The sequence below is a fragment of the Vibrio sp. 661 genome (genome assembly GCF_033339315.1).
GTDB lineage: Bacteria > Pseudomonadota > Gammaproteobacteria > Enterobacterales > Vibrionaceae > Vibrio > Vibrio alginolyticus.
This window is the reverse complement of record NZ_JAWOUJ010000002.1, coordinates 432,524-490,194: the sequence shown is the minus strand read 5'-3', so window position 1 is coordinate 490,194 and position 57,671 is coordinate 432,524. Positions and strand designations below refer to the sequence as shown.

43 protein-coding genes and 1 pseudogene (1 of these 44 cut by a window edge) are annotated in these 57,671 nt (G+C 43.4%); 7 read left to right on the top strand and 37 right to left on the bottom strand.

Annotation, left to right across the window (positions count from 1 at the left end; translation table 11 throughout):
- From mnhG to R7P69_RS06345, 9 genes are all read right to left on the bottom strand, one after another.
- Window positions 1-27, bottom strand: the 5' end (the start) of a protein-coding gene (gene mnhG / locus R7P69_RS06385; protein WP_238952716.1) for a monovalent cation/H(+) antiporter subunit G. 267 nt of this gene lie to the left of the window's left edge; the window shows 27 of its 294 coding nt (coding positions 1-27); its start codon is at window positions 25-27; its stop codon lies off the left edge, out of view.
- Window positions 27-305 carry a cation:proton antiporter gene (locus tag R7P69_RS06380; RefSeq protein WP_005373317.1) on the bottom strand — a complete coding sequence of 93 codons (279 nt, stop codon included), beginning with the start codon at window positions 303-305 and terminating at the stop codon, window positions 27-29. The genes mnhG and R7P69_RS06380 overlap by 1 nt, the downstream gene beginning before the upstream one ends.
- Window positions 298-774 carry a Na+/H+ antiporter subunit E gene (locus R7P69_RS06375; RefSeq protein ID WP_005373320.1) on the bottom strand — a complete coding sequence of 159 codons (477 nt, stop codon included), beginning with the start codon at window positions 772-774 and terminating at the stop codon, window positions 298-300. Before R7P69_RS06375 ends, R7P69_RS06380 begins: the two co-directional genes overlap by 8 nt.
- Complete coding sequence (locus tag R7P69_RS06370; RefSeq protein ID WP_053349220.1) at window positions 771-2,267, bottom strand: Na+/H+ antiporter subunit D; 1,497 nt, start codon at window positions 2,265-2,267, stop codon at window positions 771-773. Before R7P69_RS06370 ends, R7P69_RS06375 begins: the two co-directional genes overlap by 4 nt.
- A complete protein-coding gene (locus R7P69_RS06365; protein WP_017633704.1) occupies window positions 2,264-2,617 on the bottom strand; it encodes a Na+/H+ antiporter subunit C in 354 nt (117 codons plus the stop codon). Before R7P69_RS06365 ends, R7P69_RS06370 begins: the two co-directional genes overlap by 4 nt.
- Entirely contained in the window at window positions 2,617-5,286 is a 2,670-nt protein-coding gene (gene mbhE / locus R7P69_RS06360) for a hydrogen gas-evolving membrane-bound hydrogenase subunit E (RefSeq protein WP_238952717.1), read from the bottom strand. The genes R7P69_RS06365 and mbhE overlap by 1 nt, the downstream gene beginning before the upstream one ends.
- A 164-nt stretch (window positions 5,287-5,450) precedes the next feature.
- Entirely contained in the window at window positions 5,451-5,642 is a 192-nt protein-coding gene (locus tag R7P69_RS06355; protein ID WP_005373328.1) for a hypothetical protein, read from the bottom strand.
- 109 nt (window positions 5,643-5,751) lie between these two features.
- Window positions 5,752-6,687 carry a universal stress protein gene (locus R7P69_RS06350; RefSeq protein ID WP_005373330.1) on the bottom strand — a complete coding sequence of 312 codons (936 nt, stop codon included), beginning with the start codon at window positions 6,685-6,687 and terminating at the stop codon, window positions 5,752-5,754.
- 393 nt (window positions 6,688-7,080) lie between these two features.
- Window positions 7,081-7,800: an SDR family oxidoreductase gene (locus R7P69_RS06345; protein ID WP_064354683.1), complete on the bottom strand. Its 720-nt coding sequence runs from the start codon at window positions 7,798-7,800 to the stop codon at window positions 7,081-7,083.
- 135 nt (window positions 7,801-7,935) lie between these two features.
- On the opposite strand from R7P69_RS06345, the gene R7P69_RS06340 reads away from it, so the two are divergent.
- On the top strand, window positions 7,936-8,844 hold the full coding sequence (locus R7P69_RS06340; protein ID WP_158155879.1) for a LysR family transcriptional regulator: 909 nt from the start codon (window positions 7,936-7,938) through the stop codon (window positions 8,842-8,844).
- Window positions 8,845-8,934: 90 nt separating this feature from the next.
- Here the strand turns inward: R7P69_RS06340 and R7P69_RS06335 are convergent, their stop codons facing one another.
- On the bottom strand, window positions 8,935-9,708 hold the full coding sequence (locus tag R7P69_RS06335) for an AraC family transcriptional regulator (RefSeq protein ID WP_017820362.1): 774 nt from the start codon (window positions 9,706-9,708) through the stop codon (window positions 8,935-8,937).
- Between the two features lie 99 nt (window positions 9,709-9,807).
- Here R7P69_RS06335 and R7P69_RS06330 point away from each other — a divergent pair, with 99 nt between their 5' ends.
- Window positions 9,808-10,944 carry a multidrug effflux MFS transporter gene (locus tag R7P69_RS06330; RefSeq protein ID WP_238952718.1) on the top strand — a complete coding sequence of 379 codons (1,137 nt, stop codon included), beginning with the start codon at window positions 9,808-9,810 and terminating at the stop codon, window positions 10,942-10,944.
- Window positions 10,945-11,058: 114 nt separating this feature from the next.
- Here the strand turns inward: R7P69_RS06330 and R7P69_RS06325 are convergent, their stop codons facing one another.
- The 10 genes and pseudogenes from R7P69_RS06325 to R7P69_RS06280 form a co-directional block, all read right to left on the bottom strand.
- The gene (locus R7P69_RS06325; RefSeq protein WP_005373341.1) at window positions 11,059-11,469 is read right to left on the bottom strand and encodes a hypothetical protein; all 411 of its coding nucleotides are present in this window, start codon (window positions 11,467-11,469) and stop codon (window positions 11,059-11,061) included.
- A 203-nt stretch (window positions 11,470-11,672) separates the two neighbouring features.
- Complete coding sequence (locus tag R7P69_RS06320) at window positions 11,673-12,203, bottom strand: hypothetical protein (RefSeq protein ID WP_238952719.1); 531 nt, start codon at window positions 12,201-12,203, stop codon at window positions 11,673-11,675.
- A gap of 94 nt (window positions 12,204-12,297) precedes the next feature.
- The gene (locus tag R7P69_RS06315) at window positions 12,298-12,909 is read right to left on the bottom strand and encodes a hypothetical protein (protein ID WP_053307572.1); all 612 of its coding nucleotides are present in this window, start codon (window positions 12,907-12,909) and stop codon (window positions 12,298-12,300) included.
- Window positions 12,902-15,121: a hypothetical protein gene (locus tag R7P69_RS06310; protein WP_238952720.1), complete on the bottom strand. Its 2,220-nt coding sequence runs from the start codon at window positions 15,119-15,121 to the stop codon at window positions 12,902-12,904. The genes R7P69_RS06315 and R7P69_RS06310 overlap by 8 nt, the downstream gene beginning before the upstream one ends.
- Window positions 15,122-16,143: 1,022 nt before the next feature.
- A pseudogene (locus R7P69_RS25375) lies at window positions 16,144-16,591 on the bottom strand (DUF4150 domain-containing protein); the annotation flags it as partial.
- Between the two features lie 147 nt (window positions 16,592-16,738).
- Window positions 16,739-17,530: a type IVB secretion system protein IcmH/DotU gene (icmH, locus tag R7P69_RS06300; protein ID WP_005373354.1), complete on the bottom strand. Its 792-nt coding sequence runs from the start codon at window positions 17,528-17,530 to the stop codon at window positions 16,739-16,741.
- Complete coding sequence (gene tssK, locus R7P69_RS06295; protein WP_005373357.1) at window positions 17,527-18,852, bottom strand: type VI secretion system baseplate subunit TssK; 1,326 nt, start codon at window positions 18,850-18,852, stop codon at window positions 17,527-17,529. The genes icmH and tssK overlap by 4 nt, the downstream gene beginning before the upstream one ends.
- Window positions 18,853-18,863: 11 nt before the next feature.
- Complete coding sequence (gene tssJ / locus R7P69_RS06290; protein WP_005386118.1) at window positions 18,864-19,364, bottom strand: type VI secretion system lipoprotein TssJ; 501 nt, start codon at window positions 19,362-19,364, stop codon at window positions 18,864-18,866.
- Entirely contained in the window at window positions 19,357-20,850 is a 1,494-nt protein-coding gene (locus R7P69_RS06285; protein ID WP_238952721.1) for a type VI secretion system-associated FHA domain protein, read from the bottom strand. The genes tssJ and R7P69_RS06285 overlap by 8 nt, the downstream gene beginning before the upstream one ends.
- Before the next feature lie 9 nt (window positions 20,851-20,859).
- Window positions 20,860-21,459: a hypothetical protein gene (locus R7P69_RS06280; protein WP_017633753.1), complete on the bottom strand. Its 600-nt coding sequence runs from the start codon at window positions 21,457-21,459 to the stop codon at window positions 20,860-20,862.
- Between the two features lie 503 nt (window positions 21,460-21,962).
- Between R7P69_RS06280 and R7P69_RS06275 the strand changes: the two genes are divergently transcribed.
- From R7P69_RS06275 to R7P69_RS06265, 3 genes are read left to right on the top strand one after another with little or no spacing between them, the layout of a single operon-like run.
- Window positions 21,963-23,276: a type VI secretion system ImpA family N-terminal domain-containing protein gene (locus R7P69_RS06275; protein ID WP_213971994.1), complete on the top strand. Its 1,314-nt coding sequence runs from the start codon at window positions 21,963-21,965 to the stop codon at window positions 23,274-23,276.
- Between the two features lie 27 nt (window positions 23,277-23,303).
- Window positions 23,304-26,693 carry a type VI secretion system membrane subunit TssM gene (gene tssM, locus R7P69_RS06270; protein WP_238952722.1) on the top strand — a complete coding sequence of 1,130 codons (3,390 nt, stop codon included), beginning with the start codon at window positions 23,304-23,306 and terminating at the stop codon, window positions 26,691-26,693.
- 31 nt (window positions 26,694-26,724) lie between these two features.
- Complete coding sequence (locus R7P69_RS06265) at window positions 26,725-27,177, top strand: Lrp/AsnC family transcriptional regulator (protein WP_005373369.1); 453 nt, start codon at window positions 26,725-26,727, stop codon at window positions 27,175-27,177.
- Window positions 27,178-27,231: 54 nt separating this feature from the next.
- On the opposite strand, the gene tssG is transcribed toward R7P69_RS06265, so the two are convergent.
- The 13 genes from tssG to R7P69_RS06200 all read right to left on the bottom strand — a co-directional run bounded on the left by tssG (window position 27,232) and on the right by R7P69_RS06200 (window position 42,752).
- The gene (gene tssG / locus R7P69_RS06260; protein ID WP_017820372.1) at window positions 27,232-28,230 is read right to left on the bottom strand and encodes a type VI secretion system baseplate subunit TssG; all 999 of its coding nucleotides are present in this window, start codon (window positions 28,228-28,230) and stop codon (window positions 27,232-27,234) included.
- Complete coding sequence (gene tssF / locus R7P69_RS06255) at window positions 28,227-29,975, bottom strand: type VI secretion system baseplate subunit TssF (RefSeq protein WP_017633756.1); 1,749 nt, start codon at window positions 29,973-29,975, stop codon at window positions 28,227-28,229. Before tssF ends, tssG begins: the two co-directional genes overlap by 4 nt.
- A 10-nt stretch (window positions 29,976-29,985) precedes the next feature.
- Window positions 29,986-30,396 (bottom strand): type VI secretion system baseplate subunit TssE, encoded by a 411-nt coding sequence (gene tssE / locus R7P69_RS06250; RefSeq protein WP_005373376.1) that lies wholly within the window; start codon window positions 30,394-30,396, stop codon window positions 29,986-29,988.
- Between the two features lie 61 nt (window positions 30,397-30,457).
- Entirely contained in the window at window positions 30,458-31,933 is a 1,476-nt protein-coding gene (gene tssC, locus R7P69_RS06245) for a type VI secretion system contractile sheath large subunit (RefSeq protein WP_005373378.1), read from the bottom strand.
- A gap of 8 nt (window positions 31,934-31,941) precedes the next feature.
- A complete protein-coding gene (gene tssB, locus R7P69_RS06240) occupies window positions 31,942-32,448 on the bottom strand; it encodes a type VI secretion system contractile sheath small subunit (RefSeq protein WP_005373381.1) in 507 nt (168 codons plus the stop codon).
- Between the two features lie 26 nt (window positions 32,449-32,474).
- Window positions 32,475-34,049, bottom strand: a complete 1,575-nt coding sequence (gene tssA / locus R7P69_RS06235; RefSeq protein ID WP_149192103.1) for a type VI secretion system protein TssA — start codon at window positions 34,047-34,049, stop codon at window positions 32,475-32,477.
- The gene (locus R7P69_RS06230) at window positions 34,036-36,036 is read right to left on the bottom strand and encodes a serine/threonine protein kinase (protein WP_017633758.1); all 2,001 of its coding nucleotides are present in this window, start codon (window positions 36,034-36,036) and stop codon (window positions 34,036-34,038) included. The genes tssA and R7P69_RS06230 overlap by 14 nt, the downstream gene beginning before the upstream one ends.
- Window positions 36,037-36,273: 237 nt before the next feature.
- Window positions 36,274-37,218, bottom strand: a complete 945-nt coding sequence (locus R7P69_RS06225; protein WP_017633759.1) for a hypothetical protein — start codon at window positions 37,216-37,218, stop codon at window positions 36,274-36,276.
- Complete coding sequence (locus tag R7P69_RS06220) at window positions 37,211-38,203, bottom strand: DUF2169 domain-containing protein (protein WP_238952723.1); 993 nt, start codon at window positions 38,201-38,203, stop codon at window positions 37,211-37,213. The genes R7P69_RS06225 and R7P69_RS06220 overlap by 8 nt, the downstream gene beginning before the upstream one ends.
- Entirely contained in the window at window positions 38,184-39,503 is a 1,320-nt protein-coding gene (locus tag R7P69_RS06215; protein ID WP_238952724.1) for a hypothetical protein, read from the bottom strand. The genes R7P69_RS06220 and R7P69_RS06215 overlap by 20 nt, the downstream gene beginning before the upstream one ends.
- A gap of 94 nt (window positions 39,504-39,597) precedes the next feature.
- Window positions 39,598-40,080: a hypothetical protein gene (locus tag R7P69_RS06210; protein WP_130546348.1), complete on the bottom strand. Its 483-nt coding sequence runs from the start codon at window positions 40,078-40,080 to the stop codon at window positions 39,598-39,600.
- 2 nt (window positions 40,081-40,082) lie between these two features.
- Window positions 40,083-42,161 (bottom strand): type VI secretion system tip protein VgrG, encoded by a 2,079-nt coding sequence (gene tssI, locus R7P69_RS06205; RefSeq protein WP_005373412.1) that lies wholly within the window; start codon window positions 42,159-42,161, stop codon window positions 40,083-40,085.
- Window positions 42,162-42,233: 72 nt separating this feature from the next.
- Window positions 42,234-42,752 carry an Hcp family type VI secretion system effector gene (locus R7P69_RS06200; RefSeq protein ID WP_005373415.1) on the bottom strand — a complete coding sequence of 173 codons (519 nt, stop codon included), beginning with the start codon at window positions 42,750-42,752 and terminating at the stop codon, window positions 42,234-42,236.
- Window positions 42,753-43,208: 456 nt separating this feature from the next.
- Here R7P69_RS06200 and tssH point away from each other — a divergent pair, with 456 nt between their 5' ends.
- Window positions 43,209-45,887 carry a type VI secretion system ATPase TssH gene (gene tssH / locus R7P69_RS06195; RefSeq protein ID WP_158159506.1) on the top strand — a complete coding sequence of 893 codons (2,679 nt, stop codon included), beginning with the start codon at window positions 43,209-43,211 and terminating at the stop codon, window positions 45,885-45,887.
- Window positions 45,874-47,505 (top strand): sigma-54-dependent Fis family transcriptional regulator, encoded by a 1,632-nt coding sequence (locus R7P69_RS06190; protein ID WP_238952725.1) that lies wholly within the window; start codon window positions 45,874-45,876, stop codon window positions 47,503-47,505. The genes tssH and R7P69_RS06190 overlap by 14 nt, the downstream gene beginning before the upstream one ends.
- 73 nt (window positions 47,506-47,578) lie before the next feature.
- Here the strand turns inward: R7P69_RS06190 and R7P69_RS06185 are convergent, their stop codons facing one another.
- From R7P69_RS06185 to R7P69_RS06170, 4 genes are all read right to left on the bottom strand, one after another.
- The gene (locus R7P69_RS06185; RefSeq protein WP_318121513.1) at window positions 47,579-52,270 is read right to left on the bottom strand and encodes an OmpA family protein; all 4,692 of its coding nucleotides are present in this window, start codon (window positions 52,268-52,270) and stop codon (window positions 47,579-47,581) included.
- Window positions 52,263-53,498, bottom strand: coding sequence for a TolB family protein (locus R7P69_RS06180; protein ID WP_042522645.1), 1,236 nt, complete (start codon window positions 53,496-53,498; stop codon window positions 52,263-52,265). Before R7P69_RS06180 ends, R7P69_RS06185 begins: the two co-directional genes overlap by 8 nt.
- Before the next feature lies 1 nt (window position 53,499).
- Window positions 53,500-55,218, bottom strand: coding sequence for a hypothetical protein (locus R7P69_RS06175; RefSeq protein ID WP_238952727.1), 1,719 nt, complete (start codon window positions 55,216-55,218; stop codon window positions 53,500-53,502).
- 767 nt (window positions 55,219-55,985) lie between these two features.
- Window positions 55,986-57,671: tandem large repeat (locus R7P69_RS06170; protein WP_318121504.1), on the bottom strand; the 1,686-nt coding region annotated here is incomplete at its 5' end.

Sequence of the window (57,671 nt, the reverse complement as noted above, 5' to 3'; positions counted from 1 at the left end):
TAAAAATAGTCCAATCAACACGTCCATTATTCTTTCTCCTTTCTTTTAACGATCAAACGTGCAAATGCGATCGTGCCGAGAAATGCAACCAAACCTAATGTAATGGCGATATCTAACAGAGCGTCCTCACCGCTGTCTAAGGTGTAAACCGTAATAAATCCGATAGTGATAAATGAAATCAGATCTAACGCCACCACTCGATCAGCTAGCGTTGGTCCTAGAATTAAACGAGCAAAAGCCATAACAAAGCTGAGTAGTAGCCCAGAATAGGCAAAAGTGACCGTTATTTGCAGCCAACTATCCACGCGTCACCTCCAAAATTCGATGCTCTAACCCATCTTTAATTCCGCGAATAACCTCTTCATGTTCAGGTGCAAACATGGCATGAACGATAAGATACTTTTTATCAGCCGTAACATCCAAACTAAGCGTGCCCGGTGTTAAAGAAACCATGTTCGCCAGTAATGTGATTTCTAGATCAGAATCGACCTCCAGAGGGACATAAACGATATCAGGCTGACTCAAATGAGTAGGTGTCACGACGTCCCACACCACTTTCGCAACCGATATAACCATTTCATAAGCGAAGTACACCAATAACTTCAATGCAGATGCAAAACGTTGAAAATAGCTCGTTTTCAATCCAAATGGTTGACTCAACCTTAAAGCAAAAAAGCCGACCGTAAATCCGACAACAAAATTCAGACTCGAATAGCTGCCATTAAGCATCATCCACGCTAACGCTAAGAAAAAATTGAGGAATAGATAGATCATGCATTTCCTCCTAACACCACTCTGATGTATTCAGTCGGATTTAACAGTTGTTCTGCAGCTTGAACGGAAAATTGATAAAAAGGCTCCGCCACTAAGCCAATGATTAGCGTCAACGTTGTCAATACAATAATTGGAACGCAGTACAACCAATGTACTTTGGCCTGCAGAGTCTGTTCTGGCTTCTCTCTAAATGGCTTTTTCCAAAATGCCTCACTCCAAATTTTCGTCATCGAGTAGACAGTAAGCAACCCCACCAATAACGCGGTACCTGCTAACCAGTAATACTCAGCCTGTATGCTCGACTTGATGACCAATAGCTTTCCCCAGAAACCCGATAGCGGTGGGAAACCGGCCAGAGAAAACGCAGGGACAAGAAACAAGAACGCTAACCAAGGCATAGCTTTGTATACCCCACCCAAATGTTCAAGTTGACTAGAGCCATATTTGCGCTCGATGAATCCACCTATTAAGAACAAATTCGCTTTTACAATGATGTGATGAACAATGTAGAAAATGGCACCGGCTAAAGCTAAGGGAGTGTAAATAGCCAACCCCATGATCATATAGCCTATTTGGCTAATAATATGAAAAGAAAGAATTTTCTTAATGTCGAATTGGCTAGCCGCTCCTAAAACGCCCGTTAACATGGTTAGCCCTGCGACCCAAATTAACGTCGGTTGCCAACCACTCTCGGCGAGCGGAAATACCAAGGTAAAGACTCTTATCAACGCGTATACACCGACTTTAGTAAGCAACGCGGCAAACAGTGCCACCACACCGCTTGGTAACGTGTGATAAGAAGCTGGCAACCAAGCAAATAAAGGAAAGAGTGCCGCTTTAATAGAAAAGGCAAACAAAAATAGCGCGGACAGCATCATGTTGATGCTCAATTCATTTTCCCCTACTTTGGTGTAGAGATCGGCCAAGTTCAAGGTGCCCGTTGCGCCATACAATAAACCGATAGCAAGCAAAAATACCAGCGTCGAAATCAGGTTCAACATCACGTACTTTACTGCACCATCAACTTGAGTTTTCGTTGCATCTAACACCATTAAACCAAATGATGAAATGAGCATGACCTCAAACCAAACATACAGATTAAAAATATCTCCAGTCAGGAAAGCACCATAAACGCCAGCAAGCAACACGTGCATTAACGCATGGTAATTGCTATAGGAGGGCTTTCGGTGAAGGTCCGCCATCGCGTAGAAAACACATATCGCACCAATCACCGCCGTTATCATCACCATAGCAACGCTGAGGTAATCTGCGACAAACACGATACCAAATGGCGCACTCCACTGACCAAAAGCAACGGCTTGAATACCATTACTTATGATGTTTTCTGTGAGAAAGCCCGCAACGAAAAGGTTCGAAATCGCACTTACACCGCTCAACCACTCAACACTTTTTGTTGAGCGACGGACGAAGAAGATAGTCAACGCCGTACTCAGCGAGAGAACAACCGGTAACGTAAGCAAAATCGAACTCATTGACCCTCCTCAGAACGTTGCATTTCATCGACGTTTGCAGTTCCAGTGTCTTTATAAGCTCGATAGAACAGCATTAAAGCAAAAATAAGTAGTCCAAAACCGATGACTATCGCAGTTAAGATAAGCGCTTGAGGTAAAGGATTTGCCGCGCTATCTGGTGGTAAAAGAGCATTATCGCCAATCAATGGCGGCTCTCCGGGCGTCAGCCTTCCAGCGGTAAAAATAGCAAGGTTAACCGCACTACTGAGTAACATGATGCCGAACAAAAGGCGCAAGATATGCTTTTCAAGCATTAAATAAACACCTGCTGCGACAAATACTCCAACGACAACACTCCAGACTATTTCCATCACTCTAGCTCCTCATTAATACGAAGCAGCATACCCATCACGCCACCTATAACGGCAAGGTAAACACCAACATCAAAAACCAATGGCGTCCCTAGTGGTATCACGTCTTTCCACCACAGTCCGGTCAAAAACGGTTTATCAAACGCAAAGCTCAAAGCACCAGAAACTAAGCTCAATGCGATGCCAGATAACGCAATGAGAAACGGTTTGAAATACAACCTAGAACGAACGTATTTCGGTGATTCCGCGAACATGAGAAGTGATAAACCAATAACGGCAATCAACGCACCAATAAAGCCACCACCCGGTTCGTTATGACCACGTAACAACAGATACACTGAAAATACGAGCATGAGTGCCGAAACAATGTGTGCCGTGGTTGCAAAAATTAATGATTGGATACGATTTTGCTTTTTCGCTCTTGTCTTAAGCAAACTCACTGCAGCAATCCCTGCAATAACAACGACAACAACTTCTCCCAATGTATCAAATGCGCGAAAGTCGACCAGAATAACGTTAACAATGTTTCGCCCATGTCCACCCGGGACACTGTTTTCTGCAAAGAAATCTGACACCGAAGAGTCCATCGGCTGAGACGTGATTCCTAACAAAAGTAAAGTAACCGAAACACCTATCACACCTGCTATGCAAATATTCGCTACTTTACGTTTTATTGAATGCTTGGGCACGGTGGTTAGACGTGGCATATGACGCATTAACAATGCAAGAAAGACCACCATTAATGTTTCCACTAACAGTAAAGTCTTCGCAACGTCCGGGGCGCTATAAATCATAAAAACAAGCGTGGTCATGAAGCCAATCATACCAAGCGCAGAAATCGCAAGAAGTCTTGCGTGGGACAACGTACATACGAGCGCAGCACCAATCAACAATAAGGCAATACCAATCTCATAGAAAGTGACACTTGAAAGTTCGCCAACCAAAGGCAGAGGAATAAGCGCTACCTGACTCAGTAACGCAACGGCAAGTACCGTGAAAAATAATAGGACATAGCGACTCAATTTCTTTTGCTGTAACCGCGCCGTTTGCCACTTCGCCACTGTCATCATGCCATCTAATAGTCGTTCAAAAATATTCTCCGCTTTGGGGACGAATAGATGTAGCCGCTGAAAAAATGCAGACACAGTAGGATAAACACGGTACACCACATACCCCAACGCTAGCGTAATAACGCTTAACACTAACGGTACATTCACGCCATGCCATAGTGATGTCTCTTTAAGAGCTGCTGTGGGCAGAATGTCAGCAGAGCCCGGAAAAATAATATTGCGATCTAACCAATTCAAACCGAATAACGGAACTAGGAGGCTGCCAACTGCCAAGAGCAAAGGCGAGATCCACATGGCTTTTTTTGTCTCAACTGGCTTAGTTTCAATCGGCACGAGATCACGGCGAGCAAAGAATGGTCTCGCAATAAGCATAATGGTTAGCGCGACCATCAGTATATTCACGATTAAAAGTATAAAGGCGATCCAGTTATTGAGCTCTACTGCGGACTTGTACATGTATTCTTTGCTCAAAAAGCCTAACAACGGCGGGAACCCCGCTTTAGACAATGCAGCCAAACTCCCCGCAACCATGCTGATGACGAGAACTGACTTCAGGCCGTACAATTGATCAATATCTCGTGTTCCTGTCGCTTTGTCGATATTACCCACCACCATAAACAGCGCAGCTTTATAGAAAGAGTGAGCGAGAATAAACATCAATACTGCACTAACGGCCAAATCTGTGCCCATACCTAGTAATAATGTTAATTTACCCAAAGCAACATTCGTGCTGTAGGCTAGCATCAGCTTCAAGTCAGTTTGTTTTAATGCGACAAATGTGCACCAAATGGCCGTGATACTCCCAGTGATGACTAAAGCATAAAACCAGATCTCGCTGTGGGCATAAACTGGCGATAAACGTGCTAATAGGTAAATGCCTGCCTTTACCATTGTTGCCGAGTGTAAATACGCACTGACCGGAGTGGGAGCTGCCATCGCGTTAGGTAGCCAAAAATGAAACGGGAATTGCGCAGATTTAGTAAATGCACCGAGTAGTATGAGCACTAGAGATGGGATAAACCATTCATGCTGCGCAATAGTGTCTGCCTGCTCGATAATGGTATTTAGCTCATAACTCCCTGCCATTGCTCCCAGCAAGATAAGACCAGCTAGCAACGCTAGTCCACCAGCACCAGTAACAATCAGCGACTGCAAGGCGTTTTTCCGAGACGTTTTATTTTCGTGATTAAACCCGATCAGTAAGTAAGAAGTGATGGTGGTGAGTTCCCAGAAAACAAATAACAACAGAATGTTATCGCTCATCACAATCCCTAGCATGGCAAGCATGAATAGGGTTAGATACAAATGAAAGGAAAACCGGTTATCACTTTCTCGTAAATAAGCCAAAGCGTAGATTTGAATCAGTGCGCCAATCCCACTGATCAGTCCCGCAAAAAGAAATGAAAGACCATCTAATCTAAAGCTAAGGTTGATATCGAGGCTTGGTATCCATTCCGCATTCCAGCTCACGCCTGCAGGAGTATAGATATAGAAGAGAAAAGAGAAGATTAAAACTGGCAGCGCAGGGAAAATCAGTAAGACCAACTGATTATCTAGGTTTTTCGGCAGGTTTTCTTTACCCGTTATGTTATTCAACATCGCAGCCCATTCGTTATTATAAGAAGGTACGCCCTATTCGGCGCAAATGACAAACTCCACTGTATTGTTTTAGCCCAAGCGCTTCAAAAACGATCATGAAACCAAGGGAAAAGTAGCAAACAGTAATCACTGAGTGCTACTTAGAGGAACGCCGATACAAACCGCTATTTGCTGTCTGCTACGGCATAAGAACGTAGGTCACTACTTACGTGTTCTTGGCTGAATGTATATGGATTATCGTCATCAGCTAACTCGAATGCATCGTAGGTGCAGTCACCGATATCATTTCTCGGACAAACATAAACATTCGAACGTTCTATCATTTCTGTGTGGCATTTCGGGCATAGGTTTTTCATGTCACTCTCCTCTGATAACTTATTGATACATTGATAATTCCATGTTCTAGAGATCCATCTCCCTCCTTTACCTAAAACATCACTTAAACCCAACTTTGTTACACCCCAATTACTGAATCGGTGAGACAAAGCCATCGGGCTTAAGAGCGACCAAACTACAGTTAATCGATTGCAAAATATTTTCAGCCGTATTACCAATGACATAGCCAGATATACCAGTTCTCGCTAAGGTTCCCATTACCAGCACGTCTACCTCAATACTCTCTACGTAATCTGGAATCTTTTCGTCGGGTTTTCCATGCAGGTGGTGAATCACAATTTCACCTGTAATCCCAGACTCCTCCAACAGCTGTTGCAGAGCTTGTTTATGATCGGCTTTTGCTTTGTCGAGTTCATGTTTCAACTCAGCATCATCGACTTGAATCCAAGCGTTACCATTAAGGTAGTTTTCTAAGTAATACTCCCAGCAAGAAATCACGTGTAAACGACTATCGCAGGTGTCGGCTATCGAACGCGATAATTCGAGTAAACGCACGGCTAATGAGTGCTGTTCATCGCTTGCCGTTAATGGGTCGATAGCCACAGCAACACGGCGCTTATCTCTTGGCTTATCAATTGGTCGGTGCAACCAAAGCGGACAAGGGCATTTTCGTAACAGAGTCATATCAATAGCTTTGAAACCCTCAGCACCTTCACCGAGCGGTTCAGCTTCTTTGATGATGAGATCTTTGTTATCAGCTAATGCTTCTTGAATAATACAGACAGCGGGCTTTTCACTGCTTTTCACAGTAAGAGGAAATGCGAGATCCTCTTCAGAGAGTCCCAGCTTCTGTCTGTATTCGTGAATACTTTGTTTGAGGGAGTCTTGCAGCGATTGCTCATAACTTTGCTGATACTGGATCATGTCTGTTGGGAAATCAGGACACGCTATTAGCCCTGAGACAGGCACTTTGTTGCTAGATGCAATCCTCATCGCTTGTTCGAGGGCGTCACTATGGCCTGGCAATCCTTGTGTTGCAAAAAGTATGTTTGCGAATCGTTTCATACACACCTCCTTGTTTGGTTAAATATTAACCATCCACAAAGTATAATACCTAACGGATAATTGTAACGGCTTGTGACGTTGATGAAATCAATTCTCATTAAGAGACGGATATTGCTTCATTTTGTTTTACGTCACACTCTCCTTTCTTCACAACTATCGCCTTCGACCTAAATAAATTCCGCTACCTAAAATTGAGACCAAATAAAAACCCAAATTACTCAAAGTTTTTTCTCACCTTGAGTAACTTGGGTATAAGCAATAACACACTTATTGTCCGGATTTAAATGGATGACCTAAATTTTCACGCAACTTAGTTTAAAGATGCCATCTCAATCACGAATCGATATGCAAAGTTTTACGGCTTTAGTGACCTAAAATCGCCGTAACTCAATGTTAAGGTTGTTGTTTTGTCGGTGCCAAAGCAATTTCACGAACACATACACCTTGCGGTTGCTGATAAGCAAACAGCACTGCTCGTGCAATGTCGTCTGCTGCCAACACGCCGCCCATATCCACCTTCCAGGCGTCATAACCATCTTTAATATCTTGAGACGTTGTATGTGAAAGTAATTCCGTTTCCACTGCACCAGGTGCAATCGTCGTAACGCGAACATTCGATGACGCAACTTCTTCACGTACGTTTTCAGAAATAGCATGAACCGCAAATTTGGTACCGCAATAAGCAGCATGATCAGGGAATGTTTTCTTGCCCGCGATAGAGCTGATGTTAATGATCGTACCACTGTTACGTGCTTTCATCGGTGCTAGGACGGACTGCATGCCATTGAGCAAACCAATTACGTTCACATCAAACATGCGCTTCCACTCCGATGCTTCCTGAGTATCTATCTGACCTAGAAGCATAACGCCTGCGTTATTTACAAGTGCATCTACCGGACCATACAACGATTCAGCTTTCTCAATTGCAGCCTCAAAAGAAGCTTTGTCGGTCACATCTACCTTTTCACAAAGCGTATTTGGTAAGTTTAATGCTTCTAAACGTTCTACACGTCTTGCTAACAAAAGAAGAGCATGGCCCTGTTCGCTGAAATGACGTGCAATCGCTTCACCAATGCCTGAACTAGCGCCTGTAATAACAATTAACTTTTTCATTTTGAATCCTTAATAGAACGGTTTACCTCAATGGCGATAAGTTTAAGAAAACTTTGTTTGTTGATATATACCGACCTAGTTGAAACACTGTTGTTATACTGCAACAATACTTTTTTGAATTATGAAGAAGTCATCATGCAAACACACATCAACCTTGCGGATATTCGCTCCTTCGTCCTAATCGCTCAACTAGGAAACTTCACGAAAGCAGCAGAGCAACTTGGCGTTTCTCGCTCACACGTTTCACGTCAAATAACAAATCTGGAGCAACAGATTGGTGTCACTTTGCTACAAAGGACCACTCGAACACTGAACCTCACCGAAGCAGGCAAGGCTCTGTATAAACAGTGTGAAACTGCCCTTCACAATATTGATCAAGCTGTTATGGCAGTGGTTGATGATGTAGAAGACTTAAGAGGTGACATTCGTATCAACTGTGTGGGGGGCTATTTAGGAGAAGACGTTGTCGCAGATATCGTTGCTCAGTTTCTAATCCAACACCCACAAGTGAGCATTAACTTAGATTTTAGTAGCCATCGTGTCGATTTAATCGCGGATGAATTCGATATCGCTTTTCGAATGGGAAAGTTAGACGACTCCAACTTTATCGCTCGCAAACTGATCGATGTGGAAATGGGGACATACGCAAGCCCAAACTATTTAGAAACATATGGCTATCCTTCACATCCAAAGGACTTAGAAAAACACGTTTGTTTGACAGGTAGTGTGACACGGTGGGCATTTGAGAACACGAATACAAAGCAGTCAACGGAACACCAGATACGTGGACAGTTACGATGTAAGAGTGGCAGAGTAATGATAAAAGCAGCCTTGGCGGGAAATGGCATCATCCGTGTGCCAACACTTTATTGCCAACAAGAACTCCAGACAGGCAAGCTAAAAGAAGTGTTTACCGACTGGAGCATTCCGAGTGTGGAATTTTCACTCCTTTATCATCACGACCGACATCAACCAAAACGCATCCGAGCCTTTGTTGATTTTACCACGCAATACTTTCGCAAACTGCAGAGTAAAGACAAGTAACCTGCATGTTGGTACCTGTCTATGTATGTTTTATAGGCTGAGCCTGCGAACCTGGGGTTTGTTCTAGAAAGAGTGTGAGCATTTTGACGCTTAAGGCTTGGTTTTCATAAACGTCAGAGGTGTTTGTCCAGTTTGCTTTTTGAAAAATGCAATAAAAGCACTGTCTGACGAAAACTCCAGCCAATCGGCAACTGCGCTGACTGGCATTCCCGTTGATAACAATTCAACTGCTTTTAAAAGCCTCCACTGTTGCCGCCAATCTTGATAATTCATGCCCGTTTCCGACTTAAATAATCGTGTTACCGTCTTGGTGCTTGCCCCAACTTTGCTTGCAAGAGTAGTAAGCGAAGGAGCTAGAAATGAAGGTTCAACCAACTCTCGACGAAACGTTGTTAAGCGCCGATGCGATGGCAAAGGCAACTGAAACGAATAACGTTTCGCAGCATAAAACTCCTCCCAAAAAAGCGCCGTCGTATTTACCATCTCGCTGCTAGGCTTATCCCACTCCCAAAATGACATTTTATCAATAAGAGCTTGGAGTAAATTATTCACTTCTATCATCGCGATCTTACTCGGACAGGCAAACTCCTCACAATCAAAATACAAAGATCGATACGCCACCACATTCGTCATTAGTGCACGATGCGGCGTATTAGGTGGGATCCAAACCGCCTTTGTCGGTGGCAAAATACAAATCGAGTCTTCCAGAGCAAAACTCATACAACCTTGAGGTGCGTACAATAACTGCCCTTTCTTGTGCATATGCATACCTGAGTCGTGCTTGCCAATATCCGCAGCAATTCCCACTACATAATTAGTAATCTTGTCTGCATCAAATTGTGTTTTTTCGTTAATAAGCGCCATTTTGTCCGAATATTGATGTATTTGGTTTTTATGTTGTTATTAGATCAATCATAGCCTCATTTATACTGCCCGCCAACTTCATTAACGATGGGTAACAATATGAATACTAAGCCCTCTTTATGGCTCATGCTGGTTATGTTGATGTTTCCGCAAATTGTAGAAACCATCTATAGCCCAGCGTTGAGCTCAATCGCTCTATCATTTGATGTAAACCACGCACAAGCAGCCCAAACATTGTCGATTTACTTCCTAGCTTTTGCCATTGGCGTTGTAGTTTGGGGAGTTCTCGCAGATAAACTGGGAAGAAGGCCCACCATGCTTATTGGGCTCTTTATCTATGGTTGCGCATCTTTACTCGCAACTCAAACCGAAAGCTTTGCTGTTGTCATGGCCGCGCGAGCCCTAAGCGCATTTGGTATCGCGGTAGGATCCGTTGTCACACAGACCATGCTTCGTGACGCGTTTGACGGTCAAGAACTGAGTAAAGTCTTTAGCTTAATGGGGATGGGTATATCAATCAGCCCGGTAGTTGGCATGCTATTAGGCGGGCAGCTTACAGCGCTTGGTGGATACCGTTATGTGTTTTTTGCCTTGTTTTTAATCGCGTTAGTATTGCTCGCTTATAACGTTATTAAGCTTCCTGAAACACAGAAGGAACAGACACCAGTACGGTTGCATCAACTTAGCTGGGAAATGGTAAGAGACGCGCGAATTTGGCGCTCAGGATTATTGGTTGCTTTGTATAACATTGCTCTATTTTCTTATTACCAGCTTGGCGCATTTACTTTCTCAGCACTTGGGTATAACTCCGAACAATTTGGATACAGTGGCATGGTACTGGGGTTAGGCACTCTGCTTGGGAGTTATTTAAACAAATCCCTAGTGTCTAAAAATGTTCGAAAAAGCCAACTACTTTGGCTCTCAGCAGTATTGCTTAGTTTGGGATCAGTCGGTGTGTTGATTCTGAGCCAATCAATCTGGTTTGTTGCTCCAATGGTGTTAGTCGTCATGTCTTATGGGATTGCGATACCCAACATACTCAGTGACGCACTCGTTGATTATAAACAACAGGTAGGTAGCGCAGGCGCTTTATTTGGGCTCATGTACTACATCATGATCGGGACGGGATTAGCGATGGCTGGAACAGCACAAAACTTAGGTGTCGTTCTATTAGTATGTAGCTGTTTAGCGATTTTATTAACGTTTTCTAAAAGGCAAGTTCATACCAACTTGTGACCAGATACTACGCATTGCTTGCCTAATCTTCCGAAGATTGGTCTACATCTTTTCTAACGGTTAACTAAAACGTAAATAAAAAGCGCCTGTCGGCGCTTTAATTATCCATAGATCTTATTGCCATGTTGGCTCGCCAAACTCTTCACAACGTTGCTTGTCGTAATTTTCAATGCGCCCGCGTTTACCTACAAACTGAACCTGAACAACCATTCCAGCTTCAACATATTCACTGAAATAATCGCAAGAAACACGAAAACTAGTATCGCGTATCACAATTGGTACCCATTCATAGCCGCCGCTGCGTGGTAAGTAAGACTTGAAGGTAATGACCCCGTCATCTGAAACGTTGATTTCTTCATCATATTCATTCAACTTATAAAAACGTTGTCCATCAAACTCTGTCTTTGCTTTTTCAATTATTTCCTTCGTTGCTGTCGATTGCATCGGCGTATTTGAGACCAGTTGACACCCAACAACAGATGTCAATACGGACAAAGCCAAAGCGAGTTTAGTTATTTTATTCATTTACCTAACCACTGTTGAATTATTCAACACTTACCATTTTAAAAGGAGGGAGACCATACTTTATTTTAAAGAAAATAAAAAGCGCCTTTCGGCGCTTTTTATCTGAACATTTCTTATCCAAACGTCTCGAGTAGATTTTCTAGAAAAGCTAACTTTTTATTACAATGAATTTTATTTAGGCTCTCACCGGAATCTATTGCTATTTAACCCCAAGCTTCAAACTCATTAGGCTTTACGTGTTTTATTTTTAATCTAACGTTGGGATCCAGAGCTGTATCAGTTCCCAATTCACAGTAGTACTCAACAGCATTTTCATCTTCAATCATGTCAACGAAGCTAGCAACGACACTCAACCGTCCACCACCTCTAGTCAATGAAAAGTACGCATTCTTGTTTTCATTTACTTCAAATTTCAAAGGAATGAATTCAGGTTCTTCAAGAGAAATATCTATCCATTTATAGTTATCTAAACTCTTCCCCTTTCGTGGGGCATAAACTGTTTTCAACCCATTTTCGTCAACAACGAAGTACATCGAATTCTCGGCTTGATTAAAACAAGCTTTCAAGCCACCGTCTTTATTTTCCAAATTACATGTAAATACAACAGGGTCTTGTTCGCAGTCTGCATTTACAAAAAATGGTAACGGAAAAATAAATAAAAACCCCACTACCTTAATAAATTTACAAACCATATTAAACTTAAGTTTATCGACTGAATTTAAAAATAAAAACAATACTGAGCCTTGTCAAAATAGAGAACGCGAACATACATCGGACATTCCAAAAAATGAAACATTCATCAACAACTACTCTAGTCTTCTATACTGTTCATAAGTTAATGTCGATCGTCATATCTTGTACAGATTTATATAAATTGTTAACTATAAAATCAGAGAGTGCTCTTCTATCATAACTTTCCAAATTAATAATACTCTCTGGAGATTGCACATTGACTTTATATATCGTTTTTTTTCCTTCTCTTTTATCAAAACTCTCTTCGAGATATAAAACATCGGTTAGAACAATTTTATTATTTTTGTAAGAATAAACCAAAATAAAACTATAATTAGAATTATCTTCCTGTGTTGTTGTTAATATAATATTGTTTCCAACATTTTGGTCGACTGAATAACCCAGTTTCTTTACTAGAGTATTTGATATAATCAATTTATAATTAATATCATCTTCTAAAATATCAGGATAATTACTCTCATTGCCTGAAATCGTTGATATTTGATTATCACCAAGCAATATATCTTGACCTAAAAAACGTTGCTCAGATTTTGAAAAGTAATAATCTCCATCAATTTTATTTACCTCAATTTCAACTTTTTTATTTTTAAGATCTATTAAAAATAAATCTTCAACTTGAGAAAAAGAACTAAAGCTAAATAAAGCTGAGGATATAAATACGATCAACCTTACTAAAAATTTATTCATTACATAAAACCTCATATATATCCAAAAAATACTTTGTTCTTTTTTCTTTGTCAGAACGTGGAAGGCGTGAGTTAACAACATTAGTGATACTATTTGTACTAGCTATAGTTCCGGACACTTTCTCATTCAAATTATTAACATCCCAAAAGCCAAGAGCAGCTAAAAAACCTTCTTTGGTTTTCAAAACCGAGTAAGGGTCATCTGAAATATTAAAACTCAAGTCTTGAATTTTATTTTCCAATCTAGTTTGAACAGCGTCATAGTTATATTTCCAAGTTAACTGTATAAACCCCTTCCCCTTATACCTCAATCCAGAAACGTCCCCTCCCTTGACGAGTACAAAATGGCCATCTGGTGAGTCACAAGAATAAACACGTTTCGCTATCTCATCTTCCTGAGGAAGCTGGCTATAATAATAGCTTCTTCTTCTCACATACTTTTTCTTATCCGCCTGTGAAAGTGCTTTGTATTCACTTTCATCAATTCGTATATAGCCAAGACTAACTGCTTCTTCAGGGTATTTATTGAAGTAACGCTTAAACATTTCTTTTAACCTATCGACAGAATACCATAAGTCCTCTTCATTACCTTCTAGTTTCGAACCAACTTCAGCTCTTATCTGAGCAAAAAATTGTGCTGCTCGTTCATTGGTATTTATTTCAAAGCTACTAGCATATTTATTAAATAAGTCACGCACTTCTTCTCTTTTACTGAGGGAAGAATCTGGAAACATCAGATTCATTTGCTTTTGAGTCACGTAGTAACCCGAAACAAAAGAATTAACAAAAGGCCAATAATGCCAAAGGCTCTTATCATCGCTTAGTTGCAAATCACCTTGTAAATCTTGCATCCATGAGAACTTATCTGCTCTTTCCAGTTCGAATTGCGAGAAAAGATCAAAGCTATCCATCACTTGATCGCGCCATGGGGAGTTACGGTAGTCCTCTATAGTCACAAAACCAGCGGAGCACTTAATATCTAGAGCTTCCTTTGCGGTCTGATGGATTGATTCATAAAGACTTTGTGACGACTCTGTATGCCAATCTGTAGGATGTTTCACAATAAATCGCTGAAAGTGTTTACGCTTACCGTCTAAGTATACTTTGGCATCGCGAGCAGTGAACGAGGAGAAGTCCGTTACTTGATCTTCTGTCACAGATTCAAGTAATTGCTGAATAAACGAATTACTCATATCAACGGCACCGCTACTATCGGCCCCATCGAGAACAACAAGTGGATTTTCTTCCGCATTTTTGGGAGAAATCTGTTTTTTGAAAAATTCGGGCGGCTCCTCAAAAGAGAACATCTCGATATGCACACGATTATCTTCTTTCTTAGTTCCAATTGCATCGTTACTGTACTCATGCAGTCCCATGTAACCGATATCTTCCCCAGCTGAAACCTTTATCCCCTCTCTAAATAGGAGTGGGAGTAAAGAAACCACACTACCGTCCCTAATCATTGCCGCCTTGTCCGACATCCATTTAGGTTCTGAAACTGGTTCTGATAGGACAGCAGAGGAATCTTCTAAAATGTCAAAGTCACTATTGAGACCCGAAGCAAACCAAACAATCTTGTTTAACAGTGCTTTTTCGCTACCACTTGCCGATTTACCATTCTCTACCACACGGCACTTTATCATTTTGTAGGTATTTTTGTCGATCTGGTATGGATGGGTCTCCTTCTCTTCTGCATACAGGTATTCAAGTAATGTTCCTTTAGACATCGACTGTTTTTCTTCACCAGAATTAGTAGGCACATCACTATGTTTGAAAGTGCGTACATTTCTCGCTTCTTGTAAACGGTAACGCGTGGTTATAGATGAATTGGCGCCAATATCTGAAGGTGGCGCAAGGTGCATATAAAGTGTATAGAACTTAAATACATCTTCATTATCTTCGGGGTTTACAGCCTCATGCTCGATAAGCACAAAGTTATTACTATACTTAAACTCTTGCTCTTGGTACGTTGATGTTAGGTAATCAGGATTTATGCGAAATGCCACTATTTTTCCATCAAGCATCGCTTGAATAGGTCTGAGCCCTTTCCCCCACGGTAACATTTTTGATGTTAAGTGAATGCCACTATGCCAACCGTACCCTTGTCCTATTAAATAACGACCGCTCTTAGCTTGATCAAACAATTTCGTAAAATCACTGAGCGTGTAGTAAGCGTCACCTTCTCGTTGCGCTATCGGAAAAACTGCATCCATGATTTAAATGTCCTAGTCAGAAAAGTTATCGTCAAAAGTGACAAATGATGGGCGGTTCAAGTTGTTTGACTTCGTGTACACCACCGCATTAACCCTACCTAAATTAGTAGCAAAGCTAGATTGGCTCGCTATGTTAACGGTACTCCCAAGGGCCATTGCCGATATAGAAATTAGGGTGTCATTTTTGGTTTCGAAAATTTGGCTAATGACGTCAGGAAGTGCTTTTTTGAAGTGGTTAAGTGCTTTTTTATAACCGTTTATACCCTCTTCAACAGAACTCAACGATCTTGCAGAAGCTTGGCTTTGTATGAAATCTAAACGACCGATGATTTCACTGTTTAGCTCATCGATGTATGAACAGATTTGATTGTTTATCAACGTCCATAAAACAAACTGCAAATACTTCACAGTATTTCCAGTCCCTAAAAAGCGAAGCTTCGCTAATAATTCATAGGGAGGCTCAAACACATCAGCTTGATATAAGACTCTCAATATATCGCCATTTTCGTGCACTTGCTCCAAGAGCAGTTCAACTAAAGGTTCATATTTCTCTAGCGCAGTAGTATCAGTTTGGATGTGATAAAGTGCCGAAACATAAGCATCAGAAAAATCTTTAGAGTGATTTTGACTAATCGCATAAGGAGACGATATACGGCTTTGCTCTAACACAATGTCTTTAAAGTCATCATCACTGAAGGATGGGGACATCAATATCCCCCAGTCATTAGCAACCCCAACACGATCTTCCCAAAATGGCGAGCGGCGGCCTGCGACAAACGTACAAAAATCATTCGGATCAGGGTAAGTTTCCGTCACAATATTTTCAGCTAAAGATTGGTTCGGCGTATAAGAGTCTTGAGTTTCGCTGAGCACTAACTTGCATTCTTTTAGAGCGAGACCATTAACAGATGCTTTTCCGCTAGAGTCCAGCACTCCACTCCCAATGACAGCACCTGAAGGTTCGACTAAAGAAAATTGTGCATTAGAGTAAGGGAGCCCATTTGGATATTTGCATTCTATATCCAGCGTATACGTCCCTTCCTGCTCTTCCGTAACAGAAACCGATGGGTTTTGTGCCCCACCCAAACACATGGTGTTGGCTTTGTTCATGGTCATTTGATCGGACAGGCGACATACGCCCTTACCTTCAAATTTAACCGTTGGTGAGGCTGAAATGAATTTTGCTTCAGCTTCTATCGTGCCAGAGGAAACGCCTTTTCTGTCACCGCCCGCATCGCCGGTACTTTTTGAGAACGTACTGCCCTTGATTGCGACACTGTTACCGCCATCCATAGAGACTGTCGTAGTCCCACCAGCAAGGTCTGCTGATTTAGCATTGTTGCCATAAGGGATAGGGACGACTGGCTTGCCGACCTTAGTTAAACAAACATCTGGGAGCGTTGCATTCGCTTCACCACCTGAGCCTTTATGAACTATCGAAAGTCCATTCGCACCAACTGTTACGCCCATAACCAATCCATTTGAATTTTATTGATTGAATGATAAAAGAGATCGCAAACTGCAATCTCTCTAAATAACTAGTGAATTTCACTAAAAGACCAGTGATATTCACAATAAGCCCTAAAACTGGCAGAAGATCTCATTTTAGATCTCTGGTTATCTATACATTTCAAGCAGTTGCTGAAATTTTAAGTCTATGACGATGTAGGTTGCCGCATACATAAGCGCAAACGTCATCGCACTAAGACTCAAGATCAGCTTGGGTGAAATTACCCTTTTCAACGGCTTCTTTAGATATTTAGCTTTAAGGTTGATTAAAGAAACTTTTTCTTGTTCTGCTAGGCGGTCATCTCGCACTAATCGATAAATGGTGCTGCCAATTTCCGCTAACTTTTCGTTGCCACGCTCTTCACGGCCGTACTTGCCTTGGAAACCAAGTTGAAGCAATAAATAGAGAAACTCTATAACGTGACGGTATTTGCGAGGGTCGGCTTTTAAGCGGTCGAGAATAACGAAAAACTTGTCACCACCAGATGTTTCGTTGTGGAACTCAGACAGTAAGCTGTTCTGGCTCCAGTGACTATTTGCCCCCCACTCTTGTCGACAAACAGATTCATCAATCGCCGCACACAAGCAGTAACGAATAACAAGAACCGAAGCACGATCGAGCTCCATTTCATTAAGTTTTCGTTCACCTTTTCGAATCTCACGTGCCACTTGTTCACGAAATGGCATCGGGTCATCAAGCCAAGGGATCGAAGACATACAAGACAGACTGGCGATCAACCATGAGAACTGGTCCACTAGCGGGTTAATACCCATGTTGTCGATAGATAGATCTTGTACTGCGATGTTTCTCGATAAGTCAGGCGCTGGCATTACCTCCATTGGTTTGCCAGGCTCTGGTTGGAATAAGACTACGGTGACGTCGGTTTCTGCGTAACTCATAGACGAACGGCCCAAAGTTGCAATGATAAGTTAGCGAAATCGCCCGCAACGTGAATCGCAATCGCAGCAGTGTTCTTCAATGCCATCCACTCTTCGCCCGTTTTATCGAGCTCGAAATAGGTGTAGCCAGCGTGATACGGCAGCGCGCGTGGCACAACTGGCATTGGTTTGATCTCAATCCCAGGCAGTTGAAGGTTAATCAAGTCACGTATGTTATCGATAGAACCGATCTTCGTTTGGCTGACAAACTGGGTATGCAGAACATCCAAGGTCACGTCGGCTTTAACCGCGAGGATAAAGGTTGTCGTATCAATGATCTTATTGTCAGGGATTGCTGCCGTTCTGATGCCATAGTTCTGATCTTTTAAGGTCAGTGGAATTGCTCTTTGCTCAGACATCACGCTCAATGTCATTTTCGCACTGTCTAGGACGCGAGAAAGACAGCTAGTAAGATCACCATGATTGTACTTCGTAAACTCAATAGGTCGGCGTGTCGTTGAGCACAGCGTCGAAAGCTCACCCTCTGCCTGAAGAAGAATTCGATACAAAGACTCAGGATGCACAGCTTCTGTGCTTGCGAAATGCCAAAACAAGGGTTCGTATCGGTTGAGCGCTTGCAATAGCATAAAGTCAGAAACCGATGATACGCCTTGTTGATCCACCACCCCTAATCGCTGAACTATCGATTCCGCGCGATGCTTCAACATAGAAGCAAACTCGGTCGCAAATTTACTCAGTACTGTCGACGCATGAATATCGATGCAGGTAGGAATGAAACTATCATCTAAGATCACGCTGCCATCAGGCTTCACTTCTGAGATCTTTAAGATCGGAATAGACGTGTAAGCACTCTTATCTTCATGATCGTACATTAAGCAAAAGTTAAGCTTACCGACGACGATATTTGCCATGTCTTCCGAATCATAACAAGCGTCAACCGCTTCTTGAGATTCCATCGTATAGCGCGCACCGTCTTTTTTGGTACCAAATAACTCAGAACGTTCCGATGGTAACGGACAGCACAAATAAACGACTTTATCGGCAATCGAAGGATCTACATCTTTCACTTCAGGCAGCTCAGCAAGCAACGGAAGCTCAAATGGTGTCCGGTCTTGTAAAATACCTTCAGCACGAGTAATACCGATTTTACCCAGTGCTAGTAACTGAGAGTTGATTTCTAAACGTTTAATTCCCCAATGCAAAGGCGATGCATTGGCACTCAGTAGGCTCGATAGTTTACTTTGCGAACGATCGAGTTGTTGAAAATGCTGCGGCTTCATGAACATTCCATCTTGCCAAACAACTGGATTGTATAAAGACATGTTTCTATCCCTTAAAAGTAAACCTGTTCAATGCCGCGAGTGTTATCAGAAATTAACTCACTGCCCTCTAACTTGAGCTTGATGTAGTACTCGCTCTTCTCTTCAATAACTTCCACTTTTCGCCAAGACGAACCATCAATATCACGAAAAGCCACTGAAAAACCGACGGCACGAGTGTCAGGGTCTAGAGTTAGCATTTCATGAACTTTTCCACCTGGCTGTATTTGATATTCGTAACGTTTGATGTACTCATCACCCAACGACGCTTTATCGCTCTCAAACAAGGCAAAGAAATCTAAGCTTCGGAACAATACTGGCGAACTTAATTCGTGAAGACGGAGAATAACTGGAGATGACTGGCCCCCATTTCTCACATTGAGTACAGGTGATGCCTCAATAACCAATTCAATCGACGAAGTTTCTGGTGTGATACCAGTGGACTCTTTAAATTGATCCCACATGGAACAACCGGACAACATGGCAAATCCGAGTAATACGGCGATACTACGCATGGTTTCCCTTAATCACTTTGTTATAGTTTTTCTTAATCAGCCCTTTTAAGGATGTTTCATTAAGCAGGCGACGATTATTAGTGTAGAAATCTAGGTATTCGGCCCACAGCTTTGACTTAGTTGAGAACAAAGACTGGCTAGCGACCCTGTTAGCAAATGCTACGGGATCGTTCGTTTCTGACTGTTCTAAAATGAGCTCATTCAGTGCTTTGTTAAACATAACTTGGTGGTCGTTCAGCTCATCGAGCATTTGTTCAACCAGTTCATTTGGAGCCAGTAATTGCTGACTATTCAAAGTAAGCATTAGCTCTGCGATGTTCGAGTTAGCCTCACTCGCACTCTGCTCATCTTTTAACGATTCCACTTCGTGCAACTCTTTCTGTAGGTTATCAATACATAAACGCAAGCAAGTGCCCATTTGCTTGAATAACTGCGCCTCGTTTGTCATCAACTCTGGATTTCGAATACCCAAACCATCAAAAAACGCTTGCGCTATATCTTGAGAGCAAACGGCCGCATCAGTATCGACTTGTGCTTTCGTCGTGGTGTTTATCGCATGCTGTGCCGTAGGTATTTGAAGTTGCTGATTAGTGTTAGGAGAAGGCGTAAAAGATTGGGTCATCTCTTCCCATTTTGACCCTGTGTTAGCCTGTTCTACGACCATCTCAGTAACATTAGGCGTACGATGTTGTCTTTGAATCGCGCTATCTGGGGCTACTGTGCCAGGTTGCATCACCTCAGCTGAGGCAATATCGGCTCTATGTGGCTTACCGCTTTCTGGCGCTAATGCGTCATTGACTGATGCGTTACTCTTGGTTTCCGCAGCCATCCAGTCTTCAGGGATTAGGCTTGGTTGATCAAATTCGGAATATATACTGAAACTGTCATCGACCACCTGACGCGTGCTTTCCACGGTTCTAGGTTGTTCAGATTCTGTACGCTCATTATCACGAATTAAGTAATCGTCATCTCGCTGCATCGAAAAGTTAAGGTGAGCAACAGGATCATGACAATCAATGTCATCCTGTTTAGTCTCCATAAACAAATCTTCTAAGGCACCGACTTTTTCTTCCTCTTCGACAACAGCATCTCCTAGACTAACCAGAGGATCGCTAGATACTCGCTCAGGAGCAATATCAGCGGCGATGTCTAGTGTTGAGGTAACGTGCTCAAGAGAAACACCAATCTCATATTGCCCTAAAGAAATGATGTCGCCATCAACTATCGCAACGGGTTGATTTTTTAGTATTTTATTCCCATTTACCATTGTGCCGTTAGTTGATACGTCACTTATATAGTAGGTATCTCCATACACGCTGAGCAAACAATGAGTGCCCGAGATAAAGCGGTTGTGATCGGCTAAAGACACGCTACAGCTTGGGGAACGACCTATCGAACCACCACTTTCAGGCATTTCAATATGCTTTGCACCGGTGTATTCCTCTGGACACTTTGAGATAAATAAAACTAGCTGATTTGAGTACATTTACGAACCTCAAAAGAGCAAAGAAACTGATAGTTCAAGCCCACCAATTCCATCATTTACAACCGGAAGGATATAAGAGGCCTGCGGGATAATTTGTATATGGGCGTCAGGATTACTGCCTAACTTTATAGCAGTACCAAGGGTCACAACCGCACCTAACTCAAACTGGTCGATGTCTTCAACACTCTCATAACGATAGCCCTCTTGGTCTACTTGCCAGCGATTAGAATATTGCGAGTAACCGACAGACAAGCCCGCACCAACGTATGGCGTGAAAACACTCCAAGAAGTCAACGCATATTGAGGAACAACACGAAGTTCATAGTTCGTCGCTTCTTGATATAAGCCGTTTGCTGGCGCTTCAATATCTTCTGCTAGATAGTTTAGCCCTAACCACCAACGCCAACGGTTATTGTTTTCATCAATAGGACGAGTATGAACCAAGCCGAACCTAAGCGTATCCTGCTCACCACTTTTACCTTCATCGTATTTAATGCTATCGATAGTCAACATACTGGTAGAGAGTCCATATCGCTCCCCTTTTGCCATTGCAACAGAAGAAAATAGACACATGGCTGAAATCAGCCCAATTTGACTTGGTTTTAGCATTTCGTCCCTCTAGGAAAACCGATATTCTACTTAGAGGCGAAAGATATCAATTATATTCTCTTTTTCAATAAGCCTAAAAAAACACCTATAATTTAATACATTTCAACTATCAGGTTGGTTGTTTTACCTACAAACAAAAACTAAAGAACCGACTACAGATTAAGTGACGAGACAGTAAATCTTTCTATTTAAATAGAAGTAACAGAATTTGATTGCTAATTGAACAAAACGTAATCTCCGATAACAATTTAGTTACTTTTTAATCAACGTTCTTATCTTCATATATAAGTTTCTTCTTATAAATAGACTTAACTATTGATATTAATATTATGAACAAAGATCACACTAAAAGTAATTTAATTTCTTTTAATGAATTTTTATTATCTAATCCGCTTATTTTGTCTATAGAATTGCGGCAGATGTGCACTGCTTATAATTTAATATAACAGTAGTGAAATCCTATATAACTTAATACTTCTATATGATCAGTTGGAACTTTCCTTATGTTTTTTACCGACTTCGCTCGAAGACCAATCGATGAAAATAACCCAAGCGGCTCTAATCCTAATGGTTCTGAGGATTTTGACGAAATTAAACGTCAAATAAACAACCTGAATAAAGTCACAGGGAGAGTCTCGTGGAAAACGGTTCAAACACTCTCAAAAAAGATCTTGAGTACCCAAGCGAAAGACCTACGTTGTTGCTGTTACTTTACCGTTGCGTCAACCTATAACGACGGCTTAAGAGGCCTTGTTGAAGGGTTAAACTCAATACTTGATGTGTGTGTCGTATATTGGTTCAACGCGTATCCAGAGCATTCAAAGTCAAAGGCACGAATGAGCGCTATTGAATGGATGGTAGAGCATACTGAAAAACGAATTAATAAGCATCGGGCGTTACCAGAAGAGCTTCCATTGATAGAGGCAGCACATCAATTATGCTTGAGGATTGAGGAAGAGCTTCGTCTTCATTACGGTATTGAAGCGCCGTCATTAGGTCGCATTCGCCGTATTTTGAATCAATGGATTGAGCAGATAAAAGAACAACAAATTGCGGCTGAGTTACGCGAGAAAAAACAAGCCAACACTAGCGCTCCTGCAGCAACGCAGAAGGCACCTGAAATTAAAGTGAATGTGTCTCCCTCTCCGGCACCGGTGTCATCACCCAACCTAAATAGCCAAGAGAAAGCATCACCGGCAAAGTCTGGTCGATTTATGATCTACTTCGTTATTGGTTTGATTGTTACTGCGATATGTTCACATTTCATGTACGAGCAACAACGTTATCGAACATTGGAGCAAAAAATTAATCAAGCTTCACTTAATGAACTTGTAAATTTGGTCGCCTCGTTAGATTACGAAAATAAAAAATATGCTCAGTCATTGAAAACGCAGGCCATTAATCGTGTCGATATTATGATGAATAACTGGTTTTTAGACTCGGCAAAAGTAAGTAACGTCAGCGAGCTCGATAGCTTGACCAATGAATTAATCGCAATCTATCCGGATTCGTCTTCTGCACAGCAGCTACGTCAAAACTTTTTGACACAGAGCGCCCATTTAGAAGACCAGTTTATGGATGTTTATAAGCGATTCTCAGACGCAAGAACGGTGTTTGCCAACGTAGCTAGACAGAATGTAGATAAGAACTCTGAAAAGGCGTACGAATACAGTAACTCGTTATTCCCGCTTTTAGGTCGTATTGAATACGCTGAAAAGTATTCACAGCAAAGGGAAATTGACCGCGCAACCCTTTTACTGAACATCTACCTATATAAATTGAGTCAGCTACAAGCTGAAAAAACTGACAATAAATAACAATACAATTAAAGAAGTTTTAGGCTTATGTTCAAACAAAAACTGTTTAGAAATCCAGTGGTGATTTCTACTATATTGATGTTTTTAGTGGTTGCAATTATCACCACTATTTATCTGCTTTTTCTTGACGAAATCGATCAACTTTATCTTTGGCTGACCCTTGGTGTTATCGCCATGGTTTACGTCACTTTTCAATTCACATTATGGTTGAAGAAAAAGAACAACGCTAAAGCTCAACATTTGGAAACCGAGGAAGAAGCACTTTCTATGGTTATCCAGCCTCTTCTTGCTAACTCAGGCAAGAAACCAATTTACCTGATGCTTGGTAATAAAGGGTCAGGGCGACGTCAATTTTTATTTAATTCTAGTGCAATTAAACCGATGGATCGCACTAGAACCGCTAAGAATGACTTTTTTGAATGGTACGAATCTGACAGCGCTGTATACATCAAACCTGACCAACGCTTAGTGTTCCAGGAAGTATCAAGCAGTGATGCTTCTTTATGGAATACGTTCATTGAAGAAGTTATTCATCATCGACCTCGAAAGCCATTTTCAGGCTGTCTATTCTTCACCGATTTCGAGTTCATGATCGTCTCTGAGCCAGAACAAAAAGAGTACACCATTTCGTCGTTATTGGCGCGCTTGAGTACCATCAACTCTAAAACGTCTTCAGCATTGCCAATCTATTTGATTATGTCAAAGCTAGACAAGTTAGACGGCTTTAAAGAATACATGCACTTTAGCTCTCTCAAGACACGTGTTGAGTTCCTCTCTATCCCACTAAAAGAAGCCAAAGGTGTATTTGCAGAGTACTACCGCGATAGCTATCGAAATCTAGTGAGAGTGCTTGAAAGTAATGCGCTAGATGCATCCGCTAATTCAACGGACATTGATGAGAAACAAGCAATACTCGCTTTCCCTAAGCAGTTTGAGCTATGTCGGTCTGAAGTCAGCTATGTGCTTGAGCGTCTATGTGATGTTAACAACGGTGTCTATTCACTAGACATCCGTGAGATTTTCTTTAGTTCGAGTCTGCAAGGCGGTCGCAAGTACAATTTACTTGCAAAAAGTTGTAGTAATTACTTCAACTTACCTATTATCGCGTCAGAGCATACTCAGTTAACAGAAACGCCTTATTTCTCTCGCTTTCTGATTGATTCACAAATATTGCCGGAAAGCGACTTTGCGGGCGAAAACAAGACGTATCTTCGTCTAATTCAGAGACAAAGCCGTTTGGCAATACTCGGCTCTATTATCCTGCTTACTGGGGGCAGTTACTTCTTTTTCACGACATTAGACAGTAACTTACATGTGATGAATCAACTCTTGAGTATCGATGACAAATCACAAGTGGAGCAAGATGCAAGATTCGATGAGCTTTTAGCGAAGGCGACGAAAGCAATAGAGCCTTCTTATGGGGCGTGGCTTAAAGGTTCTAAGGCTTTGGATGAAGAGATATTACCACTCAACATTAGCCGTTTGGATCAAAGCACTCGCATCGCTTACGAAGCATTACTTAAGGACGTTGCTCAACAGTTGATACCTCTCATTGAGAAAGGTTACCGTCTACAACTGACACAAAATCAAAACACTTTTACACGCGCTTTACCTCTATTGAAGGGGTATCTAATGCTAAACGATCCAACAAAGCGTGATATCCGTTTTTTGCGTCATCAAACTCTCCAAATGATGAACGACTTGAGCAACCAAAATGACGTCGTCAATCAGGCGATGCGCTATTTGGACGCTTACTTTCGCACACAGTTTGATCCAATTGATATCAATATGGATCTTGTTCGCGCAACACGTCGCTCATTGCTAGCAAATTCGAATGTTGATCTCGTTTATGCAGGCATTTTAAACGAAGCAAATTCGATTGATTTAGGAACCCTAGATCTGCAACGAGCTGTGGGTTTTGAGTTTAGCAATGTGTTCAACACACCAATCGATAGCGAACGCTTGATCGTAGATAAGATCTATACCTCCACTGGTTTTAGCACTTTTTATCGACCACGCGTGGACCTAATGTCACAACAAGTCATCAGTGACAACTGGGTTTTAGGTCTATCACAACACGTTATTCCTACTAGTGAAGAACAAGAAGCCTTCAAAGAGGAAGTACGTAAAAAATATACTGACGACTACATCAGTAATTGGCGCAATGCGCTGAGTGAACTAAAAGTCCAGAACTATGACAATGTCGGCGATCTAACGAACGCGATAGACTTAATCTCGGGCCCTTCTTCACCAATGACAACCGTACTGAAGCAGGTCTATGCCAACACACAATTTTCACCCGTTGGTGAAAAAAATGCTCTGATTTCAAAGCTAGACCCGAAACTCGTGGCAGCGGCAGACTCCGCATCAGACGCAGTAGAGGAAGTAGTTAAGCCTGATTACTTGTTGATGAAACGTGTTGAACAAGCTTTTCACTTATTAAACCAACTTCAGGTCAGTGAAACACCAAACTCCCCTACTCCTTGGGATGAGACCGTAACAGCGCTAAGCCGTGTTCGCACGTATATGAAAGACATTGCTGATGCACCTGACCCGCAAATGGCGGCGCTAGCGGCAGCTCAGCATCGAATGAACAGCAGTGAAGCTGACCCATTAATAAAACTTAAACAGATTGCCCAAAAATCACCGGAACCCGTTCGTAGCTGGTTGTTAGATGTGGTTCAACAAAGCTGGTCAGTCATGATTAAAGAGTCCGCTAAAGGCATTCAAACCCAATGGTACAGCGAGATTTACACCAAGTTTAAAGAGATAGGGCTAGGACGATACCCATTTGATCTAACAGCGACCGAGGAAATCTCAATTGAAGATTTTGAATTACTGTTTGCTTCAGGTGGCTTGTTAGACACATTTATTCAGAAAAATTTTGCACCGTTCTACGATACCAATTTGTGGACGCCAAAACAGGTGGATGGCGAGACGATGCCAATCTCTCCGGCTCTGTTAGTGCAACTGCGTAACTATAACGTTATTCGAGACACATTAATTAATAAAAGCACTAACCGCGTTCATATTCCGTTTAGTGCAAGAGTACTCGATCTTGATTCTAGTGCGATTAGAGCGAGCTTAAAAATTGCAGATACCAATATAAGTTACTACCACGGTCCAAGCCGCATTCGTGAAATGGCATGGCCACCGCAAAATGGTGACTTCAATATTAGTATCACACTCCAGGATGTAACCGATGAAGGCAGACAGCACGTTTTAAATAAGAGTGGTCAATGGGCGATATACAGATTGCTAGGTGACTCGACCTTGACAAACACTCATAACGGCAGCTTTGTCAGTGACATAAAAGTGTCAGGGAGGGACTTGAGCTTACGCATCACTCCGTTGACACAGAAAAACCCATTCACTCTTGCTGAGCTGTATAACTTTACGCTCCCTGAGTCGATTTAATAACAATATAAAAACAAAATAGGCAGAACACATGATTTCAAACATGACTTTACAAGGTTTAGATAAATTAGATCGAAAAATACTTTCAAGTCTATTGTCGAATGGGCGAGAGTCGATTGCGAATCTATCCCGAAACATTGGTTTGTCTCGAACAGCAGTAGCAGAAAGAATTAATCGTTTAGAAAAGACCGGTATTATCAAAGGCTATACCGCACAGATTCGTGTAGAAAATGAAGGGCGAAAAGCCGCTAGTTATCTACTGATCTCTTGTGAAAAGGGTAAGAAGAATGATGTAACGAATGCACTTAAAGAAATCCCTGAGGTTCGCTTAACGAGCGTTGTTGGTGGCAACTTTGATATTATTGCCCTAATTGAAGCGCCCGACCTGCAGTCTATTCATCATCTTTGTAATGAAATTGAATCATTTAACGGCATTCAAAGGCTTGATACTACCGTTGTACTGCACCAGCCGATCAGTCGTTAAGCTTTTCTGACCTCTTCGAGGAAAACATAAAGGGCCGCTCGTTGAGCGGCTTTCTTATATGCTTCCGATAAGTCGAATTTTGGCGTCTTTATCACCTGGGTTTCCTAGCCAGAACGTTTGACCTAGTTGGTTCCCTTCTCCATTACCCAGTTTGTTTTCTGGAATACTGTCTAGGTTAACTGTCAACTTTAGGTCCCACGACATTGGGTCACGCAGAATAAAGCGCATCAAGCCCACCAGCGTCTTATGTAACTCACCATCGTAGGAAAACTGCTTAAACGTTTCAAAATCAATGTTGTCGATACACAAGTTAAACTTGCCGTTCAAATCCGCAATGCTTTGTCCCAAGTGTAAGCTCTGCCCCAATATACAATTGGAACGATTGAGTTTGTTACGCTGGCTTTCAGCAATCTCGACCCGCCGATAAACCCATTCTTCGATTCGCACATTCGGCAGTGAAAAGTAGTGCGAAACAATACCGGAAATAAGCTTGGGTGAGCGCGTACGCGTAGATAACTGGTTCACGTAAGACAGAACTTTCGCTCGATCTAACTCCGCTACTTCACAATCTTGCATAACGCTTGACAGACCAGCCAAATGCAGTATGCGCCCAGAAAACGCATCGCTTGCCCCGCTTTTGTACTGCACGTGATATCGGTATTTCTTCCAAACACGATACAGTAAGCTTGTATAGCGGTTGTGGAAAAAGTCGAAGAAATCCTTCACTGGGTTATCATCGGGATCACGACCGACGAGTTTCTCAGTGTAAGACGCAGGCAGGGGCGAGCTTGAACCATGCAAGCCAAGAAAGTTCGTCTCAATACGTGAATATTGCTGTCCGTTTCTTTCCATATGAGTAATAAAATCCATATCACTCTTTGGAAAGCACAGGTTTGGCGACACGCTGAACTCAATTCGCTCTTGATGGAAGTATTTGTTCTCGCCCACGGCAACAAAATTTGAGTTTGGCTCCAACTGGTAGTGTTTCTCTAACAGCAACACCGCTTGGTAGAAACTAAACTCATTCGACTTATCAGAAAGTGTGTTAATCATAGTATCGTCTGCTGCCCGATTAGGCTTGCCCAGTTGTAAACCTCGCCCGTCGCTTCATCGAACACCTCTAGTTCGGTAAAGGAGTTCACACTCGAATACAAACGGATAAATTCATTCAATACCGTGGCCATAAGGAACATATCGCCTTCATTTACGAAGAACTTAGAGTCCGTCACGAGCTTGAACTGGTTACCACGCACAGAAACGCCACGGAACACGCGGTCAATTGGTTTCATCTCTGAAGAAATAATGCCATCAAGTCGATGAATCGACGCGCGGTGGGCTTGTCTATCGACTCGAGAGTGGAAGTCGTAAGTCGAGAGCAACACTTTCAACACATCGATATTGGCCAAAGACAAGTAGTTGAGCGACATGTTGGCAATCAACTGCCATTGAAGTTCACCATTAACCTGAGGACTTACTGACTGTGTTGGCTTAGTAATGTTTTTAAACGTCGCATACGTTGGTGACTTGTGGGTCGCGTAAGTGATGTCACCCACTGAAAGACGTTCTGCCAAATCCGCGTTGCTGCATTGCAGTTTCATCAATACGGTTTCAGTCCCTAAATCCGCGATGTCGCCATTGTGAGTATGGAATGAGATATAGCGCTCTAACCCTCTTCCGCTTACTCGCTCGCCCACTTTGGATTTGTAGAATTCTCTCTTATCACGCTGGTTGATTTGGTGCTCAAACGATTCAAATTCAATCAGTGGTTTTCGGCGACGCTCGTCTTTACTCCAGCTCTCCACTTGCTCAATGGAATAAACCTCGTAATGCTCTTGAGTGTTACTTTGTGGACGCACCTTGTACTCGTTTCGTCGATGCTCTAAACGGATTGGATCGCCGTCTTTTTCAAACAAGTTAACGGCAGGTGTGCAGTGCAACCTTAAGTGTTTATCTTTAAGCACCACCTCTGAAGGCAAAGCACGCTTAAAGTGGAATTTGATTTTGACCGTACTGCGCTGTGGAATGCCTTTTAGCCACTCTAAGCCTTTAATGTCGAAGAACATGAACTTATCTGGCAAAGAGAAGAATTCTTGCAGCAAACGGTAGCCTGCAAAGGAATTTTTGCTGTAAGGCAACAGCGCCTCGTCCTCTTCATGCCCGACTGGCTTAACGTACTCTGGCCCTAAACGATGTTTGTAGCCACCACCAACATCCAACTCGACGTAATCTAGATAACGGAACAGCCATAAGAAGACAGTGCGAGTAATATGAATCTCACCATGCAGGTGCAAACGCAACGTATCTAAACCGATACGAGACAGCTCAAGGCCATGCTCCGTCGATAACGTCACATCAATCATCGAGCTGGTGCGGCTGTTAGTTTGTTCAATGTTAGTAATCGTAATTGGGTATAGATTGACGTCATAACAAGTACGGAACAAACACTGCGTGCCTTCTACCTGCTCGCTGGCCATTTCCGCACCACGTTTCACCACGGTTTTCTCAGTAACACTTCCGGTATGGGGTTTTAGTTCGCTAATACACAAAGACGGAATCGAACGCATGTAATGTGGCCACAGCAAAGTCATCAGAGATTGCGTTAGCTCAGGAAGTTCATCGTCAATCTTTTCGCGGATGCGTCCGGTCAAAAAAGCAAAACCCTCCAGCAATCGTTCGACATCTGGATCAAAAGTTCCTTCAGAGAGAAAGTGAGTTAACTTCGGATGATATTTGGCAAACTCACTACCCGACTCGCGTAAATACGTGAGTTCATCTTGAAAGTATTTACTGTTACTCAAGTGGCACCTACTAAACGTTAAATTGGCCGTCGGTTCCCATGTAGACATCGATCGACATTGGGACTTTACCGCCGTTATGGGAAACTTCGCCGCGAATACCAAAGCCGAGTTGTAATGGATTATGGTGGTCTTCACGGTAATGAACCTCGACATTCAGCAGTCGGGGCTCAAAGCGTTCTATGGTTGACGTGATGTTTTTTTGAATATGGCGAACGAGGTTTGTGTTGTTAGAAAGTACGTCGTTAAAATCTGGCAGACCATACTCATTGTCGATCATTGCGTTGCCGGAATGCGTATTCAACAAGTCAGCGAGATGCGAGTGAATGGATTCAATCAAATGCTTATGAGACACCACTTTCTCGTAGCAGTTTTTTGGTTCTCCTAGCTCGATCCGCTCTAAAAGACGGTAACCTTTTTCCATATGCGATCCTACGAAAAAAGCAGCCAGTCTTCACTGGCTGCTTGATGGTTTCAGTAATGGGTTATTGGTCTAGCTTACCAACTAGAGACAAGTCGAAGCTTGCGCCCATGTACTTGAAGTGAGGACGTACAGACATCGATACTTTGTACCAGCCAGGATCGCCTTCTACGTCTGATACTTCAACCTTCGCAGCGCGAAGTGGGCGGCGACCACGAACTTCCGCTGGCGGGTTCTCTTGGTCAGAAACGTATTGACGAATCCACTTGTTCAATTCGATTTCTAGGTCAGAACGCTCTTTCCAAGAACCAATTTGCTCACGCTGTAGCACTTTTATGTAGTGCGCTAAACGGTTGATAATGAACATGTAAGGAAGCTGAGTACCTAGCTTGTAGTTCATCTCGGCTTGTTTGCCTTCAGGCGTGTTCGCAAACACTTTTGGTTTTTGAACAGAGTTTGCAGAGAAGAACGCCGCATTGTCAGAACCTTTACGCATGGTTAGCGCAATGAAGCCTTCTTCCGCTAGCTCGTACTCACGACGGTCAGAAACCAGGATCTCGGTTGGGATCTTAGTCTCGATTTGACCCATAGCTTCAAAGTTGTAAACCGGTAGATCTTGTACAGTACCACCGCTTTGAGGACCAATAATGTTCGGACACCAACGGTACTTAGCAAATGATTCACTGATCTTAGACGCCATCGCGTACGCTGAGTTGCCCCATAGGTAGTTATCATGGCTGTCTGTTACTTGCTCATCGTAGTCAAACGCCTTGATTGGGTTATCTTCAACAGAGTAAGGTGTACGTAGCATAAAGCGAGACGTACATAGACCTAGGTAGCGCGCATCTTCGTGCTCACGCAGACCACGCCATTTCGCGTACTGTGGACCTTCGAATACAGACTTCAGATCTTTTAGGTTTGGCAGCTCTTCGTAGCTGTCTAGACCAAAGAATTTAGCCGATGCCGACGTGATGAATGGTGCGTGAGACATTGCACCTACGTTAGCCATGTATTCCATCAATTTGATGTCAGGCGACGAAGCTGACATAGCGTAATCACAAATGACGGCGCCAACAGGTTTACCACCGAACTGGCCGTATTCACGTGTGTAGATTTGCTTGTACAGGCCAGACTTCACCACCTCTGGAGCGTCTTCGAAGTCATCAAGAACTTCGTCTTTCTTCGCAGAGATCAGTTCAATTTGAATGTTCTCGCGGAAGTCAGTGTGATCAACCAGGTACTTAAGGCCACGCCACGTTGATTCAATCGCTTGAACTTCTTCGTTGTGAAGAATTGCATCAACTTGCTTAGACAATTTTTGGTCGATTTCAGAGATCATCAGATCAACCAGAGATTGGTCGACTTTCTCTGTGTTCGAACTGCTTAGTAGCTCACTGATGAATGCTTCTACGCCGCGTTTTGCAACGTCAAAACCTTCATCACTTGGCTTTAAACGTGTTTCGTTAAGAATGCTATCCAGAAGTGAGCCTGATTCAACTAAGGCTGCTTCTTGTTCTGGCGCTTGTGCTTCTGCAGACATGATATCCCTTACTCTTCTTTCGCGTCTTGGTCGTTGCCAATGCTTAGTTCATCCAACAGTTTCTTTCTCGCTTCTTCATCTTGAAGAACCGATGCGATCTTCTTACGGAACGCAGGCACGTTTCCTAGAGGACCTTTAAGTGCAACCAAGGCTTCGCGAAGCTCAAGTAGGCTGTTTAGTTCAGGTACACTTTTCGCGATCGCTTCAGGAGAGAAGTCCTTCATGTTTTGGAAGGTCAGATCAACACCAATCTGGCCGCCTTCTTCATCAGAAAGACGGTTTTCAACGTTGACTTTAACGTTTGGAGACATGCCCTCTAGCACTTCGTTAAAGTTGTCTTTGTCGATGTTAATTGGAGTACGTTCTTCAATTGGTGTCTCATCTGCACGCGCAGTAAAGTCGCCAACTACCATCATGCTTAGCGGCAGCTCTACGTCTTCTTGCGTATCGCCAGTTGCTGGAACATAACGGATATTAATTCGCTCTTTAGGAGCCACCGAGCCGTCACGTGACATAATTCGTTCCTTATCTAACTCTTTAATTAGTCGTAAATTGCTTTCCACTCTTCATACTTCTCAGGTAAAAGATCCTTGCTTCCAAATAACCGATGGAGTGTTTTTCGAATTAGGTCTTCTAACTGTGACGATAAGTGGGGTTCCCAGCTCGCGAGATTAAACGCTTTTTGTACTTCCCACCCCTTCTCAAGATACGGCAAACACAACGGGTATAATCCAACAGACTGGTAAGCTGCTATCAATTGTAAATACAGCATGAACTGCCCACGTCCCGAGCTATCCAGCTCAAGTTTGCGGGCAAGCTCTGCGGCACATTCCCCTAGATTTTCTAGAGTGATATCCTCCATTGGCAGCGAGTCTTCCTGCGAAATCACAACCGTTTGAACAACGGGTTGAGAAGTCGAAGAAGTAGTATCTTGAGTCGATAACCAGCTCAAGGTCGCTTCATCTGCAAATGGTATAGAATTCTTAAATGAGAGGTGCTCGATGCCCTCTAGCGATTCAACAAAACGCGTCACTTCTTGTTTCACAGCAAGCGCTGCATCATCAAAGCCCAAGTTATTAAGCATCGAATACACGAAGTAATGGCCCGTCAACCAAAATGGCGCATCCGTTAATGTGCGCTCCAAACGCTTAATGGTGTCGATGTCGCTTTCTTGGTCAGCTTTATCTCGGTATTCTGCTTGTTGATCGGACGACACTGCCAAGCTCAAAGGCGTTTGATTATTTTGGTGGTCGGGTAGACCATCAATGTCATCCCAAGTCAGATGACGATAAATCCGGTAAGCCAGCGGATCACTTGGGTTCGCATGAAGCATGACTTCCGCAACCTTCTTCAAGGTGCGCTTAGAAGCCGTCGGCGAAGAGAAGTCCGTATCGACATCGACTTCTTTTGCTACCGCTTTCTTAACTGGCGCAGGTTTAGGGGCCGGCGGAACCGCCTTCACCGGTGCGGTTTGCACTTCACTCTGCGCTGGCGTTTCTGCGGCAGCAGGCTGCGTAGCTGGTGCAGGCGCCGCTTGTTCGACGTTAACGACTGCATCATCGCTCTGCTCATCAGCCGCCGCTTGTTGAGATAAAACATTGAGTTGAGTGCGAATCTCAAAGAAATCCGCTTCTGAGTCTTGATAAACCTCGTCGTATTGACGCTGCACTTCTTCAATAGTCGAAATGCAGTTTGATACCAAATCCCATGACTGAGCGCTTTCCGCTAACTTGCTGCTGACCAGTTTAAACTGATGGTTCAACCATTCGACCGCGCCATCTCGACCCCGCTTTCGGGAAGGATACAATTCAACGCCAAAGCGACTTAACGCCTCACTAAGCAGCTTTAGACCTTGTTCAAAGCCTTGCAGACCAAACTCTTCTGTTAGCGCGCGAACGAGGTAACAAATGGCTTTTAAGTCTTTGCTGTGGTGCTCTAGAACTTCGGTCGCGTGCGTTTTTACCACGCTCCAATCTACTGTTTCGCCAAACAAGGAACCGAATTTCTTCACTTCGGACTCCATCATTTCATAGCAAAACTCGTAACGGGCATCGTTTCCCACTGGAGATTCATCAGAAATAGGATTAAGCAGACGGTCGATATCAATGTTGGACAAAATTCACGTCTCCTTCAGTCAAGTAATCTCTCAACGCACGCGCTACCGCAATTGCGCCATTTGCTGGCTTAGATAATCGATGGCTCTGCTCTATCGCATCCGACGCCATGCTATCTAGAATTTTCGTGATTTCTGTAAATTTACTTGGTGCATTCCGTTCTAAATCGGCAAGGGATTCATGTAGCTTTTGTTTGTCGTAAACGGATTGCTCCATCACGGTGCTAAACAAAATAAATTCGCTTCTTGCGACGATTAAATCCTTTATTTTTTTGTCTAGTTCTGGCGTATTACCGAAGTAGGCTTTGGCTAATTCAGCTTCTTCAATTGCTTTGGTGTAAAAGTGCGCCTCTGCATGTTTATCGATGGAGTCATTAATATTTTCCATCACAGCCTTTGGTAAGATTTGGTTGTAGAAATAGGCTTGTGACTGGTTTAACAACCATGCCTCTTTCATTTCATTTTCTGCGAGCTTAGCTTCACCATCTAAAATTAAGCGAGCAATCTGCTTATCTCGACTGCCAGCTATGGCAGATACTTTCATGGAATCGATAGACGCGACATTTAATCCAGACATCACTTTAGTCAACGCCTCATCCGCATATGGAAACAGGGCACCGTCACGAACAAGGGTTTCTCGCAAGGTGACAAGCTCCTTACGTAATTCGACTAATGCCATTGGTAAGCCATCCGCTAACGATTGATACGACGTTAACTGAGCCTGTTTTTCTTCATATAAATTCGAGAGGCTTAACTGCTGAGCTTGATATGCTGTTCGATAAGCTACTGTCATATCAATACTCTGAGTAGCTTGAGACAATTCTTCTTTGATTTTCCATGGAGGCTGAGCCAAAAAAGAAGCCGTTTCAGAAGGCGTAATAACGTGAGTTACAGTAGTGACACCTCGGGAAAAAATGGCATCCAATTGATCTTTATTCTGTTGATACAAATAACTTCCTGCTGTTGCCAGCACACTCAACACTAAGCTCGCCTCTAATATTTTAAAGCGACCATACGCCGTTTTATCATTTGGCTTACAGTGTGTAAGCAGCAAGTCCGCGTTACGCAAGCTACTGAAAATTGGTGCGTTAGAATTTGAGCTAATTGATTGCGTATCGATTCGCGCTAACTGTTGAGCAAAAGAAATAGCGGTATAGCCATGCCCTCTTGGTTTGTTGATGACTTCTTTCAGCAATTTCCAAATATGAGCCGGGATCAAAGCCGGACGCTTTCGATCTTTTAACTGCTTATTCCAAGCATCACCAAATATTGATCCTAAAAATAGGTGTCCAGCGAGCAAAGCGAGAGAGTAAACATCATCTTGCGGTTCCGCGATGCCAGTTTCTATATAAAGAGGGGAAGCGTAGCTCAAGCTTGCTTCTGCGTAAGGTTCTGTCTCTCCAATGTAACGAGCAGCGCCGAAATCAATGAGCTTAACGTAATCGCCTTCACTCACTAATACGTTAGATGGTTTAATATCAAGATGGCAGATACCTCTTGTATGCATAAACTCTAGAGCGCCAGCGAGTTGATACACCAACCAAGCGATGTGGTCGTGGCGGAAGCCTTTAGAAGAATGACGCTCCATTTTTTCTGCCAGTGATTCACCTTGGATCCACTCGTACATCAAATATGGGCGTTCGAATTCGTTGCCGATTTTTACAAAGTTAGCCACGCTAGGGTGTTGAGAAAGCTCCAGCCTGCTCGCTTCGTTAATCAACATTTTGCTCGCAAATTCTGGCGAGTCATCATTGATAACTTTGCAACAGATTTGCTTCTCTGGCTGCCCTTTTTTTGCAAGATGGTAAACCGTTGTCTTACCATTTTTAGAAGGAAGCTTGTCTAATACATCAAACTGTGAAAAAAGCACGTACTCAAGCTTCGGCTTATTTTTTTCTGCTAGCCTTTGCTCATTCAGTTTCTTTTTCTCAATAGCTTTAACAACCAACTGATCGATATATCCTTTGGCTGTACTCTGATTATTAGACACTTAGTACTCTTTCATAGAATAAATATTATTAGAGTTGAATAATATTTTCTTGAACGTACTTGTATCAAGGTTGGTATTTAAAACAAACAGTAAGCCTATTATTTTAGTTATTATTACTAACTTATTAGACCTTTTTACTTACGCTTTCACTGCATGAGTTATACGCTTTTTCGTGTTACAAACTTCAACCTAATAATATGAATATATTTTCATTGCTATTTGATCGATGAGTGCCCACTAACATTGCAGTAATTGGAGAACTCCTTTGTCACCATGAAAGTCGAACATTAACAACGTAGTTGGTTGCTTAAAGTGGTGCTCTCTGACCGCAAAGGCAATTAAAGCGAGAGAAGAACAACTGCCCATCGTGCCCCACAACTCATTGATAAGCTGCGGTTGTTCTGGGTTCGTGAATCGTTCTGCTTTCGCCCCCAGAGCAAAGCCGTAATCTTCCGAATGCATGCGCAGGTTCGTCATATCGGAATACACTTCACCAAATGAATCGAGCTTTTTACTCGCACGTTGAACAAGTCGAAACATGCCTCTTCGGTCTGAAGTGTTTAATTCCGTATCAATGTAGCCAAGCTGCGCTTGAGGCTTAAGTTTCAATGTTTCTACGGTGTTTTTTCGACAAAGAATTAAACCCGCCCCACCCTCGCTCGGAATAACGCCCCATGGATTATTGGTACTCATTACCATCGCATCGTCGATGAGTGTTTGCATCGAACTCACCAAGGAATCGACACTGATACACATCATAGCATCATATTTATCCAATGATTTCATGGCCTGGAGAACGAAACTAGGCCCACTGGCATGAACAGCATTCACCACAGAGAGAAATTCAGCATAGTTACTTTCACCAAGCCATTCTTGCACCTTTACTAGAGAAACAGACACAGGCACCGCTATAAGCAAAGGTATTGGTCTCAATGAACGTGGTAACTGTGCTAATAATGAATCAAGCAAGTGGGTGATTAACTCACACGTTTTTTCAAACTGCTCACTTTCTTTGGTGTATTCGATTTTGGCGTAAGTAAAACGCTCGATACCATCATCCCCTACACATTGGTCGAATCTTCCTAAATCAGCATACGAAACTGCACTAGCAATATCTAAATTCATACCGGTTGGCGTCATCACTTCCATCCCTAGCACGTAACGGCCTGTTGAATTATGCATGCTCGCTTACCTCTTCCAACTTAGTGATGGATGTCGACACCAACAAATGCTCCTTGCCCTGACAAGGAAACACAGCGGTGTAACTGATTGATATAGTTTTCTTTTCCGCATCAACGAATAAGGTGTACATCGCCATATCAGCTTGATAGCTTTGATCTTTGAACGTCGCGATCGCACGGTATTTTTCTTTAGGAATTCGAAATGAAAGCGTGTCATCATGACAAAAACCACTCATCATCAAACGCTCCCCCCCACGAAGAAAGCCTTTGCACTGTTGATCAATAGGCGCGCTTTGGAAGAACCGCTTATCAAAATCGATTGGCAACATTGGCTTGCGATTCTCAATCCAATCGTCATCGAACGTGCCGGCCAGCTTCTGGCGCGACTCAAAGAACGGAGGCACTGGCCCGAACCCCGCAACGCGTAGTTTTTTCGCGGCGGCACTCCAGTCCTCTCGGGGATAAAAAACCGAGGGTACTTTCTGTTCAAGCAATTCTTTGTTGGAGTCGGCAACCCCACCACCTATTCGGTTACGTAAATCACCGCCTACCGCGCAAGTGTAATCAATGTCTTTTTCAATAAATGGAACTGGATTGCTCAGCGAGATACTGCCAGCATGCTCAACCCATACGCGCTCCCCGTGAATAGCGAGAGTCTTATCGATATGACCATCAATCAGCACACGACACTCTTGGTATGTCACTGGCTTTTTCGCGTAGCTGCGCGCTTTGCCGTAAACAAGTACATCTGTGTTGTCTTTGGTATACGCGAACTCGTGGTCAACTTTCATCGCAGAGAAGCCTTCTTCGCCCAAATATTGGGGATCATCGAAGATTTCACTTTCACCTAATTCGTGCCAAACCACACCATCGAATTGCCAAGTACGTTTAGCGACCACAACCCACACTTCATCGCCGTTTTCGTCACGTTGAAAACGACCTTTAAGTGATAGCTCAGGGTGCGCTTCAATATCCCATAACTGCATTGCTATTCCTTAAGTTGAATCGTTCGCTCGCAGAAGGTGCGGCCTTTAAATTGTTGAAGTTCCAGTCTTGCTGATGTATCGGCATCGCCATATCCCAAGGCACGTAGGCTCTGGATTGAATGCAGATTTGGCGCCATAGCCAGTCGCGGAACAGCACATCAACGTTAGAATCTTGCATCGCAGCTAACGTAGACTCGAAGCTCAATGCGTAACCCAAGCGGCTTGGTAGATTTTGGATGTATTTTTCATCTTCCACCCACTCATTGAGCAGATCGACGATCTCTTCCCATTCATACTCGACACCAACATCTTGCGGAGTCAGAGGAAGAAGCTTTCCGTAGACGACATACAAGGCTTGAAGCCAAATTTCACCTTCAGCTTCCTCCAGACTTTCCAAGTGCTCGATGATTTGGGGCACCAGTTTCCAATTACCACCCAGCGCAAAATCAACAGGTGCTAATGAAGAAGAGATATCAAACGCCTCAAACTCTTTTAACTCAAGTAACTTGGCATAAGTGAGCACTTGCGCTGATGGTAATCCATTTGGTTCAATGCCAAAGCACTGACGGAACCAAGTGCCTCTGTCACGTTTGGTAATCAAACGTTCAAATAGATATTGTTCGCTGCCTGCATTGTCATTGAGCCAATCAATCCCCTCTTTCACGTCTTGTAAAGCGAGCAGTGGCAAAGCAACATGAGAGCTAATGATGCTGGCTTTGTGCCAGCGCTTGATGAGAGAAACACTTAATGTTTGACGTACACGTAAGCATTCAAAGTAAAACGCACTGGATGTCGCATTACCCTCAATAAGCTCCGAAAGCGTGCTATCCATAGATTCAACCGGAGATTGTACGGCAATGACCATTGCGGTTTTAGCGTCAATATCTTCGAGTAAACTCAATCCGCACAAAAGGTTATCCAACTCTGAGCCCAACTCGCCCTGTAGCATCAGCCAGCTGTAGATTTCTGGCTCCTGGCCTCTTAACTGATGAATCAACCCCGGTGCTAGCCGATAAAACGACAAGTACACCTGCTTCAGTTCTTCAATTTGGCGTTCGATCAGCTTGAGATACGCCAACTCACGACTTGGATAACCCCTTTTGTGAATTTGAACTCGCTGCCTGATTAAAAAACCGATACTTTCAGAAGCAATGGACAGCTTTTCATTACAGAAATCCAGCCATGTTACTGGCAACTGGGAAAGGTCATTCACAGCGCGATCAGCTTTTGCTAACGCGCCTTCGACTTCTTGATTGGTTATGGGTGCCTTTAGGTGCTCGACACCGATTCTTTGTCGCATCTAGTTATCCGTTATTAGCGTGCCATAACGCGATTGCAATTAGTTAATACAAAGTAATTAGCTAACTCGACGTAAATTAGCTAATGCTAGGTAATTAGTTAATTGCGATCGTTCCGCCTTGAATTTTTTGTGCTTTTTCTGCTTGAGAAGTGACGTACTTCGCTTTAGTGGTAATTCGTCCATCGCGCCCGCTATAGCGAGTTTCTGTCTCACCACTTTTGACTACCAACTCTTGTTCTGTCTCGATAACCATCTTCTTCGCTCGCAATACAAACTCGTCAGAGTCATCCAGAATGGAGAAGAAAATGTCCGTCACAAGAGGCAAGCTTAAGTCGTCGTTCAAAAACTCAACTCGACAACTTAATCGATTATCGATAGCCATTTGCAGTTCAGAACGACGAAAGCCACGTCCTAGTCTCGCAGTGAGTGGCTGCTTAAATGGGTTACCATCAAAATCAACTCGCACACTGCCCATAGACTCATTGATAGCCACTATTCTTCCAAAACGCGAAAAGCAAGCCGTTGATTCGGCTTGCTGCTCTGATATTACTTCTGTTGTAAGAGGTTGTTTTTCCATTGTTAGTTAACCACTACGTTGCCACCTTTCACGACGACTTTGTCACTGCCTTCGATCGTAATAGCCGAGCCTGATAACTTTATTGAACCATCACTGTTCATCACTAAAGAGGAGCCACCCGTTTTCAATACAATCTTGTCGCCACTGATAATTTGCGTTGCACCATCAGCTTTATAAGCGGTGTTCCCTTTCACTGATACCGTTAAGTTGCCACCAACCGTCTGGTTATCATCCGCACCAATATCTGAACTCTTAGACGCACCGATAGTAAGGTTACTGTTTTCGCCTATATCTAAGTCATCATTTTTACCGATCTTAGTCGTACGGTTATCACCAATTTCTAAGTCAGAATTGTTTTTCACATACTGGGCTTCGTTCGCGTTGTATGTGACGGTAACGTCTTGCTCGACTGTCTCGGTAAACGTACTGTTTACCTGTGTCGTTTTATGCCCATGAATGGTTTCTTTATGGTCACCATGAACTTCATTCGTTTGGTGACGTGCAACCTTCAAGAATTCATCTTGACCGATATCACGGTAACGGTTGTTGAGCACCTTGGTCGACATGTCTTTTTGAGCGTGAATATAGACTTCTTCTTGGTTCGCTTCGTCTTCAAAACTCAACTCGTTGTAACCTGTTCCTTTGTGCGTTTGCGTGCGGAACGTGGTACGAGTTTTGTTTTCTGGCAAAGAGTAAGGTGGGAAATGCAAACCGTTGTAAACTGCGCCCGTAACTAACGGACGATCTGGATCCCCCTCAAGGAAAGTTACTACGACTTCGTGGCCAATACGCGGCAAATAAACTGCGCCCCATGTTGGCGCCGCCATGGATTGGCTTACACGAATCCAACAGCTTGAATGCTCGTTGTTATCACCGTAGCGATCCCAATGGAACTGTACTTTCACTCGACCAAGCTTGTCGGTGTAAATCTCTTCACCTTCTGGTCCTACAACAACCGCCGTTTGAGGGCCATCAACCACTGGTGCTGCTAGTTTAGGCGCTTTAAACACCACATCACGTGGAATACATGAGAACTGGTTGTAGTAAGTGGTTGGCATACCACTCGCTTCATCTTCATGCACTTGCGGATCTTGACCTGTGTGCATTACAGACAACATGAGGTAATCGCGGTTAATCTCAGAACGCGGGTGGTCACTGACGTTAAAGCTGTAACCAGATGCTAAGCGCATTACGTCACTCGTTGCTTCCACTTGTTGATTATCGACTATGTGTTCCGACATCCACTCCGTGGTTCTCACCTGCCCCATCAGCGGGTCGACGTATCGTCCAGGATAATCAAACTGCTTGAGATCTTGGTCTAGCTCGCCAGCCTGTGTCATCTCTTGTGGAATTTTAGGGTGTTCGTAGTTGTAATCTGTGTACGTAACCTGTCCCGTTCTAACGCGGTTAACTAACTCGAGATCAGAGATATGTTCGCGATCGGCAACACCGCCACCATCGGCATGATAAACAATCGGCCCAATGTAAGAAGCATTTAGTGGCGAGCTTATCAAAGGTGCAATCGCGTCATTACTGTCGACAATGACCATCGTATGATTTGAATCGCTATGGTCAAAGTAATACCACATACCGTGTTCAGCCATCATACGCTGCACGAAGTGCAAGTCAGACTCACGGTATTGCAGAACGTATTCTTTTGGAGGATAAGTACCCGACACTTCAAATCGGTAATCGGTGACTGCCCCATCATCGAGTACTTCTGTGATGATGTCTTGCGCTGACTTTTGCTGGAAAATACGACAATCTTGGCGCTGAGATAAGAACCAAGCTTGAGGAACCAAGACTAATTGATAACGAGAAAAACGACGCCCAGTCCCTAAGTAACGAACTTCATTCACCACTCCGTTGAACACACGCGCAGCCCCAACACCTTGTCCGTAAAGTGTCAATGTTCCTGCTTTACGTATTAACTCATCGAACGAGATATCTGGATCAAGTGAAAGTAATGAGAGATTGATGTGGAAAGGCTTAGATAACTCTTCATGAACATGAAAGCTCTCAACCCGAAATTCATGCCCACATCCAGGCACTTCAAATTTAAATTCTACGTCATTCACCATATCTTTTACCTGATACAAATAATCGAATTAGGGCCAACAATCGTTGGCCCTGAATCTTTACGCGACGAGCAATTAAGCTTCGCGTGGAGCACGCCAGTCGTCGTTACCCGCAGTACCACAGTTTTCGTGAGTTACTTCGATCGCACGGTAAGTGAACTTAAGCACTTCTTCTGTCACGCGGTCAGCTGTTGCTGCGTCTTGACAGTGGTTCATACGAGTTTGGATATCGACAAGTAGCGCATCAATCAATTTGATTGAGTAGTAGTGCTCTTGTTTACCTTGAACTGAAGTGCGGTAGAAGCGGATCACACACTCAGGAAGTTTTTCGCCAGATACTAGTGCGTTGAATAGTAGTGGAGATGAGCGATCTTGAACTTTAGTTACAACAAGTGGACGGTGTACACGTTGACCAGTTGGCTGACCACTTTGTGGATCACGTGGAACAGTTAGCACGTGATCAAGTTCTTGTACTAGGAACTCATCAACATGAGCTTCTTGCCATGTGTTACCTACTGAATCAGCAGAGTAAGTATCTTTAGTAATATGGCCTTGAGTCTCACCTTGGATAGACATATATGCTGGAGTTGGCATCGCTATTTCCTTTTCTAAAATCTGTTTTGTTTAAATCACCAAATCGCTTATCACCGCGACTACTTGGTATAATCAAAGTCCGTGCCAACTTTAAAAATACAATAAAAACAATAACTTATACAAATCAAGACATTATTCACTAATATATTGAGTACAATTTATTGGATAAAAAACCAAAAAGTTGGATTAAGATAATAATAAATTGTTCTAACTTTAAAAAGTGAAAATAACCATATAAAACCGTGTAAATAAAGTCATTAAAACTAATAAATCCGACACTTTTACTATCAATTAATTTATAATAACAACGCCATTAAAATAACCACAAACATTAATGTCACAATAATCATTAAAAATAACCAACAAACGATAGTCAAAATATCTTGATAAAAAAAGAACGCAATTACTTTTAGTATAATAGCCGCTACCTCTTTTCCTCTAAAGAATAAAATGGCTATGATAAATATAAACCTTTCTTCATTAATTCAGCGTCTACACCCGATTGCAAAAGTAGCATTAGAAGACGCCGCTGCACTTGCAGTCTCTGAAAAAGCAAACGAAGTTCAAATTGAGCATTATTTACTGAGTCTATTAGAAAGGCCAAATAGTGATTTTGACGTCTTATTGAGTCATTTTGATTGTTCTGAGAACTTATTAAGACAATCGGTTCGATCCACACTCGACACCAACGCCAAAGGAAATGGCAGCAAACCTGTTTTTTCTGCTTTATTAATCGAATGGTTGCAAGAAAGTTGGCTGGTTTCTTCTTTAGATCTATCCGAAACACAAATCCGCTCTGGTGCCCTGCTCCTTACTCTTGTTAGCAACCCTCTCCGTTACGGCCAACATGGTTACGCCTCTATCCTTGAAGCGGTAAACCCTGACAGCCTTAAGCGTAACTTTGCAGAGCTAACAAGCCACTCTATTGAGGCGCAAGTTGCTACTTCAGAAAAAACACAAGCTCGTGAAGATGGTTCAGCACTGAGCAAGTTCACAACCGACTTCACTGGTAAAGCACGCAAAGGCGAAATCGACCCTGTTTTCTGCCGCGACCAAGAAATCCGCCAAATCGTGGACATTCTTGCTCGTCGCCGTAAAAACAACCCTATTGCTGTTGGTGAACCGGGCGTTGGTAAAACCGCAGTAGTAGAAGGCTTGGCACTTAAGATTGTACAAGGTGACGTACCAGACAACCTCAAAGGTGTTGAGCTTTACGGCCTGGACATGGGTCTTCTGCAAGCTGGTGCAAGCGTAAAAGGCGAATTCGAAAAACGCCTAAACGCAGTATTGGATGAAGTGAAAAACTCGCCAACCCCTATCATTCTTTTCATCGATGAAGCACACACCCTTGTTGGCGGTGGTAACCAAGCGGGCGGCAGCGACGCGGCAAACTTGCTAAAACCAGCCCTAGCGCGTGGTGAAGTGAAAACCATCGCTGCGACAACATGGTCGGAATACAAGAAGTACTTCGAGAAAGATCCTGCTCTTGCGCGTCGTTTCCAATTGGTGAAACTCGACGAACCGTCTCCTGAGCAAGCAGCATTGATCATTCGTGGTCTGCGCCCAGCATACGAGAAGTCACATAACGTTTACGTGCGTGACGATGCTATCACTGCTGCGGCAGCACTTTCTGCTCGTTACATCTCTGGCCGTCAACTGCCAGACAAAGCGATCGATGTACTAGATACGGCGTGTGCACGAGTGAACATCAGCCTTAATGCCATTCCTGCTTCTGTTGAGACTCTGCAGCAAGAACTTGCAGCTCAACAGCGCGAGCTTGAAGCACTTGAGCGTGATGCTCTGCAGCAAACTGGCGACAAGCACAGCCTTGCTAACATTCCAGACCTAAAACTGGCAATGGAAACAACGAAAGAAGAGCTAGCAGAACAAGAAGCGCAATGGCACAAAGAAAAAGAGCAGATCCAAGAGATGATTGCTCTACGCTCTCGCTTACATGAACTGGTCTTTGGCGAAACAAATGAAGAAGAGCTTGTTGCAGACGAAGATTCAGAACAAGAGCAAGACGTTTCTCCATATGCAGAAATGGATGAAGAAGCCGTTCGCATTGCCATTTCGGCCTGCCAAGAACAGCTAGATGTAATCCGCAATGGCAACCCACTGGTTCACTTTGAAGTGGGCCCAGATGAAGTCAGCCATGTGATCTCGGACTGGACTGGTATTCCAATGGGTAAGATGCTTCAAGACGAAGCAGAAACCACGCTAAAACTGAAAGAAAGCCTAACACAAAGCATCAAAGGCCAAGAATACGCTATCGATGCACTGTCTGAAGGCATTCAAACTGCGAAAGCTGGTCTAGGTAACCCAGACGCACCAACAGGCGTATTCCTGCTGGTTGGCCCAAGTGGCGTGGGTAAAACCGAAACGGCTCGTGCGATCGCTGATCAAATGTTTGGTGGTGAGCGCTTTATGACGACCATTAACATGTCTGAGTTCCAAGAGAAGCACACGGTATCTCGCCTAATCGGTTCTCCTCCGGGTTACGTAGGTTACGGTGAAGGCGGCATGCTGACAGAAGCGGTTCGTCAACGTCCATATTCTGTTGTTCTTCTTGATGAAGTGGAAAAAGCCGACCCTGAAGTGTTGAACCTGTTCTACCAAGTGTTCGACAAAGGCACGCTGAACGACGGCGAAGGCCGCACAATCGACTTCAAGAACACGCTGATCATCATGACCAGTAACCTTGCGACGCATGAGATCGAATCTTTGGTTCATCAATCCAAAGACATCGATGCAAACATCATCGCAGAAGCTATTCGCCCTACTTTGAACCAACACTTCAAGCCGGCGCTGTTGGCACGTATGTCAGTACTACCATTTGTTCCGCTGTCTGATGAAGCAATGACAGAAATTATTCACCACAAGCTGAACAAAGTTTCTCAGCGTCTACAGAGCCATCACAAGTTGTCTCTGAGCTACGAAGAAAGCTTGGTTGAGTTCGTACTAGGTAACTGTCGCCTTGCTGAAACGGGCGCGCGTAACATCGACGCAGTCATCAACCGTCAGTTGCTGCCGCAACTATCGACTCAGCTATTAGTGCATGACAAGGATGATTCACATACGCAAATCGAAGTGTCTGTCGATGAGCAAGGAACACTAACCTATGCGTTCAGCTAACCATAGCGAACTTAGTAACGCCCTACTTGCGATCAGTCAGTCTTTGGCTGATCGCAGCCAGCTTACCCAAACCTTGGATGCCGTGTTGACCGCTGCGAGACAAATGACCCTCGCAAAGCACGGCATCATTTACGTTTTGGACCAGACTGGGCAGGCGTTGATTCCAAGTACCGCTCACCATAACGATAAAACTATCGTTTCCCACCCTTGGGAAGCATTACAGTTAGACTCAGCCAGTGAGAACGATCCATTCAACTTTGCCATTCGTAATGGTGAAGTGGTGTTGATTAACGAGTTGTATAAGTACAACGGCTATGACTGCGAAAGCATCTATCAAACAGAACAGACACTGGGATTAAAAAGCGAGAACTTACTGGCTTGGCCTTTGATTGATAGCGAAAGCAAAACCATTGGGCTGTTAGTCTTACTCGATTTGAACGTCATCGACAACGAGGCAGCCTTGACGGAGTTTTGTCGAATGGCAGCGAGTAATATTCGCCAAGCCGTTTGGTTAGAGCAATACGGGCAAGTGATTAAAAATCTCAATGCAGACAATCAAGCCCTAGTGCGCGAGAATACTCAGCTCAAAAAACGTACTCAGAAAGCCTATCAAGGTCCTATTGCAGAGAGCGAAGAAATGCTCAATGTCTTGAATCGTCTTGATAAGGTGCTATCTCTTCCTGTCGACGTTCTGTTGCGTGGTGAAACGGGCGCTGGTAAAGAGGTGATCGCGAAATACATTCACGAAAACTCTAATCGTTCAGAACAACCTTTGATCGTACAGAACTGTGCCGCAATCCCAGAGCAGTTATTAGAGTCAGAACTCTTTGGCCATAAGAAAGGTTCATTTACGGGCGCAGACAAAGACAAAGTCGGTTTGTTTGAAGCAGCCAACGGCGGCACGCTTTTCCTAGATGAAATTGGCGATATGCCAATGCTACTGCAGGCAAAGTTACTGCGTGTACTGCAAGAACGCAAAGTTCGCCCTATCGGTACCAGCAAAGAGATTGAAGTGGATGTTCGCGTTATCGCCGCAACCCACTGTAATCTGATGCAGCAAATCAAAGATGGCGGATTCCGTGCCGACTTGTTCTATCGCTTGAATGTCTTCCCGATTACATTGCCGCCCCTGAGAGCCCGTAAGTCGGACATTATTCCCCTTGCCGAACATTTCGTGCAACACACCACCAACACGCTAGGTTTGCCGCAAGCGCCAGGGTTAAGTGCCAACGTACGTAAACAGCTCCTTGCCTACCAATACCCAGGGAACGTGCGTGAGCTTAAGAACATCATTGAGCGCTCGGTGCTACTGTCCGACTTTGAAACCATTACTCACATTGAGTTTGGCGAACAAATCCCAGAAGATGTACCAAGTATCGACATGAAAGCAGCCTCACCTACCCCAGACCAACCTGCTTACGAGCAGCAAACACAAGCGGATTTAGAAGACGCTTCAAAGAGCCTTAAAGACGTCGTTAGCCAATACGAGCGTACAGTGATCATCGATTGCTTAAATGCCTGTAATTGGCACACCAAGAAGGCCGCTGAGCAATTGGCGCTGCCAATGAGCACACTCAACCACAAGATGAAGAAATACGACATTTCTGCAGCGGGTTGATGGGGCTTAAAAAGAAAATTCTAAATTCAGTATGAAGTCATAAGAAAAGAAAAACCGCCCGAAGGCGGTTTTTTTATTTATTGAGAATCGACGCTTCAATGATAGTTGCTAAGTATGGGTCTCTAATCCAAGTTAACAAACGTTCTGTACGCTCTTCAGGTTTCAGTTTTGCCCAGTTGATGTACATATCTTTATCAACTTTATAGCTTGGGTCTTCACAATCAGAAAAATAAGATAACTCATCTACATTTTTGTACTGCCTGCCCAACGACATCTCAAAGCTTTCAAGTTTAAACGGCGTTTTTTCCGCTGTATTACGTTGTACTAGAGAGGACACCTTTAGAACTGCTTCTTGGAATCGACCAGATGTCGAGACAACGGGTCCAAATGGTCGAAGCCCCTTGATTTCTTGCCCGTTCAGCGCTTTAAATGCGAACTCGAAACGAGACGCGTAGACCACCTTACCATCGAAATCTTCATCCATGTCTATGTTGGATAGAGCCTCAGAGACAAAATCTGCGTCTATATTTTTGTTAATCACATCGCTGTCATCTAGCGTCCATTTAGAACCGTCTTTCTTTAGTATCCCAATATAAGTAAGGTTACTTAGATACTCAGGACCAGCGGTAGTTTCAGATCCGAATACGGCTTCATTATCAAAAGTAGTAGATAGCTTTAGTGAAACTGGAACAACTTGCCATTCGAGGTTTTGTCCCTCATACGACTCTTTTCTGTGCTTGCCACCAATAAGCATAACTTCCATAGCGAATGACTTATTCGAAGTCCAATCAAAACCTTTGAGCTCATCAGCAGTAGTGAACATACTGTCTTCGTTCATAAACTGTCGTTTATTTCCGTAGTTGACCGCAATCGCACTGTGCTTAATGTCATCGATAACAGGCTTTGTCGGGCCTTTATGAACTTTACTATGTAAGACAAAATCTAGCGTTAACAAATCTTTCTCTGACACACTATTTCCGTTCGCAATAAAGCCCGATTTAGCAGAGAGTGTATAGTTATGGTTTGTATCGACTCCTACAGGAATCTGTCTAGGTGACGTAATAAATCGTCCGACTGTCTTGTCCACTCGTACTGGTAGCTTATAGTTGCTTCCAGATAGAGTGAACTCATAGGTCATATTTTTGAAGCCACCGCTGTTTACATATTCTTTGAGTACATCTTGTTGGGAGTCAATTTTTATCACCTGCCCAAAAATCGGACCGAGAGCAACTTTAGATAAGTATCCGCTATAATCGACTAAATCGTGCTTAGCGATCAAAGGCTTCACTCCAGAGAAGACATCATCGCCAAAGTAAAAATACGGTTCAAACTCACAACCAATAAGGACTTTGCCGTCTGCTTTTTCCGCCTCAAAAAATTCGGCCAACTCACCTTTGGGATCTACACTAAATTCCTCGTGTTTCATCGGCTTGAACATCAAATTAAACTTAGGTCCACTGGTATTAAGTAAACCGTCAGTGCGCTGATAAGACATCTCACACTGAAACACATTTGACGTCATCTGTTTCAGACTTTGTTTGCCTAACACCATTTGCCACTTCAAACGGTGGAAAGGCGATAATCGCACCTTTTTATTTGCTTTTAATCGTACCTTCTCCCACTCATCAAAGGTGACCCATTTAGAGTTGTCATGAGGCTCAGAGACTAATAACCTAACGAACCCTAGGTCCTCTTCTGATAATTTTTTAGACTCAACATTAAACTGTGTCGCAAACTCCACTAAGCCTCGTTGTTGATCGCGATTATAGAGCTTGTCTTGCACTGGAAACGCGACATTAAACGCCCCAGAAACGTCTTTCCTTTTTGGAGCAATATAGTTGGCTTTGTTACGAGTAATGATTTGTTCAGCTATTTCTTCACCGTAACTTTCAACTAATTGCTTGCGTCCCTCACGACGCATGAGTTCTTGGATCCACAAGTTGCACAAGTTTTCTTTTAACTCTGTGTTTAATATCCAGCCGTCGGTTTCGATATATCGCTGAATGTATTCATCGATGGCTAATACTTGCCACTGCTTTGTGAACTCTTGTTCGCCCTCAGCACAAGCTCTTTGAATCAAAAGTACCAAACCATTAATAGCAAGTGCACGGCGTTGATAGCGCTTAATCAACTCCTTTGCACCCGTTGCTTTTCCTAGGTGCTCGACTAACGCCTCTGAAGACGTAAAATACATCTCGGTCAATTGAGTATTAATTTCAGCCAATGAATCAATAATCTCTGTGGTTTCATGACTAAGTTGTTCAATCGCAGATATGCTTTTTCTAACTTCGTTGTAGGAAGACAAGTAATAATCGAAGAGCGCAGAGTCTAGCAACTGGGCGCCACTCATCAGCATTTTCCCGCCTTCTTTAACAACGAAAAAGCCTCTTGCTGCCTGTCCTATTATCGGAACATAGCAAGCCATACCAACGATCATCTCGAAGATAGCTAGCTTGAGCTCTTTTGCAATTGCTTCTTCTCCCAAGTTCGCATTTAACTGAGCTAAACGCGCTTGCTCCATAGCCTTAAAGCCGAGTCGACTCGGTGGAATTCTCGCCGCAAACTCTTGTAGGTATATTCGAACCTCAACACGTCGGTTAATATTAAGTTGAGCGTTTTCGCGTTTGATTTCGTTGTTTGGTACCTCGACTATCGGTCGACGTTCGCCAAAAAATCGAATGTCACTGACTGAAGAAAAGAACTCAGCAACATGCTGCGCTCGCTGTTGCGAAAGGTTTTGGTTATATTCTGAATCACCGTTTTGACAGGCATGCCCTTCGATTTCAACAACGGCATTTGGAATCTTAGATAATTCTTTATCGACAGCAGCCAAATATGACAAGTGAGGGGCTTGAACCTGATTGTTATCAAAAGGAAAAACCAAGCGTAAACCGGCACCTTTATGGTCTTTAACAAACATTGCACTGTCTTCAGCAACGTCATTCGGAATGCTGTCAGTAAACGTTACATTGTCGCCTAACTTATCTATGATTTGCTTAAGTAGTAATTCCCCGCTCTTCAGACTTTCTTTCCAGACTGGTACCCAGTTCAGATAATCGCGTGATACCTGCTCAAAATAACTTTTCCTGAGTTTAGCTTTCTCTTCTGCTAAGCGTAATTGCTCGCTTTTGTCAGTGATCTCTTTTATCTCATAGAAGGTGTTAATTGCATTGAGCCCGGCCCCAGCAAAGGGCGACAAAAAGCTTTTGACACTGCCGTTACCTGTCAACCACGTTCTAGCAGCACTACCCGCCACAACGTGGGCATTGCCATTTCTCGCAGGTTCAATCACCTTGGTAAAGAACTTACTTTTATCAAATCCTTTCTCTTTGAGGAGCGCTTTTAAGCCCACTTGAGCTGCACGCTCGGATTCCGATGCTGCTTGGCGTAAATCTTGAAGAGTTTGGTAAGCTGCTGCAGTCGCCGATACCCCAAATGAAAACTCCAATGCAGAAATCATGGCTGGGGGTAAAGCGCCCTTGTCTACTTGCCCCCAAAACGTGTTTGCTAAACTTCCAATCACGTCGTGTTTACTTGAGGGATTTTGATGAATATTAATGCCAGCATTAACCAAACTTGGCGTAACTTTTGTACCAATCTCCCACAGCGCAGCACTCATACTGGCAGTCGTTCCGCTATTCTCTAGGTTTTCAAGCTCTCCCATTCGGAAGGCTTGTAGAGCTTTAAACTGCGTAGGAAATTGGTATATCAAAGACTCTTCAAGTGAGATCATGTCGCCCGCAACAACCGCGATCTTACCAAAAGGTGTCGTTTGGCTAAGCGTGATGTATTCTCGTAGCTCGTAGCTAACTTTGGAGATAAGTCCAACCTCATCATATTCTTTAGTTACATTAGTGGCATTTAATGCAAACTCAGGGATCTCATCAATGAGTTCAATGTCAAAAGTCACCTCAATGGTGTACATACCATCAATAAAAACGTCCGACGCCAACGGAAACAACGCAATTGGGCGATGCGAACCGCTGTTTTGCTCAAGTTGTGCTTGCGTTATGGTATTTTTGCCCTGCAGGTTTAGGTGCTGTCCGGTCTCCTCATCAAAACGAGTAACTTTAACAATTGCATCAGCATACTCTTGTGTAGAAAATGCTACGGCGAGAAATGAGAACGTGGGTACAATAAAGCCACGAATGGGCTTATCTTCAGGAACAGAGTCATACCATTTGTTATATGTAGCTTGCTCATCCGTTAGTGCTTGAGTGCCTGCTTCATATTTAGGCGCGAGTTGTGAGCGCTTTACTTCTGTAACAGCGTATTCCACTTTTTTTTCTAGCGAGTTCAGTGCTTGATCACCGTCATACCCCTTTAGCTTTTCTAAGATAGAGACAAGGTCTGCACACGTCTTTTTCATTGGCCGAGCATCACTCTGTGCACCAATCGCCAACTCTGTAAGCATTGACCATTCAGGAAAAGACAGCTTGTACGTCTTCTGTGTTAGTTCATGTACTGGCGAGCGCAGTGCCAAAACCTGATTGATGCTGGTTTTTTGGTTTTTCTGAATAGAATCGCCCAGTACATGTAAACGACCTAAGTCGTCTGTCGCCCAAAGGGCTGCGCTTTCCTCTCCTAAGTTTTTGGCAATGGGAAGCCGTGACATAGGGCGAATTTTTTTCAACTCTTCCAATGAGGTCAGGTCTTTTTCGATATTGAGTTCTTTATATTGAGGGTTCTGTGCATCCCCAACATTAGGAAAATCGACACCAAACAAATAGACATCTGTTGGTAAATACTTAAGGTCATTACTCATCGTTTTCTACCTCCAGAAAACGCCCACCGTTAGCATCGGCATTATAAAGAACTGGGGTTTTAGCTACTCTTCCAGAATGAATCACCTTCCATGACTGTCGACCTTTTCCGGTCAACTCATAGCGATAATCAGATCCATAGCGTTTTATGGTTATTACTGCTGCTCCAGTCTGGGTTTCTCGGCCATCATTACTAATGTTAACCACCTTATCGTAAACTTTCTTTTCCTCTCCTTCGTCAGAGAACGCAAGCCACGTTTTTTCCTCAACATTGATCAAAACTTTACGGTATGAGTTCACCGCCCATACGTACTTACCATTAGGGCTGATGGCAGTTTGGCGGTAGATGCGCTTCTCAATATCGATGGAGTCTTCAAACTCTTTTTCAGGTAAAATCGTGTATAACCGTTCGAGAGTCTTGGCGTCATAAACTCCCACCCCCAAGCCCGCGGCATTGATTAACTTGCCATCTACAATGACCGTATCTTCAGACAACGGTACATCTACCTCTTCTTTGGTTCCTGTCGCGAGTGTGTATTTAAAACGCTTAAAACCATCTGAGAAGTAGATGTAACTAGAGTCGTCCGCCCAGACCAAATATGGCTTAGTCCGCGCGCTCCCTAGCTTAATGGTCTGTTGCGTTTTTAAGTCAAAAATGGCTTTTATCAGAGGCTCTCCATAACTGTATGCATAAGCCACATAACGATTGTTAGGTGAACGACTCATCGTAAAATTCTGTGGTGACGCGGTGCTTGGCATATCATCCGTGACTAAGCGTAAATCTGTCCCATCAATTTTCATGCTCCAGATTTTATAGCCATTTTCGTAATCGTTTACGAGAGGGTCTCGAGAGCCAACATTATTCCACCAAAACTGAATTCGAGGTTTGTCATAGGAACTTGCATCAGATAAATCTTCACGAGGCCACTCTTTTGCTCTGCGAACAGCATAGCCTGGTTTTACGGGAAGTGTACCTGGGTATTCAGGCTTGGACAGATCTTCAGAGTAAACAATAAAGTTGTGCTCACTTTGCCATTGGCAGCGTGGTCCTGTCACATCTTTGCGTTCTAATGACGTTGTTTCACCAACATTGTAACAAGCCTTTTGAGTGGGTTCTTTTTCTACGGATTGTGTTGTTGCAGTATTCGAAGTTTGATTACTTTCGTCACCACAGCCTGTTAATAACATAGCTGTCGACAGAAGCATGATACTTAACGTTGTTCGTTTCATTTTATAATAGTTCCGTGAGTTCAATGTCTTGAAAAATTACTGACATTAAGACCGTTTTATCTGAGTTATGAGATCGGCAATGACGGGTTAGATTGACCCTTTTAACTTCTGGTAACCAACCACTAAACACGACTTCTTTACAATACTGATCCACAAACTCAGCCTCGCGCAAAAAAATCTTTTGGCTCCATGTTTCATCAACACACGCCAGTTGGAAATAATCATCTGGTTGATCGCATTGGGGGTTACTCTTATAAGTAATTACGATGCCTTCACTTGGGGAGTTAACAACAGCGGCAGCAACACCCTGCTCTTTTTGACTGACGACATTGTAATCTGATTTGCTTAACACTTGAGTATCTAGATTCGGCAGCGAAATCACAGGTTCGGAGCTCGCATCAAAGTTATGAGCAGAAGAATAATCACTGAGGTCTACTTTAACCGCTTTCTCGTTATTCCCGCTCTTTAACTCGTTGAGTTGCTGAGTATTGAGTTGAGCCCGAGAATAATAAAGAGCAACATCACTCTGTACGCTGCCGTTGATTTTGTATGGAAGCCAAATATGAGGCAAAGGAACACCAAGCGGCTCTCTCTTAGTTTTACTTCCAGCCTTAAATGGACTCAACTCGGTTTGAAATAATTCTCTGTATGTTTCGCCTTCATTAGGCCAATCAGCAACCACTACCTCAACTTCTTCTCCCGTAAGACCAAAAACACGGGCGCAAGCGTATTCGTCCAACACGCCCTCATAGACTTTTTTACCGTCTTGGTACAGTTGAAACGCTTCCCCTGACAGAAATGCTTCGGAGTCTTCATCATATAAGCTGATATCGACCGATCTTTGAGGCGAGGACTTAGTGCTTTGGTAGAGCGATAGATCGACATCAGAAAAGCGTCCGTCGTTTTGAACTTGGATTTCTCGCCAAACTTCTGATTGCCAAACGACATAAATATAACCGCGATCAATAGATACATACCCTGAATCACTCTTATGAACTGGAACTACCGGCACCAACACGTTGTCCCACTCATCCATCTGAGTTTCTTTATCAACGGGTTGCAGGTCTTCGGCGAGTTTAAGCAAGATTGGCTGAGGTTGGTCGGAACAAGGGATTTTGATATAGAGCGTTTTGCCCTCAGCTTCGAGATCTTTAAACGTCGCGAGGCTGCGGTGTTTGTTTTCTGTATCAGCCTTGCCTACAGTCACTTTTTCTTTTTGAGCTTCGGTTTTTCCCAACATCAAACATGCTGCATTACTAGACCACTGCCCTGCAAACTCAACAACGATTTTTTGATCTGGGCTTGGCTCAGAAGGTACATGCGTGTAACTACGAACTAAAGCAACATCGTCGATAACCTGCTTGTATCCTGCTTTAAAAGCTTTGCTTTCATTCGAAGCAGATACAGAGTCAACGAGTGATTTAAGTCTAGGGAAGCTTTGCAGCTGAGAGTCCGTCAATGGCGACCGACGTGCAACGGTAGATAATGACACCCAATTGCCTTTTCCCAATTCGATTCTTATCGCAGCTAGCAATGCGCTGGTCGTTTTTTTGGCAGAGATGGAAATCTTTTGCGCCAATTCTTTAGGGAGGTTTCTAAGGATGTCATCTGAATTTCGCAAACGCGAAAGCTGTCCTATACACTCGTCCGGTGTAAGAACATAAGATAGCTCGTTGGAGGATAGCTTCGAGCTAAGTATAAATTTGCAAACTAAATGCATTTGAATTCTCCACAACCAACATCGTAAATATGGCTGCGGTGACAATTAAGCTGATAAGGCTTACAAGTACGATTTGGTCTGCGTATCCTACTTACTTAGCCATTTATTTTCAACGAGATAGAAAAATCGCCCGAAATCAAAAACACTAAAAAAATGGTGATTTTTGCTATCAAAACATGCGATTTGACCACAGTAAAAGCCAGTAACATCACCCACTCAGTCAAAATGGTAAAATCTTACTATCTAAAAAAATTTAATTTATGGACTGAAGTTAACAAAAATTGTAGTCACGTGCGCTTCAGGTAAGCACGAGGAAATTCAGAAGTTTATGAGGTGCCCTCCTCAGCAACAAACAACAAATTGACTGTTACTGAGGAAGTTTAAATAAAAAGGTGAGCGCATTACGCACTCACAAAAGTAACTGCTCTGAAGCTTGCTAGGATTAAATTTGCTTCATCGCGAGTTAAAGAGGCGAGGTATTACCCATCAACCTCATGCAGAACACTATACTCAGAGTATAGAAACGAGCGTAAATATATAATATTTAAAAAGATTTTCAACGCGACACATTCACCACAGCACCTGCCGAGCGACCATCACAATCACGTCATACACACCTAAAAGCAACATTGGCCTAGTTATTATAGTTATTCAGCCTTGTATTAAGACGATTCATTAATTCGAGTAACTTATCAATAAAGGCAATTATTTTGATAAATATCACAAAAAGTCCCAAAGAAATAAAGCGAGCTAAACGCTCGCTTTATTTATGCCGCATTTTTTAAAGTTTTGTTATCACTAAAATATCGGTTGTAAACAGCACCTAAGGAGGCTGTACTTGCGAAACGATCATAGTTAAATGTTGCTAGAGCCTCTTCGGCAGAGGCGGAAAGCTTGTTGGTACCATTTACATAAATCGTCACTACCCCCTCCTTCAGTCCTGAAAGATCTAAATCAGTTGTCCATGAGTCTGAAAGCACGGTAGCCATTCCTGTGGCTTCTGTACCATCAGCGTCGACTGCTTTAATATCTATGAACTCACCATCTTCAAACCGTTCACTGCTACCACTTACTGTCATGCTTTCCACTCCAGTAACATCGTTGATAACGTCTAGGTGTATTGTCGGTGTAATTGGCATGGAGTAAGCCGTGTCCTGACTACCGGTATTCCCTGATAAGTCTTGGTAGTCACGAACAACCAACCCCACATTGAGCTCCGACGTGCTTGGTACCACCACATCACCAGTCCAAACACTTGGGTCCGCGGTTGCCACTAATGAAGTGATCGTGGTACCACCTAACTCCGCCACAGCACCTTGCAATGCTTTATCGAATTCCAGCGTTACCGTCACGCTTTGGCCGATGGCTTGGTGCTCAGGCGTAAACGTCACGTTAGTCAGCGTTGGCAGAGACTGCGCCAGTGTAAAGCTCTGACTTTCACTTACTTCAATGCCCGCTGAGTTCGTCCCCGTCACCATCACAGTATAAGTGCCATTGGTTTGGTGACTCATATCCATCGCGTCACTGGTCCAAGTGCCACCGGCTTGTACCGTTGCACTGCCGCTTTTTAGTACCGTCACGCTGCCTTGAGCTTTTACTTCAAGACGCAGGGACTGACCGTCAAAACGTGTCGACGTGCCTTCGAATTGTAGCGTGGCGGCATGCGCTTCATCCACATTACCCACTGGCGTAATAGCTAAGGTTGGTGTGATCGGCATGGAGTAAGCCGTGTTCTGACTACCGGTATTCCCTGATAAGTCTTGGTAGTCACGAACAAGCAACCCCACATTGAGCTCCGACGTGCTTGGTACCACCACATCACCAGTCCAAACACTTGGGTCCGCGGTTGCCACTAATGAAGTGATCGTCGTACCACCTAACTCTGCTGCGGCGGATTGCAGATCTTTATCGAATTCCAGCGTCACCGTCACGCTTTGGCCGATGGCTTGGTGCTCAGGCGTAAACGTCACGTTAGTCAGCGTTGGCAAAGACTGCGCCAATGTAAAACTCTGGCTTTCACTTACTTCAATGCCCGCTGAGTTCGTCCCCGTCACCATCACGGTATAAGTGCCGTTGGTTTGGTGACTCATATCAATCGCGTCACTGATCCAAATGCCACCGGCTTGTACCGTTGCGCTGCTGCTTTTCAATACCGTCGCGCCGCCTTGGGCTTTCACTTCAAGACGCAGGGACTGACCATCAAAACGTGTCGACGTACCTTCAAATTGTAGCGTGGCGGCATGCGCTTCATCCACATTACCCACTGGCGTAATAGCTAAAGTTGGCGTGATCGGCATGGAGTAAGCCGTGTTCTGGCTACCGGTATTTCCTGATAAGTCTTGGTAGTCACGAACAAGCAACGCCACATTCAGCTCTGACGTGCTTGGTACCACCACATCACCAGTCCAAACACTTGGGTCCGCGGTTGCCACTAATGAAGTGATCGTCGTACC

What these genes read in the sequence shown, in the direction of transcription:
- R7P69_RS06315 (WP_053307572.1), bottom strand. Translation starts at nt 12,909, where the DNA reads ATGAATAAATTTTTAGTAAGGTTGATCGTATTTATATCCTCAGCTTTA.
- tssJ (WP_005386118.1), bottom strand. Translation starts at nt 19,364, where the DNA reads ATGCGTAGTATCGCCGTATTACTCGGATTTGCCATGTTGTCCGGTTGT.
- tssI (WP_005373412.1), bottom strand. Translation starts at nt 42,161, where the DNA reads ATGGTGAATGACGTAGAATTTAAATTTGAAGTGCCTGGATGTGGGCAT.
- R7P69_RS06225 (WP_017633759.1), bottom strand. Translation starts at nt 37,218, where the DNA reads ATGCATAATTCAACAGGCCGTTACGTGCTAGGGATGGAAGTGATGACG.
- R7P69_RS06180 (WP_042522645.1), bottom strand. Translation starts at nt 53,498, where the DNA reads ATGAAACGAACAACGTTAAGTATCATGCTTCTGTCGACAGCTATGTTA.
- tssK (WP_005373357.1), bottom strand. Translation starts at nt 18,852, where the DNA reads ATGTCTTTATACAATCCAGTTGTTTGGCAAGATGGAATGTTCATGAAG.
- R7P69_RS06325 (WP_005373341.1), bottom strand. Translation starts at nt 11,469, where the DNA reads ATGAATAAAATAACTAAACTCGCTTTGGCTTTGTCCGTATTGACATCT.
- tssB (WP_005373381.1), bottom strand. Translation starts at nt 32,448, where the DNA reads ATGTCACGTGACGGCTCGGTGGCTCCTAAAGAGCGAATTAATATCCGT.
- R7P69_RS06285 (WP_238952721.1), bottom strand. Translation starts at nt 20,850, where the DNA reads ATGTACTCAAATCAGCTAGTTTTATTTATCTCAAAGTGTCCAGAGGAA.
- R7P69_RS06200 (WP_005373415.1), bottom strand. Translation starts at nt 42,752, where the DNA reads ATGCCAACTCCAGCATATATGTCTATCCAAGGTGAGACTCAAGGCCAT.
- tssC (WP_005373378.1), bottom strand. Translation starts at nt 31,933, where the DNA reads ATGTCTGCAGAAGCACAAGCGCCAGAACAAGAAGCAGCCTTAGTTGAA.
- R7P69_RS06185 (WP_318121513.1), bottom strand. Translation starts at nt 52,270, where the DNA reads ATGAGTAATGACCTTAAGTATTTACCAACAGATGTCTATTTGTTTGGT.
- R7P69_RS06375 (WP_005373320.1), bottom strand. Translation starts at nt 774, where the DNA reads ATGATCTATCTATTCCTCAATTTTTTCTTAGCGTTAGCGTGGATGATG.
- tssH (WP_158159506.1), top strand. Translation starts at nt 43,209, where the DNA reads ATGATAAATATAAACCTTTCTTCATTAATTCAGCGTCTACACCCGATT.
- R7P69_RS06345 (WP_064354683.1), bottom strand. Translation starts at nt 7,800, where the DNA reads ATGAAAAAGTTAATTGTTATTACAGGCGCTAGTTCAGGCATTGGTGAA.
- R7P69_RS06355 (WP_005373328.1), bottom strand. Translation starts at nt 5,642, where the DNA reads ATGAAAAACCTATGCCCGAAATGCCACACAGAAATGATAGAACGTTCG.
- R7P69_RS06175 (WP_238952727.1), bottom strand. Translation starts at nt 55,218, where the DNA reads ATGCATTTAGTTTGCAAATTTATACTTAGCTCGAAGCTATCCTCCAAC.
- tssE (WP_005373376.1), bottom strand. Translation starts at nt 30,396, where the DNA reads ATGGAAAAAGGTTACCGTCTTTTAGAGCGGATCGAGCTAGGAGAACCA.
- R7P69_RS06350 (WP_005373330.1), bottom strand. Translation starts at nt 6,687, where the DNA reads ATGAAACGATTCGCAAACATACTTTTTGCAACACAAGGATTGCCAGGC.
- R7P69_RS06210 (WP_130546348.1), bottom strand. Translation starts at nt 40,080, where the DNA reads ATGGAAAAACAACCTCTTACAACAGAAGTAATATCAGAGCAGCAAGCC.
- R7P69_RS06340 (WP_158155879.1), top strand. Translation starts at nt 7,936, where the DNA reads ATGCAAACACACATCAACCTTGCGGATATTCGCTCCTTCGTCCTAATC.
- R7P69_RS06220 (WP_238952723.1), bottom strand. Translation starts at nt 38,203, where the DNA reads ATGCAGTTATGGGATATTGAAGCGCACCCTGAGCTATCACTTAAAGGT.
- tssM (WP_238952722.1), top strand. Translation starts at nt 23,304, where the DNA reads ATGTTCAAACAAAAACTGTTTAGAAATCCAGTGGTGATTTCTACTATA.
- R7P69_RS06190 (WP_238952725.1), top strand. Translation starts at nt 45,874, where the DNA reads ATGCGTTCAGCTAACCATAGCGAACTTAGTAACGCCCTACTTGCGATC.
- R7P69_RS06370 (WP_053349220.1), bottom strand. Translation starts at nt 2,267, where the DNA reads ATGAGTTCGATTTTGCTTACGTTACCGGTTGTTCTCTCGCTGAGTACG.
- tssG (WP_017820372.1), bottom strand. Translation starts at nt 28,230, where the DNA reads ATGATTAACACACTTTCTGATAAGTCGAATGAGTTTAGTTTCTACCAA.
- R7P69_RS06265 (WP_005373369.1), top strand. Translation starts at nt 26,725, where the DNA reads ATGATTTCAAACATGACTTTACAAGGTTTAGATAAATTAGATCGAAAA.
- R7P69_RS06335 (WP_017820362.1), bottom strand. Translation starts at nt 9,708, where the DNA reads ATGGCGCTTATTAACGAAAAAACACAATTTGATGCAGACAAGATTACT.
- R7P69_RS06330 (WP_238952718.1), top strand. Translation starts at nt 9,808, where the DNA reads ATGAATACTAAGCCCTCTTTATGGCTCATGCTGGTTATGTTGATGTTT.
- R7P69_RS06365 (WP_017633704.1), bottom strand. Translation starts at nt 2,617, where the DNA reads ATGGAAATAGTCTGGAGTGTTGTCGTTGGAGTATTTGTCGCAGCAGGT.
- R7P69_RS06310 (WP_238952720.1), bottom strand. Translation starts at nt 15,121, where the DNA reads ATGGATGCAGTTTTTCCGATAGCGCAACGAGAAGGTGACGCTTACTAC.
- icmH (WP_005373354.1), bottom strand. Translation starts at nt 17,530, where the DNA reads ATGAGTTACGCAGAAACCGACGTCACCGTAGTCTTATTCCAACCAGAG.
- R7P69_RS06280 (WP_017633753.1), bottom strand. Translation starts at nt 21,459, where the DNA reads ATGCTAAAACCAAGTCAAATTGGGCTGATTTCAGCCATGTGTCTATTT.
- mbhE (WP_238952717.1), bottom strand. Translation starts at nt 5,286, where the DNA reads ATGTTGAATAACATAACGGGTAAAGAAAACCTGCCGAAAAACCTAGAT.
- R7P69_RS06275 (WP_213971994.1), top strand. Translation starts at nt 21,963, where the DNA reads ATGTTTTTTACCGACTTCGCTCGAAGACCAATCGATGAAAATAACCCA.
- R7P69_RS06215 (WP_238952724.1), bottom strand. Translation starts at nt 39,503, where the DNA reads ATGCGACAAAGAATCGGTGTCGAGCACCTAAAGGCACCCATAACCAAT.